Below are 57,671 nucleotides of genomic sequence, written 5' to 3' on the forward strand. Positions count from 1 at the left end.
CGGCCTACAAGCTGACTCGCACAAGCAAGTCCGAATACGAACAGCTGGTCAAGCAAGCGAAACCTGCCGGTGAAATCGGCATCAGCAGCCTGCCGGCCAGCGCAACCGTAACCGTGCTGGAAACCGGGCGCTCGGTGAAAACCGATCCCGCCACCGGACGGTATAGCTTAAACCACGTTGCCGGCGACTACACGCTGAAAGCGGAAGCCTACGGATATTATCCGCAAACGGTCAATGTGACCATCGCCGATCAGGCCAACGCCAAGGTGAACTTCAGCCTGCAGGCGATTCCGAAAGGAACCCTCAGCGGGACGATCACCGATGAACGCACCGGAGAGCCGATTGAAGGAGCTACTGTGATGGTGCTGGAAGATGCAACAATCCCACCGCAAACCACCGGAGCGGATGGCGGCTTCTCCCTTGAGGTGCTGGAGGGCACCTATACCTTGTCGGTAAGAGCGGCCGATTATTACGGGGATACGTTAACCGTCACGGTGCCGCCGAACGGCACAGCCGATGGCTCGCTGGCGCTCAAGCCGTTTGTAGGCTTGCCGGGCGAAATCGCCTACGATGACGGCACGGCAGAAAATGCCTGGGCCTTCAACGCGGCCAACAACGCCTGGGCGGTGCGTATGACGCCGGATGCCGGTGCGGTGCAAGTCACCGGTGCATCGATTCGCTTCTGGAACACCGAATGGCCGGTTCCAGGCGGAACCGCCTTCCAATACGCCGTTTACGATGCCTCCGGCCCGGACGGGGCTCCCGGACGGCAACTGGCCGGTCCGTTTGACGGCACGGCACTGCGCAACGACCAATGGACCGTGCTCGAGCTGCCGGAGCCGGTCACTGTAGAAGGCGACTTCTACATCGTGTATATTCAGACCTTAGCCGGAACAAGCGCCCCGGGGTTAGCCACCGACGAAACCGGCCCGAACGCTCAGCGCAGCTGGAGTCGGATCAGCGGGACGTGGAGCCAGACGCCTGCAGAAGAAGGCAACTACATGATTCGCGCCATCGTGCGTTACCCGGTAAACGCGCCGGTCATTACGTCGCCGGTGGACGGCTCTTATACGAATGAATCGACCTTCACCGTAACCGGAACCTCGCCGGCCAACAACGCTGACGTGAAGGTGTACAACGGCACCGAGCTGGCGGGCGAAACCACGGTCGAAAACGGACAGTTCAGCCTGCCGATTGAGCTTCACGACGGAGCCAACGCGTTGTCCGCAGAAGTGATCGTGAACGGGAAAACAACGGATCGGTCGCTGCCCGTCACCGTTACGCTGGACACCACTGCTCCGGAGCTGGAGGTAGTTTCCCCGGTGGACGGCTTCCGGACCAATTCGGAAGTGTTAAACGTGACGGGTTCTGCGCTGGATGAGTTCATCCACAAGCTGACCGTAAACGGTCAAGAGGTTCCGCTGGAAGGCAGCGGCGCGTTCGCGTACCGCATGCTGATCAATGCCGGCGAGAATCTGGTCACCGTAACCGCGACGGACCTCGCCGGGAACGAAACGACGGTCACCCGGACCGTATACGTGGATACCGAACTGCCGGAAATCAGCAATCTGTCGCCGGCAGAGGACGTGCATTTGACAGCGGGCGAAGCGCTGTCGGTCTCTTTTGACAGTGTTCCAGGGCTGACGGCTTCGTTCCGCATCGAATTACCGTTGTCGTTATCCAGCGGTTCGAGCAACGGAATTCCGATCACGGAAACGACACCAGGACATTATGAGGGAACGTACACGACGCCTGCATCGCTTGTTCTGGAAGGCGGCCTAATCGTGGTTACGGTTCGCGATGCGGCAGGGAACAGCGGCGACTTCCAGGCCCCGGGCCAATTGTTTGTTAGCGCACCAGGCGAAGATCCCGGGGAAGATCCCGGAGAGGATCCGGGAAACACGCCGAACGTCCTCCCGGTTGCCGTGATCGATGCTGTGGAGCGCGCAGCGAAGAATAAGCAAATCGACTTTGATGGGTCCGCCTCCTCGGATGCCGACGGCCGCATCGTCCGCTACAGCTGGTCGTTCAGCGACGGCGGCACCGAGCTTGGCCCCAAAGTCAAACACCGCTTCTCCACCGCCGGTGCGTATACCGTCACCTTGACGGTGACCGATGACGACGGTGCAGTTAGCAGCGTGGTACACAAAATCGTGATCCGGTAATTCTCGGACTCGATCCGAAAGCAGATCAGCCCCAAGCGGTTATTGCCGTTTGGGGCTGATTTTTGTTCCGATATTTAACAAGCCGAGAAGCTGCGGATCACCTCTTCGAACGCGGGCTCAGCCATATCAACATCATCGATGTCGCCCCAATCGCCCAGCACCCGGATGATCTCCATCGTCCCGATCTCATGGCGGTTCGCCTCAACAACCACCGTGTCGTCTTCGATACCCGCCACCCGAAACGGCAGCCTCCCCGCTTCCGCTTCTTCCGGTACCCGGAAAGGGCCGCGAAACTTAACACGGATCTCCGTTGGTAAGCCGATCTGTTCCCGCAACGTTGGGATCGTGCCGTCGTAAGTCAGCCTTCCTTGATCGATCACCATCACGCGGCTGCACAGCTGTTCGATATCGTCCATGTCGTGGGTCGTGAGCAGGATCGTTTTGCCGAAATCCCGGTTCAGCTTAAGCAAAAACTGCCGAATGTTCCGCTTCGCATGTACGTCGAGGCCAATCGTCGGCTCGTCCAGGAATAGCAGATCCGGGTCATGCAGCATCGCCGCCGCGATGTCGGCCCGCATTCGTTGACCCAGCGACAGCTTGCGGACCGGGGTCAACCAGAACTCGCGCAAATCCAGCAGCTCGGCGAACTGGTCCAGCCGCTGCGCCTTCTCCTCACTGCTGACGCCGTACATCTCTGCGAGGATATCGTAGGAATCCTTCACCGGCAAATCCCACCACAGCTGGCTGCGCTGCCCGAATACGACGCCAAGCTGACGCACCGCCTGATGACGTTCCCGGTGCGGATTGATGCCGCCCACTCTGACCTCGCCAGAGGTCGGGTGCAGGATGCCGGTGAGCATTTTGATCGTCGTTGATTTGCCTGCTCCGTTCGGCCCGATGTATCCGACGAACTCCCCGCGCTCGACCTGAAAGCTGATGCCGCGCACGGCCTCCTTCAACCGATGCTCCCGCGAAAATAACGTGCGGATCCCGGAAAATTTGCCTTCGTGTACAACCGGTGTCTTGAAATCTTTTGTTAAATTGTGAACCTCAATCATCATCGTCCTGTCCCTCCCTTAGCTTCCCGTACTCTGGTATTTGGTGATGCCATAGCGCCAAAACCGCAGGCTGGCGAATAAACAAATGACCGCAACCCCCGACGTTGCTGCAAGCACCCAGGATCCCATGTCGCCGCGCAAAAGATACAACGACGGCACGTAATTAACGAATCCGACCGGGATGGCGAATAGCAGTAATGATGACATCCATTTCGGATACAAGGTCAGTGGATATTGCGCCGCGGTGCGGGCGGCGTCTTCCGTAATGTTCTGCAGCTCGACGATCCGGGTCGTCCAGAAGCCCAGCGTAGCGGTAGCCAGCCCAATCGAGAACAGGATGACCGCCCCCGTCAGGATGATAAATAACGTTGCGATCACGGCAGTCCAGCCGATTTGCCCGCTGCGCATCATCGCGCCCAGCGCCCAGCTTAGGATGAACCCGCCCTGCAGCAGCTCGGCGGGCATAAGCCGAAACTTCTGCGGCATTAGCGCCAGCAGCACCGGCATGGGCCGGGTTAGCAGTTGGTCGAGTTCGCCACCAACGAGATATTTTTCCAGATGATGCACTTCATCTGCAAACGTGCGGTAGATCGTTTTGGATAACGTCATCACCGCAAACAGGTACCCGATCTCGTACACCGACCACCCTCGGATTGCGCCAAACCGGTCTAATACGATCGCTACCATCAGAAATTCGGAGATTTGAACCAGCGCAGCCAGCAGGATGCCCACCACAAAGTTAAATTTGTATTGCATCCGGCTTCGGATCGTCGTGCGAACCAGCAGCCTGTAGAGTCTTAACCAGGAACGTATTTTTGCCGGATTCATCCCCCTTGCACCTCCACCTTCCGCCGCAGCAGCTTCGTAGCCAATAGACATAACAAGGTCATCAGGGCGCACCAAAATACCGTCCCCCCTAAGGCAAAGACGTTTCCGTTTCCGAGATATAACGTTGTTGGCACATACAGCAAATAAGGGTAAGGCGTGAGCCAAGCGAAGGATTCAAGCCAGCCGGGCAGCCATTCCAACGGAATAAAAAAGCCGGCGAGCAAATTAACCAACGCGTGATGGCCCCAATACAGCCAAGACGACTCTGTGGTCCATAAAGCGCTGATTCCGATGAGATAGTTGATGCAAATGGATAAGTAGGAGGCCCCCAGCAAGCCCGCGACGGTGAACAAAACGGCAGCTCCATCGCCCGGAACCGGCAGGGAAAAGACGAAAAAATACAGGAGATAAATCGGGATGGATTTGTACACGAGCTGGTAGGCGATCTGCCCCCATTCCTTGGCCATCATGTGGGTAAACAAGTGGATGGGCCGCATCAGATCCAAGGCGATTTGCCCGGTCCTGACGGATTGCGGAATGCCAAGCCCGTTCGTGATGAAGCTGGTGACCCAGAGGGCGGACTGCGTAAAGGCGATGTAAGCGACCATGCCTTGCGTTCCGTAGGTTCCCAGCGAGTGGTCCCGGCCTAGCCCGATCCAGATACACGCGTACATGAAGCCAAACATGGCGCTTGCGATATTATGCACCAGGTGGGCTCCGCGGTACTGTACATTGCGGGCGTAGGCTTTGGAAGCCAGGGTGAAATAAAGCCCAGGGTTGATCATTTGACACCTCCGATAAGCATGTTTAGAGCGAACATCTTCACTCTCCGGACGGCGGACCCGTCCACTTCAGACAAGGCGAAAAGGAAAGAAGGACACTATCTTACCTTATATTGGGGAGTGTGGCAAGAAAATTTTTCCTTTGGTGATGGCGGGATAGCGGAATTTATTACCGTTATTGCGGCTGATCTCGCGGAATTGCCGAAAATAGCGCCAAAAAGTCCCCTATTTCCTCGATTCCCTAAGTGGAACCAGAAATAAGGGACTTTTTTACCGTTAGACAGAACTGTGGGGTCGAACGCCAACGTTACGCTTCACGAATCCGGTACAGCACGCTGTCGAAGTCGCCGCGCAGGGGCAGCTCAATGCCGATGTGCATCAGGCTGCGGCCGCTCCAGGTGCCGGACACCCCTTCGATCGCGTAGGTTTTGTCCGGCGCGAGGCCTTGCAGACGCAAGCGAGGCAGGCGGTCGCCCAGCCGTTGCGAATGCAGGAACGCCAGCAGCACGCTATCCCCGCGGGCTGCGTCCACGTACAGGACCGCCGTTACGCCGAGGTGGCTTAATGCATCCAGCCGATACTGGTCGCCGAACTGCACCAGCGGGCGGATCGCTTTATATTGCTGGACGAACCCGGCCGCCTCCTCCAGTTCCGCGTCGCTCCAATGGTTGAGGTTCGCACCGATGCCCAGCGTCCCCATCATTGAACTATGGAACCGGTACGGCAGCGACAGTACACGGCGGTTCATCCCGGTAGGCGACTCCGTCACCCAACAGGTCATCATCTTAGGAGCATACACATAGGAGAAGCCCTCCTGGATGCTCAGCCGGTCGAAGGCATCCGTATTATCGCTAGGCCAAGACTGATCGGCATATTGGAAAATGCCAAGGTCAATCCGCGAGCCCCCGCCCGCACAAGTCTCAAACTCCACATGCGGGAACCGCCGGCGCAGCTCGGCCCAGATCTCATACAGGCTTTGCACATGCCGAATCCAAATCTCCTTCTGACGATTCAGCGGATGATCCTTCATCCCCGGCTCCGTCACCGTCCGGTTCATGTCCCACTTAATGAACTTGATTTGATGCTGGCTGAGCAATTCGGTCATGAACTCCAGAATGTAGTTTTTGACCTCCGGCTTGGAGAGGTTTAAGAGCAGCTGGTTGCGCAGCTCCGTCCGCCCCCGGGTCGGAAAATGGTACACCCAATCCGGATGCCGTCGGTACAGGTCACTGTCCGGGTTTACGGCTTCGGGCTCCACCCAGATCCCAAACTCCATGCCCAGCTCATGCACCCGATCGATCAACTCACCTAGCCCGTTCGGGAACTTCTCCCGGTTGACGACCCAGTCGCCCAGCCCGGCCCGATCGTGGTTACGCGCTCCAAACCAGCCGTCGTCAACGACGAACAGCTCCACGCCAAGCTTGGCTGCTCGCTCCGCTAATGCCATTTGGTCCTGCGCGTTCACGTCGAAGTACGTCGCTTCCCACGAGTTGTACAGCACTTTACGCGGCTCCCGGCTCGGCAGCACGTAATCATGCTGATAGCGGTGCAGCTTGCGGCTCATCCCGCCGAACCCGGCGGCGCTGTAACCGCCGATAAACGCAGGCGTGACAAACGTCTCGCCGGGGCCAAGCAGCCACGTGCTGTCGAAGTCGTGGATGCCGCCGGTCACGCGGACGTGACCAAACGTTGTTTGTTCCGCGACGATTTTCCAGTTGCCGCTCCACGCCAGCGCCCCGAACCAGACATCGCCGCGGTCCTCCGCCGCCGTCCCGTCATCGACGGCAAACCACGGATTGGCATGGCTGTCGGTGAAGCCGCGCCGCGATTCAAGCATCTTTTTGCCTTCGGATAAGAAAGTGCGACGCAGTTGGAACTCGCCGGCCCATTTCCCGGTCACATGGGTGAACCGGTAGTCCCGCAGTACCGGCATCGTCCAGGCGGCCGATTGCGTCGTCTCCAACAGCACCGGCTCACCGCCCAAATTCACGAAGCTGGCAGAACGCACCAGCACATCGTGCTCGGGAATTACCGCGTAGCTCAAACGAACCTCAAACGGATACACCTCATCCTGAAACGTAAGTGACAGCGTATCTTTCCCATTTTGTTGATCGACCCGGCATCCAACATATTTCGGACAAAAATCCCGTACTCCATCCGGCCAAGTCACTTTTAACGACGGCTCAACATACCCGACACTGCCCCAGAAGCTGTACTCCTCCGCTTCCCGTTCGATCTCCGCGTCGAAGGAGCTATGCCCCCGCGTCCCCAACAGCGGCAAGGCCTCTACCGGATCGATCGGCGCTCCCCAATACAGATGCTGCAGCCGTCCTTTCTCATTCAAACCAAATACGTAAGAGCTGCCGTTCGTTTGCAACGCGAATAATTGATTTTGTTCATCTACCCAAATGGCCATGTTTAGATCACCGTCCGCTGAGTGAGTTTAAATAGTTTCGCTTCGGCCGGCTTCAGGTCGACAACCAGCTCGCCTGCAGTTTCTTGTTCCGTACCTTCCCACAAATCATCAACCCGGTACAGTAACTTCGGATGAAGCCCTGCCCGCGCCAAAGATACCGTCTTTCGGGCTCCCCTCGTCCCATCGAAGTTAAACACCGCCATATACAATGCATCTCCGCCGTTTGCATCTGAAGCGGGGGCCTCCAACACAAAGACATCGGCAGCTCGATCGTGAAAGCCCCACTCCAGCGGCCGGAAGGTCTGCCCCAAACGGGCGACGTCCATCACCGCGCGATTGCCCAGCCAAGCCTTGGCGCGTTCTGCGGCGCCTTCCTTGCGGAAGTCATCGCCAAGCAACAGCAGCGTTCCGGCAATGACCGATGCCGTCAGGCGGCTCCGCCCTTCATGCCATCCGGTCTCGTCCTGGTTGAAGCTTTTGTAGAGGACCGTGTGGTCCGGATCGTTAAACCGATACAAGCGGTCATTCATCCACCAGCCATAAGTCAACGAATTGAGCAAATACTCCGTATCACCGATCTGTCCAAACACATCGCAGGAAATGCGGCGGCTATGGGCAAAAGCATACGGGAACAGCGGCGCAATCGACAGGTTGATGAAAAACGGTCGTCCAACCGCCTCCGGCGACAGCTTCGCCGCCAGATAAGATAGTCCGTAGCGGTAAGCCGCAATGCCGGTCGTGATCACAGGGTCATAATGCTTCCCTTCCAGCGCCCCGTGCGCCATGAAGTCAAGCTTCACGTACTCGAAGCCTTCGCGAAGGATTTTCTCCGTAAACCAATCGATCCGCTGCAACGCCCCCGGATGCGTGGGATCAATCGCCAGACCGCCGGCGATATCGGCTACAATCTCCCCTTCCGCGTCGCGAAGCAGGATCTCGCCGTACGTATACTTGCCGCCCGTGCCCTCCACTTCCCGGCTGAATTGCTCCGGACTGCCCCAGAACGCAAACGGCGTCCAATACGTGCCTGGCTTATGCCCGTTCTCCCGCACCCGGCCTAGCGCATCCTCCATCTCTTCCGCCGTCAGTCGGTCCCAAAAAGCGTCGAAGTTGATATAGAGCGTCTCCCCGCTCTCAAAACCCAGCGGTTGCATTTCACGCTTCAGAAAATCACTGGTTGACGTATACAACTCGTAATCTAACGTGCTCATCGCCGCCGACCAGCTGTTCCAGCCAAACGGTACACCGCCTTCCCACTTCAGCGGCGGCTCCACCGCCGCATTGGCTCGGCCATACGCCTCCAGCCCCTCGCGGTAATCCTCATAATATCCCGCGAACACCAGCGGGGATTCCACCCGCGGCCCGTGCACATACCCGTGCGGCTGCGTATCTCGTGTCATCACGCCCGCTGCCCCGGCGTACAGCTCGAACTCGTCCAGCTTACCAGCATGTTCGCTTCGAATACGGATGCCCGTCTTCCAAACGTCGTGGGACACCGATCCCGTCACGAAGCCCCGCCGGCTGCCCGGATAAAACAACGCGGCCGCTTCATAGCTTTCCGTCTCCCACGGCAACGGCTGTGCAATGTAACGCACCCATTTATCGTTGTCGTAAGGGATACGCAGTGCATGCAATGGGTCCTCCCCGGATGCCTCGTGACGGGAGGGGGCGTGATCGATACTCAGTTTGGCAGACTGCAGCACCGTAATCCGGTTTAACTTCAGCCCAGCCTCCCCTGCCACAACGACCTGAATTAAGAAGAACGGCTGCTGATCATAAAGGTAAAAATATTGCTCCACCCTCGGTAACCCCGGTTTTTCATGATAAATCCCCACCTGTAGGCCTTGCCCAAAGGCATCGTTTAGCTCCTTCGGCTCCCCCATCATTTCATGGCGTTCATACAGGCCGGTATTGTATTCCCTCCCCTGCCACCGAAACGCGCTGCGGATCTCTTGCCAGACCAGCGCTTCGCGGCAGGTCCAAGTAAAGGTGCCGCCGGCCAGATCATAGCTCAACCGGGCAAGCCCGTTATCAAAATGCTTTAGCCTATCCGTTTCCGCCCAAAAGCGGACTTTTTCCGTGATATGTCCGTCTGTGGTCATTTAACTCCACCCCTTCTCCGCCTATTCGCCCTCATTATAAAGTCGAAACCTGCGGGGTTCCATGCAACGATGTTCCGATTGATAACGGGAAATGACTTTTTTGTCTGGCCGATATTCTGCGCTACGTGTGGCGCGAGTCAAAATGTTGCATTACCTACAACATTTCTGGCCCATATGAGGCGATAAACCCTAAAATGTTGTATTTAGTACAACATTTTAGGGCAATTGGGGTCTTCAACCGCAAAAATCGGCCGGGCCCCCGAATATTGGACACTTTAGGATCAAACCTAAGATAGACGCAGTTAAACGGCGATTTTAAACGCGTTTACTTCGTTTCTCTCCAATTTCGCTGCAAATTCAGTGGGAGAGTAGCCGTATAAACTCATGTGAATTCGGTGGTTATTGTAAAAGTCCATGAATTGGTCAAGAACATCGAACGCTTCTTCAAAACTCATAAAGACGTGCCGCTTGAAACACTCACGCTCCAAGATACTGTGAAATGACTCAATGTACGCATTTTTGTTTGGAGTTCGGTTCGGTGTTCTCTCATGGATCAGTAACTCTTTGTTGTTCTCGAAAAACTCTCTAAACTTGTGGCTCTTGAATTGTGGACCGTTGTCGGTACGTACAACCAGCGGCGTTTCTTGGCCGTACACGCCTCTTTTTAAGAGGGCTTTGTGTAGTGTGGTAAGCAGATCCTTCGTCTTGGACTCCTTACCGCGGTATTGTCCAACCACATTTCGGTCGTATACATCGATAATACTAGCGGTATAAAAGTAACGTTCCAGGCCGGCTATATAACCATATTTAATATCCATCTGCCACAGCTGGTTGGGTCCTGTAACCTCCATATTGTTGGCCAGACGGCGTGGATAAGACTGTTTAGGTTTTACCGACTTGCCTAGGATATCGAGATCCTTGCAGAGCCTGTACACCTTCTTCTTGTTAATCTTAAGATGATGCTGCCGGCGTAAGGCAATCGTGAGTTTTCGGTATCCATAGGCAGATTCCTCACCTTCCAGCAGCTTCATAATCAGGTGTTTAATCCGCGTATCGGCCACTTTCTTCCCATCAAAGGTATAGGAGTATCCAGGTACGGGACGCCCGCCTTGAGGGGCTTGTTTAGGATTCGTAAGCTTGAGCGAATAGTAATACGATGAACGCGGAACACCACAGATCTTAAGCACAGGAGCTACCTTGTAGCCCTTTAGGATCCATTTTCGGGCCACTTGAATTGGATGTGGGGATACTTTTTTTTTACAAGATCTCGAAGTATCGCGATCTCCAGTTCTTTCTCGCCAAGGAGTTTCGCTGCCTGTTCATATTTCTGCTCCCACTCTTGAGCTGTCTGTGGATCATTAAGTTGCTTTATGTTCTTTTTCTTACCCATGTTTATCTCCACCTCATCCCTATATTGTTTCACCCACTTGTACAAGGAATAGGGGGAGATTCCATGTTTACGAGCAGTTAAAGCTACATTCCCCCGGTCCAGTGCTTCCTCGACGACCTGTATTCTTAATTCGTCGAACTTGCTGTGCTGAACTCTCATACGGACTACCTCCAGCTATATTTATTGTATATTGTTTAGCCTGAAAGTGTCCAAAGTGATTAGGGGGCTTTATAGAAATGTTGCACTTTTTGCAACATTTTGAGCCTAAGCCCCCTTAACCCCACTCAAAATGTTGTACATACTGCAACACTTGCTCGTCGAAGGAGGGGGAACCGCAGGGAGAGCACCAGAAGAGCAACACGAAGAGCAAAATGGCCCCCAACATATGATCCCTACACGCCGGCCAGTTGGATCCCCTCCACACCATACAAACTACAACATCTACGCTCATCGCAGGTTTGCGGCGGGAAGAGGCTTCATAGACACCACCACTCACCTCCCCCAAAAAAAACACGAGCGGCGGAGGAACCCACTCCCCCGCCGCTCGCGTCACTTTAGCGCCCTATTCCCACAATTTCATGCGCTCTTCGTAGTTCTTGTTGTAGACCTCTTCTAGTTTCGATAAACCTGCGGATTCCACTTGCTTCATCATGGTGTCGTACAAAGCAACCAACTCCTGCTCGCTTGGAGCCAGAGCCATCTTCAGGAAGAACTCGTTGATCGTCTCGTTCACCTTCGTCTCCATGATCGCTTCCGGCGTGCCGCCGGCCGGGCCAAGGCTGTCGTAAGGCGCCGTATCAAACGACGTGTCCGCGAGGTTCTTGATCGCGAGGTCGGTCGTCGGATCGGTCATGCCGCGGCCGATCAGGTCATACGGGGTCCCATCGGATCCCGGTCCGTTCTTGATCGTCCAGGTCCATTTGCGGATGCCTGTCGTGCGGGAAGCTTCCGCCCAATCCTTCTTGAAGGCGTCCAAGACTTCTTGACGCGGCACATGCTTGCCGTCCTTCATATCCCAATGCTCGCCTTCCACGCCCCACATCATCAAGTATTGACCTTCCTCACTGGCGAGGAAATCGAGGAACTTGATCGTGCGAACCGGATCCTTGTTCGTTTTGCTGATGGTGATGCCGTCCCAGCCGAGCGAGCTCTTTGGCCCGTAGGTTGTTTGGTCCGGTCCGATGCCCGGGGCCAGCACTTTATATTGATAGAACTGTCTTTCCTCCGCCTTGGCCGGATCCGGTGCATCCGCCTTCAGCAAGCCGTTGGACGTCCCTACGTTCCAGCCCGCATCGGCCGTCGCAAAAATATTCCCCGCCCCCAGCTTCTGCTCATACTGCTTCGTTTTCATCGTTACCCACTCTTTGTCGAGCAGGCCTTGGCGATACAGGGAGTTCATGAATTTCATCATGTCCAAATACCGTGGGTCGCGGATATCCTTCAGCAGTTTGCCGTCCTTCTCGTAAAACGGCATAATGCCAAACATCCCTTTGAACGTGCCGGTAACCCCGCTCATATTCTCGCCGTTTAGCGTCATCGGGATGGTTTCCTTGCCGTCAATCGTCGGGTATTTCTCCTTAAACGCCTTCAGCAGGTTCTCGAACTCTTCGGCCGTAAACGGCTCGCCGTTGTTCACCTTGTCGCCGACGCCCAGCTCCTTCATCAAGTCCATCCGCATCAGGAAACCAAACACCGGATACTGCTCCAGGCCGTACCAGTTAGCCAAATAGTAGTTTTTCCCGTCCGAACTGCGCGTCTTCTTCAGTGTATCTCCGTACATCTTCTTGATGTTTGGTCCGTATTTCTCGATCAGGTCATCCAGCGGAATGACGGCTCCCGAGGAAATATATTTGTTCATGATGTCGCTGCCGCGGCTCATGAGCACGATGTCCGGCAAATCATTGCTCGCCAGCATCAGATTTAGCTTCTCCGCCGGATTCCCGGTTGGTTGTTGGATTTCCACGGATACACCGGTTTTTTCTGTAATCGCTTTCGCTACCGGGTTCGTAAAAGGATCCCCCGTGTTCTGGTCAAACAACGTTAACGTGATCGGCGACGTATCGTCCGCTGGTGCCTCTCCGTTCGTCCCTCCGTTTGCCGCAGGCGACTCCCCCCCCGCCGACGGGGCATTCCCAGACCCGCAGCCTGCGAGCAGGGCGAGGATCATCATCGAGGATATCAGGAATAGCAGCTTCTTTTTCATTCGCGTAAACCCCTCTCTTGTGCTTTTGCGCTTGGACCTCAAGCTCACCTCAATTGTAAAAAGCGCCTTCCCGTTTATCCATAACGCAATGTTACTATTCATAGTGGAAAACGACTTTCATCGAGAGGGTCGCGATTTAGCCCGTATTTAACCGGGTTTCCAGCTCGGATGCGTTTGGATTCAGCGGCAGGCGAATCGTCACATTCGTCCCGATCCCTAACCGGCTGAAGATCTCCACGCCGTATCTTTCCCCATAGGCCAGCTTGATCCGGTCGTCGACGTTTTTGATGCCGTAGCCGGATTGATTGCTGGCTTTGCTGAACGCCTCTTCCAGCCGCTGTCGGGTCATGCCCTGCCCGTCGTCGATCACCTGCAGCAGAAGATCCTCGCCTTCCGCCTTCAGCCTGACGATGATATGGATCCCAGCGTCGTTCCAGATCGCATGGTTGATGCAGTTCTCGATAAACGGCTGCAGGATCAGCTTGATCACGGTTCGATTAAACAACGACTCGTCCAAATCGTAATGCATATGCAGCATCCCGCGAAAACGAATGGCCTGGATGGACACGTAGTTTTTGACCAGCTGGATTTCCTGTTCTAACAGGACAACCCGTTTGCCTTTGTTCAGCGAGATCCGGTAATACTTCGACAGATGGCTAACCATCTGGTACACCTGGGTGCTGCCTTCCTTCATGGCCAGCGAGGAGATCGAAGACAACGTATTGTACAGAAAATGCGGATTGATCTGCGCCTGCAACGTCGTCAACTCCGAATCCTTCACGGCGATTTCCTTCAGGTACACCTCGTCGATCAGCTCCTGGATTCTCGCCGTCATTTTCTGAAACGCATAGGAAAGCTGCCCGATCTCATCGTTGCCCATCGGCTTACGCTTCACCTGGAAATCCCCGCGCTCCACCTTACGGATTTGCTGCAGCAGCACCTCGATTCGCTTCGTAATCACCTTGGCCGTCAGAAATATCAACAACGCCGCGACCGCAATCACCGTGACGGAAATCCAGACGATCCGCTTGGTCGCCTTATTCGTGTTGGCCAGCAATTCGTCATAAGGGACGGTAATCACCGTTGTCCAGCCGTTGCTGAGTTTTTTAAACGTAAAAAACCGCTCCTGCCCGTCAATCCGCGTGTCGAACTGCCCGCCGGACAGCGTCAAATTCGCCTGAATCGGATAGAGATCGAACAGCTGCTGCCCCTTCATCGTCGTATCTCCGGAACTGATTACACGTCCGGTGCCGTCGATGATGTAGACGCTCTTATTGACGTTTTCTTTTTCGATCAGGGAATAGATTTCCTTGTCGTCGATGTTGATCGTCAGGATGCCGTACGGGTGCGACAGGCTAAAGTAACTCAGCGAACGGGCTAGTGTAACGTAAGACGTCCCGGTCTGCGGATCATCGATATGCGTGTACACCGGACTCCCCGCCGCTTTGAGCGCTTGCTGCTTTACCGTTTCCGGCAGCTCCTCGGTATATTTGATGTACTGTTTGTCCGAATACAGCGTCTTATTATCAATATAGATGGTGATGCCCTGAATATTGGCGTTCGAAATCATCATGGAGGACATTGTACGATTGATATATTGAAACGCATCCAGATAATAAAAAGCCTGCTCATAATCGTTGGACAGGAAATTCCGCAGTTGCGCGTCCATATAAAGAATATTGGTCAGTTGATTATAGTACCCCAGCCGGTTTTCCAGGTTCGTGTTGATCTGGTTCAGCGTACCGTTTAATGAGGCGTACGTCTGCTCGGTGATCGTATCCCGCGTGGAGGTATAAGAATAATAAATCAGCACAGAACACGGGATGAAGGACACGAGCAGGAAAATAACAAACAGCTTATTGCGCAGCCGCAGATTGGCGTACCAGTGGTGCCGGAACAGGGACAAACGCCGGAATAGGGGGACCCCGCCCTCCGTTTTCTTAAAGGTTTTTTCGATATTCATTGGGCGTGACTCCTTGGTTTTTCACGAATAAGGAAATGAAATAGGACGTGCTTTCATAGCCGATCTTCTGGGCGATATCCTGCACTTTAAGGGAAGGATCAGCCAGCATTTCCTTGGCTTTCTCCAGCCGGATGCGCGTCAGATAGTCATGGATCGTCATACCGGTTTTGTCCCGGAAGATCGACCGCAAATAGTTCGGCGACAAGTAGACTTGGCTGGACAAGCTTTGGATCGTGATCGGTTCGTGATACGTCCTGTCGATGATCTGGCACACTTGCTGGACAAGCTTGGCGTTTTTGTCCGTGGAACGCTCCATCCGCAGCTCCAAGTAATGCGTGGCTGCCCGCTGAATGGCCGTCTCGAGCTCCTGCAACGTCTGGCAATCGTATACGGATTGATACAGGGCCGCGCGCTTGACCGGCGGCTCGGCATGACCGTTGAGGCCGGGGCTGTGAAGCTGTTCCTCCAGGCGGGTCAGCAGGTCAATGGCCCATTCGAACACCAGCGGCTTGTTAATTCGCAGCTGGCGCACATTCGCCAGAAACTCGCGCAGGATGCCTTCCACGTCCTCGCCGCGCAGCTGCTGCAACGCCTCCCTCCATTCCTGCTCCGGGAAGGGCGGCAGCGTATCGTAGCGATACCCCGGCTTGACTTCCCCCGCGAAAAGAATCTGCCCCACCCCCACGAAAAACCGCTCCTCGATCAGCGCGCGCGAGGGTTCATATAGCCGGGCGATCTGTTCCGGTTTGGCCTCTTCGCCACCAACCGCCAGCGTCACCGACAACCCCAGCAGCCCTCGAATCGTCTGTTGCAGCATCCCCCATTGCTCCCGTGTCACGCCCGGTAGGCCTCCGGCTTCGCTAAAGATCGCCAGCTCCCCCTCCTGGAGTGCGGCAACAACAGCGTCCTTGCGGACCGCGCGAAAATACTCCTCCGCCACCTCCGGCAACCGGGAGATAGCGGCTTCCACCGTCGGACCCGCAAGGTCCCCGCCGCCGGCGTTACGGTCTACGCTGCAAAGCGCCAGCGTATAGGAACCGGCAGCAACCTTCTCCCGCCGTTCCAGCTTGCCCAGCTCAGCCGCGAGCCGCTCCCGCCGGGCCGCCTCTGGCTCGTGGAGCAGCTCTTTGAACAGCTTGGCTTTGGTCATCTGGATCGATTTATATTTTAAACGCACCTCTTCGCATTTCTGCTTCACCCGCCCCATCACCTCGGAGATTTCCTCCAGGTCTAGCGGCTTGAGCAAATAACCAACCGCGCCAACGTGTAGCGCCGATTTGACGTAACTAAACTCATCGTGACCGGTCAAGAAGACGATCTGTGTTCCTTCATATTGCTCGCTGACCCAATTGGCCAGCTCCAGTCCGTTCATCAACGGCATCTGTACATCCGTCAATACGATGTCAGGCTGAATGGCATGTATTTTCTCCTGGGCGTCCTTCCCGTTGATGCCGACACCGGCGACATAGATCCCCATATCCTCCCAACGGATAAAGTCCCGCATCATCTCCAATTCCAGTTCCTCGTCATCCACCAGAAAAATGCTGTACATGTCCGCAAGCCCCCTTCATATGCAGCCTTACTATAACGGATTGTCGCAGGCAATGGCAGTTCCTTGCATCGCCACTTTAATTATAGCGCTTACATATGGGCGAGCTGAATCCTCCTTACGCATGAAAGTTATTTTCAAGCATGATTCGATACTTTGCTTTATCGACATTGAAATTTCGGGGGTCTTATAATTTTTTTAAGCAGTACAGCTGAACGTTCACGACTAAGAATCCAATGCGAGGTGCCGCTATGCAAACCGACTTGAATCTACACAAAGGTACGGAACTGAAAATCCCGCGCCGAAAAATTTGGCCGATCTTCAAACAGCAGAAATATCTCTTTCTCTTAATGCTGCCGGCGCTGATCTGGGCGATCCTGTTCGCCTATACTCCCATGGCCGGTTTGTATATGTCGTTCGTGAATTACCAGCCGACGCTCGGCAAGTTCTGGTATAGCCTGTTCCACAGCGAGTTTGTTGGGCTGCAGTGGTTCCAGTATTTTTTTAACAATGGCGATTTCCTGATCATCATGCGCAACACGTTGGCTTCGACGATGATTACGCTCCTGTTCTCGTTTCCAATGCCGATTCTGATCGCGCTGGCGATTAACGAAATCAAAAACGTTCAATTCAAAAAAATCGTGCAAACGTCCTCGTATTTGCCGTATTTCATCTCCTGGGTGATCGCGGCGAACATTATCGTTACGCTGCTGTCCTCGGACGGGGCGGTGAACGCGCTGCTGAAGTTCTTCCATATCACCAATGAGAGCATCCTGTTCCTGCAGAACGGCAAGTACTTCTGGTGGATCGTCGCCTTGGGCAATACGTGGAAGGATATGGGCTACAGCTCGATCATGTATTTGGCGGCGATCTCTTCCATCAACCCGGAACTATACGAAGCCGCTAAGGTGGACGGGGCGAACCGGTTTAAGCAGATTCGCTTTATCACCCTCCCGCATCTGAAGCCGACGATCGTGATCCTGCTGATCCTGGCCATGGGCGGCATTCTGAACGCCGGCTTTGACCAGCACTTCCTGCTGGGGAACGATCTGACGAAGGACTACTCCGACGTGCTGTCGACCTACTCGTTCCGGTACGGGATTCAGAACGGCATGTTCTCGTACGCGGCCGCCGTTGGCATGTTTAGCTCGGTGGTTGCCTTTATCATCGTGGTCATCGTCAATAACATCGCGAAAAAAATCAACGGCCAGTCCTTGTTTTAAACCTGGCATGGAGGAAACGGCATGAAAAACCATAAAACGATTACCGAGCATCTATTTGACACTGCCCTATACCTGTTCCTGACATGCATCTTTCTCGTCACGTTTTATCCGTTCTGGAACATCCTGATCATCTCGCTGAACGACGCCACCGACTCGCTGCGCGGCAACCTGTATTTCTGGCCGCGGGAGTTTACGTTCGCCAGCTATGTCACGATTTTTCGAAACCCGGAAATCTGGAGCGCCCTGCAGGTAACGGCGCTGCGGACGGTGATCGGAACCGCGGTGTCGATCGTCTGCATCTCCATGCTGGCCTACACCTTAAGCAAACGGTATTTGCTCGGTTGGAAGTATTTCTCGTTTTTCTTCGTGTTTACGATGTATTTTGGCGGCGGCCTGATTCCGACGTATATGGTCATCAAGGCGCTGGGGTTGATCGATTCGTTCTGGGTGTTTATCTTCCCGGGGCTGATCGGCGTGTTCCTGATGATTCTCGTCCGCACCTTCATCGAGCAATTGCCCGGTGAAATCGAGGAATCCGCCAAAATCGACGGGGCCAACGATCTGCAAATCTTCGTCCGCATCGTTCTCCCGTTGTGCGTGCCTGTGCTGGCGACCATCGGCTTGTTTCTGGCGATCGGCCACTGGAATGCCTGGTACGATTCCTACATCTATACGTACAAGCCAGAGCTCAAAACGCTGCAGGCCGTCCTGGTGAAAATCCTCAACCAGTTCCAAACCGGCGCGATGATGACCGATGCCCAGCAGCTGGCGCAGAACGCCAAACGCATCCCGGTTTCCAGCGAAAGCATCCGGATGGCGGTCACGATGGTGGCGACCCTGCCGATCATCATGGTGTACCCGTTCGTGCAAAAGTATTTCGTCAAAGGGATCATGATGGGCGCGATCAAAAGCTAACTTTGGTTTATTATGAAGAAACCCGTCGCGGCGGTTGCCGGACGGGTTTGTTATTGTGAGGGGGGATCTAGTTGGTTGATAACTAGTTTGTAGCGTCGTATGCGCATGGTTGGTGGCTTGTTGCGCAATTGGGTACGTATTACGTATGCGCATGGCTACCTGGTGATTGAATGCTTGGGTATGTGTGCGTTTGGTTGCTGGCTGAATTGTGTGCATGCGTGCACAGGTGCTTAGTGGACTAGTTTGCCTGCATCCGAACATGCGCGTACGATCGGGCGTTCCTTCCCCATTTGCCAAAGAGCAAAATGTTGTATTTCGTACAACATTTTATGGCGCTTTGGGCGAGTCGAGGGAGAATTGTTGCAGTTTTTGCAACATTTCTGGCTCACCTCGCTGTTTGGCGGCTTAAATGTTGCAGTTTTTACAACATTTCAGCCGTTTCGGCGTGGAGACCCTCGGAAATGTTGTACTTTTTACAACATTCCCCCCTCGATCGGGCAGCCGCTGCAAAGGTCCGGCCGCCACGCGCCACCTGCTAGTCCACCCGGCTAGGTAATTAAGACCAGCTTCCCCCTGCATCGGCCAAGTTGGGCCTTCTTAGGCCAAACTCAAGCTCAGCCAAGTGCTTTTTCCCGCCGGATTAACTCCAGCAAAGCGCGACAGCCTTGTTGCACCAAGCCGTAGACCTCTTCGAAGTTCCCCGTGTAATACGGATCGGGAACCTCCTTCAGCTGCGATTCCGGCACCAGGTCAAGCAGCTTCACGATCCTCGCATCAGCCTGCCGGGCCAACGCCTTCAAATCGCGTTCATTCTGGTTATCCATCGCGATAATATAGTCGAATTTGGCAAAATCGTCCTCCGCCACCTGCCGTGCTTGCAATCCCTCATAGGAAATGCCGTATTGATCCAAAATACGGCGCGTGCCGTGATGCGGCGGATTCCCCGTATGCCAATTCCCGGTCCCGGCCGAATCGATCGCAAATTGTTCGCTGATTCCGGCTTCGTTTACCAAATGCCGAAACACGGCTTCCGCCATAGGCGAACGGCAAATGTTCCCCAGGCACACAAACAAAACTCCCACTTTGCGGTTGTCGTTATCCATGGTTCTCTTTCTTCCTTCCTATAACCTATCTAATCTACACAACACTCTCTTAGCAGATATTACTATAGGAGGTTTAATAAGTCGACTTTTGATCACGAGGTGATACATGAAGCACTTTCGACGTCGAATCTTGAATTCAGCCGGATCTCCCGTTGCTCGCGTAGATCCATCTACGCTCTGCTACTCATTCCCGGTCTTCATCCAACCTTCTCGGTGCTGAAAAGTCGACTTTTTGAACTTGAACGAACTGGTTAAGGCCCGAGAACAACCACAGCTCAGTCGAAGCTTCAGCTTTTGCGCACGACCGGAATCCAGATTTCGCTTCGGTAATCAGGCAACGACGTGTCCGGGCTTTCATTCCACAGGAGCTCCGGTCCTTCGGCCAACTCGTATTGAGCGGACGGGAACCACTCGGAATAAATCCGTCCCCAAACGTTTTGCAGCGTCTCCGGGAACGGGCCAACCGCGGTAAACACCGCCCACGTCGATGCGCCCACTTCCAGCGAAGCATAACCGTCCGGGCAAGCCTGCGTGGTCGCCACGCCGAGATAATGGTCCAACTCCCCTTGCTCCTCCATGCGCCCCTCCGAGAAGTTGGCTGACGCACTGATCATCCCGGCGGGTTCGAGATTAGCCAGCCCCTTCAGCTGAGTGATCATCTCCGGGGTTAAGCTTAGCGCCATTTCCGCAATATGCGGATTTACCCCTTGAAATTGGATCGGCACCCGTTTGTGCAAACCGACGATCCGAAAAGCCTCTTTCTCCACGATCCGATAATTCATTTCGTTTCCTCCTTGTATGGTGAGTTGGAAGGTCATCCGAGGATACGCTTTGAGCGGCGCTCCCGGCTCCCTCGCCTCCGACGGCGTGATGCCATGCAGGCTTTGGAACGCCCGGGTAAACGTATCGGCGGAACCGTAGCCGTATTTGACCGCTAGATCGATCACCCGCACCGATCCTTGCTGCAGCTCGAAAGCAGCCAGCGTGAGCCGACGGCGGCGGATATATTCCGACAGCGGGATCCCGGCCAGGAACGAAAACATCCGCTTGAAATGATACACCGAGCAAACGGCGATTCGGGCAACTTCCTCATCATCGATTTCGTCCGTCAAATTCCGTTCAATATAGTTCAACGCCTCGTTCATATTTTTTAGCACATCCATCGTTTGCACCTCCTCTGGTTCCCAGCATAACAAGTCTCCTCCGTCCCCATCCGACTTTCCGCGCACCGGTATTGCGGGGAGTCCAGACCGAGCCGGCGAAATGAGTTTGGTATCAGTATATCGAAATAGGAGGTTGTCACCAACTCAAAACAAACAGAGGAAAGGCCCCAAGGCCTCCCCCCTGCTGTTTAACCTTATGGCGTTTCTTCATCCGTCCAATCGGCAGCTGTATACAACGTGAAAATCAAATCTCGATTCGCCTCCGCGAACCAGGTCACCCCGCCGTCCGTGGATAGCTTGGCTTCCCCGCTGGCATAAGGGTTCTCATCACTGTAGGCAAACCCATAGTTGTTGTCCGTGCTTGGCGTATAGTCCGAGCCGGGAGATTTCAGGATCAAGCCATACGTTTTGCTCGTATCAAGTCCTTTTAACTGCGGGTAGATCGAATAGGGTGAGATCGAACCCGGGATGTTGTAAGCCGGTAGCGAAGCCGTAAACAGCTTCTCCGCCGGTTGGCCCTGATCATCCAGCGCGACCAGTTCAAAGTAATAAGCGTCCTTCGGCACCTCATTCCGGTAGCTCTCGTAAATGTAAACATCCAGTTTCGGCAAATCCGCATGTTCTAAAGTGAAGGTCTGCATCCGCTGGATGCCCGCCCGCACATCGGAGTAATAATCATACCGAATATCGCTGTCATCCTGATCGATGCGGCTGCCGCTCTCCCCAGGAACGTAATAAGCTTCCAGCTCATAGATCGAAGGCACGCCATAGTTCGTATTCAGATAGAGTCTCAGTTTGGATGTCGTCACCTCCGGGAACGTCAGCGTCCGGTTATCGCCTAACGTGAATCCTTTTGTAATGTTCCGGTAAGCCGAGCCATCCCAATACTGGAGTGTATAGTTGGCCGTTTTGAAATTGGGATCCCGGAACTCCTTGACGACGACCCGGTTCACCTTCGTTTCCACGCCAAAATCGATTTCCGCCCATTGATCGTTCTGTTGCCCATCCGCTGCGTTCCAGCGCGTCGTGAGATCGCCGTCGTTCAGTTTATCGGCTTCATACCCGGGATCGCCCCAGGTCGAGGAGACGTTAACTGGCTTGTCAAAAGCCAAATTCGTGGGCAGCGGGTCCGCAGGCTCCGGTTTACCTGAACCTGTGATTTGAATAACGGCTGAGCCCTTCGCTTCTAACGAGTACGTTAACGTTCCCTGCACGGTACCCAGCGATCGCCCGTTGTAGAGCTCGGTCAGCTGGTATTTTTTGTTGGGTTTGAGGCCCAGATCAGCCATATTGACTTGGAAGTCCTGTGCCTGGTTCGTCCAGTTGGACAACCCAACCACGCGGTTGTCCTTCCCTTGCTCTAGCACCGTGACCGCAGGGGAATGCGCCTCCTGATGGTAGAAATCGGTCATTTGCAGAGGCTTTGCCGCCTGTCCTTTTTTCACCAAACCAAGCAACTCCTCATGATGCAGCCAAGCCAACCGATCCTCGTCGATAAATGGCAGGTTGTCGCCGATCAGATAATGTCCCCCGCCCAGCGTTACCGCCGTGTTCAACAGCTTCGCGTCCTGCTGGCTGAACTTGTACCAGAACCCTTGGATCACATATTGCGGAATGATCATGTCCGGGTCGTTGTATTCGTAGAGCGTTCCGTTCGTCCACCAGGAAGCCGCGGTATTAAACGCCTGGCGCTCGATGCCGGAGTAGCTGGCGACGCCAAGCGACGTGTCGCAAGCGGTCCGACGGCCATGGGCAAACGCAGCCGGCAGCAGCGGGGCAATCGACTCGTTAATGTAAATCGGGCGGTCTGCCGCCAGGACGGCGTCGCGGATGATCCCCATCCCGATCCGGTAGTTCTGCATTCCGTTCACTGTCGGATCGTAATGCTGGCCTTCATACATCCCCATATCGATGAAGTCCAGTTTGATGTAGTCGTAGCCCCAACGGATGTAATCGTCGATGTTCCGCTTCACGATCTGTTGGGAAACCGGGTGGCTGAGATCCAGCGCATACGTGCCCAGGTACGTTTTGATCAGATTCCCCTGTTTGTCCTTCAGGCAGATGTCGCGATGAGTCAAACCTGTACCTTCGATCGGCAAATCGAGCCATTCCTCATAGATCGTAAACGGCGTCGAATATCCGCCCGCTTTCAGCCCTTGGGCATGCACGTAGTCGATGAATTTAGTAATCGATTGTTCAAAAGGCAGGCCGCCTTCCGGTTGAAACCCCCCGTCCAGATTGAAGTAATCATATCCCAGCGGCTTTAAATGCTCCGCTACGTAGTCAACCATCGCATACATGGCCTCGGCGGTGGCATAACGGTCATGCGAGTAGAACGTATTGTAGCCCATCGGCACGTCGCCGTCCCATTCCATATGGGGCTCACCCTGGTTATAGACGGTGCCGTATTCCTCCAGGCCATGCTGGTAATCGTCATAATACCCGAGGAAAAACAAATCCGAGGACACCGTCGTTCCGCTATGACTCCCGCCCCAGTTGTACAGGGAAAAGCCGGTCAGCGGTCCGTTGGGAAGCTCCGCTTCGCCGAGCTTTTGGCTGCTTTTCCAATTCTGGACGGTCGCCGCCCCGCCTACAAACCCGTGCTTGTTCTCGTTATCAAATACCGCCGCAACCCAATGGCTGATCCCGTTGAAATCGTCCCAGGTCAGCTGCTCGCCGGCAAAGCGGTCCGCCCCGTTTTGGCTTTTCCCGAAATCGTCCACCGGTGCGACCCCGAAATCAAAATTATTGGAATATGGCGTCGTAAAAATTTTCTTCGCGTTGCCCGCCCCGATCTCAATCCGCTGTGCGGCAATAGGGGTCAGCTCCTCCACGGTTAGACCTTCCGCCTGCTGCACCTGCATGTCGGTCAACAGGTACGAAACCTTCGGGTACAAGTAAAAGTTTAAATCGATTTGCTCGCCGGTGGACAATTCGCTGTGAATCGTCAGCTTGCGGCCGTTTTTGCCGTACTTGTCCGGCTTCAGCTTGGTCCACTCCGCCGTGCTTTCCACCGCCTCCCGGGTGGACCGTATAGCGCCGCCTTCCTCGCGAAAGCTCGCCTCGAACTGCTGCACGACCGGTTGTCCGTTCCACGACAAGCTGCCGGTTCCTTGGGTTAAATCGTAAACCAGCGAAACCCTTCCGTTTGACGCCTGCACGATGTTGCCGTTCCGGGCATAAGCCCCGGCCTCTTCCTCCGCCTGAACGGCTTGCGCGGATTTCAAGGAGCCGGAGAAAGCCAGTGTCCCGGCCAATAGCAAGATAACCCCCAACATGGTTTTCCTTGTCCGTAAACGTCTTTTCACCAAAACGCCTCCCTCAATCTGAATTGGTGGAACTTCGGTTTGCGATGCCAGAACTGGATGTTTTTTCTATCCTCATTCTAAGAACAGGCCTGTCCCGCAGCTATACCGCAATGTAAAGATCTATACAGGAAAATGCCTTACATCAAACGGGAGCGCATTAAAAAGCCCCCTGCGCATCAAAGCGCAGAGAGCGTGGGGGTTGGCGGAGAGCGATTAAGCTCGTATGGAGCAGATCAACGTGTGCAGGCACGGTATGCGGTAGGCGAAATCCCGGCATGACTCTTAAACTGGCGGGAGAAATGCGCCAGCTGCATGCCCAGCCGATCGGCGATATCAGCGATGCTGTCGTCCGTGTAGGTCAACAGCCGCTTCGCCTCCTCCATCCGTTTGCGCTGAACGTAATGCATGGGGGTAACTCCCATGATTTTTTTGAAATAAGGAATAAAATAATTCGGATGCAAATGGACGATGTCGGCCAGTGTCTCAATTTCAATCGGTTCGTGCAGATGCTCCTGGATATATTTCAACACACCGCTCAGCTTGTTCCGTTCCGTAAATTGCATATAATCCTTCAAATAATCGCGGTAACCGCCCTCCTCCAGGCAGCAGGCGAGCAGGTTCAGCAGACACGCCTGCATGCGCAGCCCGGCAAAGGGACCTCCCGACTGAAATTGGCGGATCATCTCGTCAAAGGTTGCCCGAACCTCCTGCGGGTTCCCGGCATCGCTGATGTACAGCTTGCTCCCGGCGTGAAACAGCGGCCATTCCCCTACCTGGGCGTCGAAATGGCAGAAATATCGCGTGTAGGGATTGTCCGGGTTCGTATACGTTGTCTGGCTGGTTCCTGCCGGCATAATCATCAACTGGCCCGGCCGAGGGGAATACGTCTCCCCGTTGATGATCACCGAACCTTCCCCCTCCGCGATAAAATACAGCCGATTGAAGCTTGGAGCCAGCTCCGTCCGGTTCCAACCGGGAAAGCCGCCTCTCAGCTGCGCATGCGTCACGGTTACAGTCAAGCTCTCGGGCAAGCGCCCGGCGAGCAGATCCATCTCATTCATCGCATCCCATTCCTTTGTCCGATTTCCTTTGCCCGATTGTAAGCCCTTCCACATTCAAGGATTCTTCTCTCATTGTAGCATCCCCATTTATCGAATACACCTTAATTTTGTGCAAAACCGTCTTAATCCGTGCCATTCTCAACCCTTCCGATTCAAGCTAAGCTAAGAGCGACAGAACTACTACATAAAAGCTGACAAGACACAGAGAATGAGGCTCATTCACTTCCTCGAATCGGCTTCGTGATCCGAAGATGACTTTTTGAACTACCATTAAGGGAAAGGCAGGGAGCGATTATATGGACAAAATACGTTTCGCCATCATCGGCATCGGCAATATGGGCACACCCCATGCATTAAACCTCTGCGGCGGCGAGATCCGGGGCGCAGCGCTGACCGCCGTATGCGACACGAACCCCGAGCGTTTGAAATGGGCGAAGGAGCATCTGCCGGAGACGGTGTTGGCCTTTGACTCCCCGGAAGCGTTGTTTGCTTCGGAGGCGATGGATGCGGTGCTGATCGCCACGCCGCATTATGATCATCCGACGCTGGCGGTGCAGGCTTTTGAGAGCGGTTACCATGTGCTGGTGGAGAAGCCGGCCGGCGTGTTCACCAAAGCGGTCCGCGAGATGAATGAAGCGGCGGCGAAATCCGGCAAGCAGTTTGGCATCATGTACAATCAGCGGACGAATCCGCTGTACGCCAAGCTGCGCGACCTTGTGTTGTCCGGGGAGTTGGGCACGATCCGCCGCACGAACTGGATCATCACGAACTGGTACCGTTCGCAAAGCTACTACGACTCCGGCGGCTGGCGCGCCACTTGGGCCGGGGAAGGCGGCGGCGTGCTGCTGAACCAGGACCCGCACCAGCTCGACCTGTGGCAGTGGACGACCGGGATGATGCCGAAGCGGGTCCGCGCGTTTTGCCACTTCGGCAAATACCGCAACATCGAAGTCGAGGACGACGTGACCGCCTATGTGGAGTACGAAAACGGCGCCACCGGCCTGTTCGTCACCACAACCGGCGAAGCGCCGGGGACAAACCGTTTTGAGTTGACCGGCGACAACGGCAAAATCGTGGTGGAGGACGGCAAGCTCACGTTCTGGCGACTGCGCGTACCCGAGCCGCAGTTTAATGCGGAGTATACCGGCGGCTTCGGCCAGCCGGAATGCTGGAAATGCGAAATCCCGGTGAGCGGCGGCGACGGACCGCAGCATAAGGGGATTTTGCAGAACTTCACGAACGCGCTGCTGCGCGGCGAGAAGCTGCTGGCCCCCGGCGAGGAAGGCATCCTCGGCCTGACGCTCTCCAACGCCATGCACCTGTCGGCCTGGACCGACGACTGGGTGGATCTGCCGTTGGACGAGGAGTTGTTCTACGCCAAGCTGCAGGAGAAGATCCACACCTCCTCGCTCCGCAAAGACAGCGGCAGCGGCAAGGTGCTGGACGTGTCGGGGACGCATTAAGGCGGTGTGGGAACGCCGAGACAGGAATAGGCCGGGATGAAGGCCTCTTCGTTGCGGTTGCCGAGAAATAGAGTGATTTTGTCACCCTATTGGCTCAAAAACACTAGTTTCCGCCGAAATAAGATGATTTTATATTCTTATTTCACTCAATCTCCGCCAAAATCAGCGTAGTTGACCAAAATAGCGTTAATTTTTGTTCTTATTTTCGTAACATGGGGGGGAAGTGCGCGATATAGAGTGAATCTTTCACCTTATTTGAGACACGCAGGAGAAAGAAGCTAGGCCCCCTCTCTAAATCCCTAAGAAAAAGGAGCGATAGCCTTGAAATTGTCCGTATTTACCGTATCCACGCCGGATTTGACGCCGGAGGAGTTGGTGCAAACCGCGCGCGAAGCCGGACTCCACGGCGTGGAGTGGCGTTATAAGGAAGTCCCTGCAGAAGCAGCCGGCGAAAAGCCGTCGTATTGGCGCAACAATTTGTGCTCGATCGACCCGTCTTCAACGGAAGAGCAGCTGCTGCGCTTCAAACGCATCACCGAAGCCGAGGGGCTTGAGGTCGCCAGCATCACGCCTTATTTGAACTCGCTGGATCTGGAGGAGACGGAGCGCGTGTTCTCGGTCGCCCGCCTGCTGGGCGCCAAAATGATCCGCGTCGGCGCAGCCGGATATGACGGTTCAACGCCCTACCCCGAGCTGTACGACAGAACGGTGCGCTATCTGAAGGAAGCTGAACGTTTAGCTAAGCAATACGGCGTCAAAGGGGTGGTGGAAACGCATCATCTGACGATCGCCCCCAGCGCCGGCCTGGCCCATCGGCTCGTCAGCCACTGCGATCCCGATCAAATCGGCGTACTGTACGATCCGGGCAACATGGTGTACGAAGGCTACGAGCAGTTCAAAATGGGCCTGGAGCTGCTCGGCCCCTATCTCGCCCATGTCCACGTCAAAAACGCCGCCTGGACGCAAACCGGAACCCGTGAGGACGGTACGGTGGCCTGGCGCTGCGGCTGGTCGCCTCTGGCGGACGGCGTGATCGATTACGGCCTACTGCTTCGGGACTTGAAGTCCGTTGGCTACGACGGCTACCTCGGCATTGAGGACTTCAGCGGCCATTACACGTCGAAAGAGATGCTCCGCAAGTTCGCCGAGTTTATCCACGAAAGGGTGTAAGCCGATGACGACGCCGACGGATCAACAACAGCAGCCCGCTTTTCAAGCGAAGGACGGGATGAACTATGCCCCAAAAGGACGGCCGAATGCCGTCGTGAAACCCGGCGAATTCGCCTTTGCCGCGGTAGCCCTCGACCACGGGCATATTTACGGCATGACCGGCGGCCTGATCGAAGCCGGAGCGACCTTAAAATGGGTGTACGATCCCGACCCTGCCAAAGTCCAGGCGTTTGTGGAGCAATACCCGCAAGCTGCCCAGGCGGACAGCCTGGAGCAAGTGCTCGCCGACCCCGAGGTGCGGCTCGTCGCTGCGGCGGCGGTCCCGTCGGAGCGGGGCCCGCTGGGCCTCAAGGTGATGGACGCCGGGAAGGATTATTTTACCGATAAGACGCCGTTCACTCGCCTGGATCAACTGGAAGCCGCGCGCCAAAAGGTTCAAGAAACCGGCCGCAAATATATGGTCTATTACAGCGAACGCCTGCACGTGGAATCCGCCGTGTACGCCGGTCAGCTCGTTCAGCAAGGGGCGATCGGGCGGGTGCTGCAGGTAACCGGGTTTGGTCCACACCGGCTGAATGCGGGCTCGCGGCCGGAGTGGTTTTTTCAGAAGGACAAATACGGAGGAATCCTCTGCGACATCGGCAGCCATCAAATCGAGCAGTTTCTGTTCTACACCGGGTGCAAGGATGCCCAAGTGCTGCACAGCAAGGTAGCCAACTATCATCATCCCGAATACCCCGAGCTGGAGGACTTCGGCGACGCTACGCTGGTCGGGGATAACGGGGCAACGCAATATTTCCGCGTGGACTGGTTTACGCCGGACGGCCTCAGCACCTGGGGAGACGGGCGGATGTTCCTCCTCGGCACCGAAGGGTACATCGAGCTGCGCAAATACGTCGACGTGGCAAGGGAGGCGGAAGGCGACCATGTCTACCTGGTGAATCGGGACGGGGAGCAGCATTTTGCCGTACGCGGGCAGGTGGGCTATCCGTTCTTTGGCGAGCTGATTCTGGATTGCTTGAACCGCACCGAAAACGCCATGACCCAAGAACACGCCTTCAAAGCCGCGGAGTTATGTTTAAAAGCTCAGCAACTGGCGCTTCGCGTCACCCCAACTTACTAGGACAGGAAGGGACCTAACGATGACGATGCAAGAACCGATTGGCGCGGCCGTCGTCGGCTGTGGAGCGATTTTTCCGCTGCATGCCGGGGCGGTACAGCAGCTCAAAGGCGTACAGCTGAAAGTGGTCGTCGACAGCGACCCTGCCAAGGCAAAGGAGGCAGCAACCCCGTATTCCTGCGAAGCGGCAACCGATTACCTGACCTTGCTGGATCGTGACGACATCCAGGTCGTCCACCTATGTACGCCCCATCACCTACATGCGGAGATGGCGACGCAGTTGCTGCGGGCGGGGAAACATGTGCTAACGGAAAAGCCGCTGGCGCATCACCTGGAGGCCGCGGAGAGCGTACTGGCGGAAGCACGCCTTAGCGAAGCGCAGCTAGGCGTTGTTTTTCAAAATCGCTATAACGCCTCGTCCCAAAAAATCCGCGAATTCCTAGAGTCGAAAACGCTGGGCCGGCTTATCTGCCTGAAAGGTATCGTCACCTGGCACCGGGACGAGGCTTATTATGCCGACAGCCCATGGCGGGGCCGCTGGTCAACGGAAGGCGGCGGCGTGCTGATCAATCAGGCGATCCATACGCTCGACCTGCTCCAATGGTTCGGCGGTGAAGTCGTCTCCGTCCAGGGGAGCGTCACCGCCGACGCCCTTGGCGACGTGATCGAGGTGGAGGATACGGCGCATGCCAGCCTCCGGTTTAAGGACGGCGCCCGCGGGCTGTTTTACGCCACCAATGCATACCTAACCAACACCCCGGTTGAGCTGGAGCTGGTGTTTGAAGGCGGCACGCTGCATCAGCGGAACGAAAACCTGTATTTGACCCGGGACGGTCATGAGAGCCTGGTCTGCGAGCCGCCGGCGAACCTTAACGACGCAGGCCAAATCATCGGCAAATCCTACTGGGGCTCCAGCCACCAACTCTTGATCGCCGACTTCTACGACCACGTCCGATCCGGAACACGCTTTGCGATTGGCGCCGAGGAAGGCCTCAAAACGCTGCGCCTCATCGCAGAGCTGTACCGTTCCTCCCGGACGCGGGATTCCAGATAAGCACGAGCAATAGAGAACTGGGAACTTACGACATAAACAAACGGCAAATGGAATAACGTTGCACGAAGAGAGAAGACCGTTTCTTACGAGGGGCGGTCTTTTTGGGGTATCGGGGAACTTACCGGAGAGTACAGCCGAGGTTACAGCAGGTTTCTCATCCTGGAGAGGATAGAAATCAGTACCGAATTCAAGCCTATGGGTACCTTGGTCCGCTCGTTCCTTGGCTTCTCCCGCTCGCTGCGCCGGATTTGCTCGGCCAGTCTGCACCGATCCAGCTCCTTGCGAAGATCCCGAATATGCTGTTTGGCAACATCCAAATCGTTCATATACATCACGCTCCCACCTCCTTTCGATAATGAGTAAAAGATCTCCATAATTGGATGAATCTTTCCTGTTTGATCCTTCCTTATCATAACGCTGCGGTTCCGGCCGCGTAAGGGTACAAAACACCTTAAGTTCTTTTTTCCTCCCTTCCGCCTCCTAAAAAAAGCGGCCACCTTTGTTTTGATAAGCTACCCCTATATAGGACAATGAAATATAACATGTCCTATATGGGGGTATTTTTCATGTCCAAATCAATGAAAGGGATACCGACAGAGGAGAAAGTAAATCTGGTTGAAAAGTATCTGAAAGGTGAAATAAGTAGAGCGTATGCAGCAAAAGAAGCAAATGTGGATCCGGGTACCATTGCTCTATGGGTTAGACTTTACGAGGCAGATGGCCCTACTGCTTTAATGGATCAGAAGCAGAATAAAAAATATTCGACGGAGCTGAAGCTAAAAGCTGTTACTGAATACCTATCCGGAGTTGGAAGTCAAAGTACAATTTGTAAGAAATACCATATACGTTCACGAGACCAACTCCATCAATGGTTAAAGGTGTATAATTCTCATGGGACTCTCAAATCCACGACTGGAGGAAGTTACATGAGAAAGGCAAGAAACACCAATCCGGAAGAGCGGTTAAAAATAGTCCAGGACTGCCTGACAAACAATAAGAATTATGGGGCTATTGCCCTAAAATACAGGGTTTCCTATCAGCAGGTACGTAACTGGGTGAAAAGGTACGAGGCGATGGGCTCTGCCGGTCTTGAGGATCGACGGGGACGGCGTGCCGGTACGTTACCAGGCAGAACGCCCGAAGAGGAATTACGCGATCGTATTGTTCAGTTGGAACGTGAAAAACTTGACCTGCAGATGGAAAATGACCTGTTAAAAAAAGTAAGGGATTTGGAGAGGGGGCGACGACACTTACTCTGATCAGGCATCAATGCGAATACGAAGCCATTAAGGAGCTTTCTGAAGAGAAGCATTATCCTGTCCATAAACTGTGTAAATATCTGCACATCGCGCGATCCGCTTATTACAGATGGCTTAAATGCCCGAAGAGTAGACATCAGATCGAGAATGAGGAAATTGCTAGAGAAATTCGGGAGATTCACGATGAGCATCCGGATATGGGATACCGCAGAATCCGTGATGAACTTGCAATATATCATGACATCAAGGTTAATGACAAACGGGTTCTAAATATCAACCGGAAGTTGCAAATTCACTCCTGTATAAAGTACAAATCCAAGAGCTGTACTAGGGGTTCTAGCAACCCATACCATATCGCCAATAACTATCTGAACAGGGAGTTTCATGCCGAGGCTCCAAACCAGAAGTGGCTGACAGACGTATCCGAGTTTAAGTACCGCACGGGTACAGAAGTACGTAAGGTCTATCTGAGCGCTATCCTCGACCTATATGACCGCAGAATCGTGGCTTTTAAAATCAGTGACCATAATGATAATCCACTGGTGATGAACACCTTTGATGAAGCTATACAGCTTGAGCCGGACGCACACCCGCTCTTCCACAGCGATCGGGGATTCCAGTATACAAGTAGAGAGTTCTATACGCGGCTTCAGCAGTCGCATATGAAGCAGAGTATGTCGAGAGTGGCACACTGTATTGATAATGGACCGATGGAAGGCTTCTGGGGAATACTGAAACGTGAGATGTATTATGGGCATCGCTTTACTGACCATGATGTTCTTGTAAAGGCAATATCGGATTATATCATTTACTACAACAACCGGCGTTTACAGCGTCGACTGAAGATTATGACACCGATGGAATTCCATAATAATTATCTGCAAGCTGCATAAACACACTGCCCGCCGTAAACCGGCAGGCAGTGTGTATAAATCTTATAGTTTTTCATTGTCCTCTTGACGGGTAGCACACCATTTTATGCAAAGGGGTCGCTTTTGTTCACGGCGTTCCTCACGCCAGCGCTTTATTGATAGAAATGGCGGATCTAAGTTAGCTGACCAAATGGCCGCCGGACGATGGATGATTCGCCGATATCGCTCGCCGAACAGGTTCTCCGGGGCGAATCGCAAGCGGCTCCCCTGCGTGCTGGATCGTTAGCCCCTCCCCTTCACGCAGCGTATAGACAACCTGCTCCCGGTCAAAAAACACCTCGATCAGCTGCCCCCGGTGCATCACCTTAAACCGGCAGCTCTCCCATTGCGGAGGCAACACCGGACGGAACTCCAACCTACCGCTACTATCGAGCCGCATCCCGCCAAACCCGTGTACGACGGCCATCCATGAGCCCGCCATCGCTGCGGTATGCAAGCCATCCTTGGCATTGCCGTTGACGTCGTCGAGATCCATCCGCACCGTTTGACCGAAATAGTCGTAAGCGGCATCCAGCTCGCCAATCTCGGCGGCGATAATGCTGTGGATGCACGGCGACAGCGACGAATCATGCGTAGTCAGCGGTTCGTAATAGCGGTAGTTGCGGATTTTCTCCTCCAGCGAAAACTGCTCGCCGAGCAAAAACAACGCCAGCACCAAATCCGCTTGCTTCAGCACCTGATGGCGATAGATTACAAGCGGGTGATAATGGAGCAGCAACGGGTATTTTTCGGGTGGCGTGCCGGCGAAATCCCATTTCTGCTTGGACAAAAAGGTATCGTCCTGCGCAGTGATCCCCAATTCCTCGTCGTACGGGACGTACATCTTGTCCGCCGCCCTCTGCCATTCGCGGACCTCCTCCTCGGTGAGGCCGATCTCCCGCCCCAGCCGAGCGTACTCCGAAGGATACCGTTCGCGCAGCAACTCCGCCGTCGCGCAGGCATACCGCAGGTGCTCGCGGGCCATGAGGTTCGTATAGGCGTTGTTGTTCACCAGCGCCGTATACTCATCCGGCCCGGTCACGCCGTCGATGCAAAAAGCGCCGCCGCGGGCCGGATGATAATGCCCTAGATCCGCCCAGAACCGCGACGTCTCGAACAGGATTTCCGCGCCTTGGCGCACGAGGAAATCCTCATCCCCCGTCGCCTGGACGTACTGGCGGATGCCGTAAGCGATGTCGGCGTTAATATGCGCCTGAGCGGTGCCCGCCGGGAAATAGGCGGAGTTCTCCTCGCCGCCGATCGTCCGCCACGGATACAGCGCGCCCCGCTGCGACATCACCTTCGCCCGCTGCCGCGCTTGCTCCAGCGTGCGGTAGCGGAATTCCAGCAAGGCCCGGCCGATCTCCGGCGTTGTGAAGGTAAAGAAGGGCAACACGTACATTTCGGTATCCCAGAAATAATGCCCTTCATACCCCTCGCCGGTGAGCCCTTTGGCGGCCATGCTGGTCCACCCGTCGCGTCCGGCCGACTGCAGCAGGCCAAACGCATTAAACCGCAGCCCCTGCTGGAGCGCGGGGTCCCCGGCAATTTCAACGTCGGCGCGGCTCCAGAACGCGTCCAGGTAAGCGCGCTGCTCCTCGGCCAGCCCGTCGAACCCGCGGGTTTCGGCCAGGCGCAGCACTTCTTCGCTTCGCATCCGCAGTTCCTCCTCCCGGGTATCCCGGGACGTATGGATGCTGATGAATTTGCTCAGCGAAGCGGTATCCCCCCGGTGCAGCGCCACGTCGTACTGCACCAACAGCCGCGGCCCGTCTTGCTGCTCCGACTGGCTAACTGCAGCGGACGGCGGCAGCGCGAGCCGGTGGCTCATCGCCGTCAGCAGCGCGAAGCGGCTGTGCCGCGTGCGCTGCTTCAGCCGGCCGCCCCATCCGCCTCGGCGATCTCCCCATCCATCGCCGAGATAATGGACACGGTGCCGGCGAAGTTCAACGCCGTCACCTCGTAGTGGATCGCCGCCAGGTGCCGGTGGGTTAACGACACCAGGCGACGAATATGAATCAGCACGCGGTGCCCGGCTGGCGATTCCCATTCGACCAGCCGATGCAACACGCCGCTTTGCATATGCAGCACTCTTTTGTAAAATCGCACATGCCCCCGGTTCAGATGAAAGGTCTCCCCTTCAACGCTGAGCCGGATGATGCCAGCGTCGGTTAGATTCAGCATCGCCTGGCCTTCGGATGGATACCCGTACGCTCCCTCGGGATAATGAATCGGCGCCGTATCATAAAACCCGTTCACGTAATTCCCCCGCACCGAGGCGCCTTCCGTCCCGTGGTATCCTTCCTCAAAATGGCCCCGCATCCCGAAATACCCGTTGCCCAAGGAAAACAAGCTCTCCCTGCGCTGATTGTCCTTCTCTTCGTAAGCATCCTCGACTAGGCTCCATTCCCTGGGAGATTGCAGTGCCGCCGGATGCTCGTCAGGCAACTTGTTCATCCTTTCACCGAGCCTCCCATCAGCCCTCTAACAAAGTACTTCTGCAGGAGGAAAAAGATCGTGAGCGGCATCAGCATGGAGATAAACGCCGCAGACGTCAGCAGATGCCAGTCGTTGCCTCGCGACCCGACGAGGTCGGCGATTTTCATCGACATCACCTGCACGCTTGGCTGGTTGCCGATGAAGATCAGCGATACCAGATAATCGTTCCATACCCACAGGAACTGGAAGATGCCGATCGATGCAAGCGCCGGTACCGACAACGGCAGGATCAACCGGGAAAAGATCGTGAAATGACTCGCCCCGTCGATAAAGGCCGACTCGAATAAATCCTTCGGCAGTTGGCTGATGAAGTTATACATAAAGTACGTAACGAGCGGTAAGCCAAAGGCGGTATGCGCCAGCCAGATCCCCAGGTAACTGCCGTTCAACCCCAGTGCGGTGTAGTCCTTCAGCACCGGGATAAGCGCAACCTGCAGCGGAATCACCAGCATGGCGATGATCACCACAAACAGCGTCTTGCGGCCGGGGAATCGCAGCCAGGCGAAGGCGTAGGCCGCAAATGAAGCGATCAGCACCGGAATCACGGTCGCCGGCACGGCGATCGTCAGCGTATTCCAGAACGCTTGGGACAACCCGGTCCCCTTCTGAATTGATTCGCTGCCATCGGCCAGCTTCAGCTTGTATTCTTTTCCGGACAGTACGTTCTTGTAATTCTCCAGCGTCAGCACCGGCTTAAACTCCCACCCCTGCTCTTGTACGTTCAGCGTGCGGGCCCGACGGTTCTCCCAAATCAGCCGCTGATCGTTGTTTAGCACCCCGGCTCGAAGCTCGTCGTCGCTGTAGGTTTGCCCGTTTACCTCAATCGGCTCGCGCAGGTCAACGTCCTTGGAGAGCTGAATCGTCTCCGCATTGGTCCATTCCCGGTGGGGGAACACGTTCCACCAGCCGGTCTGCAAAATGTCCGACGCCGGCCGGAACGAGGAGATCAACAGCCCGAGCGTCGGAATCAGCCATAAAGCGCAGATCACACCCAGCACGAGATTCACGATCGTTTTACCGCGTTTGCGTTTGGTACTTGCCGTACGTGGTTGATTGGTGCTCGCCATTAGAATCCCCCCTGCTTGCGGATCTGCCGCAGATTAAAGAAGATCACCGGCATTACGGCGATCAGCAGGACAATCGCCAGCGTGGAGCCGTATCCGAAATTGCGGTACATGAAAAACTGCCGATAAAACTGCGTAGCCACCACTTCGGTCCCGTATTGCCCGCCCGTCATGACCATGACCACGTCGAAGATTTTTAACGTAAACACGATGATCGTTGTCGTCACCGTCAGAATCGTGGTGGAGATATACGGGATGATGATGCGGAAGAAGATTTTAATCTCGCCGGCCCCATCCACGCGTGCCGCTTCCAGGATGTCGTCCGGGACGCCTTTGATGGCGGCGGAGAAGATCACCATGGCAAACCCCGTCTGCATCCAAATTAGTATCAGGATGAGAAACAGGTTATTCCAAGGCTGCAGCATGCTGGTCCAGGCCTGCGCTTCCCCGCCGAGGGCGGTGATGATGGCGTTCAGCAAACCGATTTGCTGGTCGCCGGGCTGGTAATAGTATACAAACTTCCAGATGACCCCCGCCGCGACAAAGGAGATCGCCATCGGCATAAAGATGATCGACTTGGCGATCTTCTCATAGCTGCTGCGGTCGGCTAAGATGGCAATCAGCAGCCCGAACCCCACGCAAGCCAGCGTGCCGAGGAATACCCAGAGCAGGTTATTGCGAAGCGCCGTCCCCATCAGCTTATCGGTGAATATCGCCGCATAGTTGGCGAGCCCCACAAATTTCTCCGAGGAGGCGTTAAAGAAGCTTAAATAAAGGGTCCGGACGGCAGGCAGCACCAGCAGCCACCCCAGCAAAATCACCGCCGGGCCAATGAAGATATACGGCAACACCTTCCGGCGAACCCGCTCCGGGTACTGCTCTACCGCCCAGTTAAAGGTAAAGTAAAGAAAATACACGCCGAGCACGCCCCACAAAACCGCACATACCGCGGTCAGCAGCGGATTCAGCGTCGAGTCGCGGAAGAAGCGGAAGATCAGGCCGTGTCCTGCGGCATTCCCGAGCAGGATGACCAAAGTGAAGAGCACGGCCCTCAGGCTGACGGTTCGCTTGGCTTCTGAACTCATCATGACCCCTCCTAAAAGTTTGGTGAGCGTTACTTCCTGAACCAGTTCGATGGATGAAAACGGAAGGGGCGTGTGTGCCGGAACCCACGTTTCGGCTCGCGCGCCCCTCCGCGTGTTTTAGTTATCTCAGTTCCAGAATGGGGCTTAGTTGTTCCAGCCCTCCTGGATTTGCGCCAGCGCTTCATCCAGCGTAGCCGTGCCGCTCACGTAGTCGGTCATGCCCTTCCAGAACGTGCCTGCGCCTACTTTGCCCGGCATCAGGTCCGAGCCGTCAAACCGCAGCGTGGATGCTTCCTGCACCAGCTGAGCCATGCGGCGATCGGCTTCGGAGGTGTACCAGTCAAGCGAAGCGTCGTTCATCGGTGCGATCACGCCGCCCGATTGAACCCACGACTTGATCGATTCGCCGGTCGTAAAGAACTCCATCACGGCACGAACTTCAGGACGATCGTTAAACATCGCATAGATATCGCCGGCTACCAGCACCGGCTTGCCGTATTGCTCATCAATCGGCGGCAGGTAGAACCAATCGTAGTCTTCATCAACTTTTGCCGTTTCCGGGAAGAAGCTTGTGATGAAGTTCGCTTGGCGATGCAGCCACACCTTCGGTGGATTGTCGAACATCGGTGCCGGAGAATCGCCAAAGGCCGTGGTGACGATCGATTTCGTCCCCCCGTATACATAATCCGGGTTCATCCAAATTTCAGACATCTTCTCTACCGCATGCTTCACTTCTGGAGATGTGAAAGGCAGCTCGCCCGTAACCCACTTGTCGTAGTTCTCTGGCGTGGTCGTGCGGAGCATGATGTCCTCCACCCAGTCGGTAGCCGGCCAGCCGGTTGCCGCACCACTTTCAATCCCAATCGCCCAAGCAGTGTCGCCGTCCTTGGCGATTTGTTCTGTCAACGCCATCAGCTCATCCCAGGTTTGCGGAATGGTGTAACCCGCTTCCTCAAATTGCTTCTTCGGATACCACACCAAGCTTTTCACGTTGCTGCGGTTCCATACACCAGCCATGATTTTGCCGTCCTTGCCGTCCATCGTCGCCATGTCGAGCCAGCTTTGGTTATAGTTGGCCTTCAGCTTCTCCTGATCGAGAATAGTGGTAAGGTCAATCACCTTACCGGTTTTGGCTACGGCCGCCAATAGGCCCGGCTGCGGGAAGTCCGCGATATCGGGTGCATTTCCGCCGTCCACGCGAACGTTAATCGTGGCTTCAAACTCCTTGGAGCCTTCATATTGGATATCGATGCCCGTTTTTTCCTCGAAATCCTTAATGCTGGTTTCGAACTTCACTTGGTCCGCATCAACGAACGGGCCAAACATCGTTACTTTGGTGCCTTTATATTCACCTTTTAACGCCAGCTCCAGCGGAGAACCGGTGGCAGCGGCGTCATTCGTAGCAGCGCCGTCATTTGTGTTCTGCTCCGTGGTTCCCGTGTTGGCCGGAGCTGCCGGTGCGTTGTTTGCCGCATTGTTTCCGCCGCCGCAGGCGCTGAGAAGAAGCGTGAACGATAATCCGCTAACGAGCAGTAAAGAAGCCCAATTTGATCTTTTTTTCATTGACCTTACATCCCCTTCGATATTTTTTTAGGAATACCATCTAAAGGTCTGGCTGACTATGGACGCTTTTCGGCAAACCACCTCCTTGCAAAGCTTTTCAGCGGCAGACGAACGCCGCTGTATCCGTTTTCAACTTTGGTATAAGTGTATGACCTGCCCTATGCGAATGTTCCGTTTTTTTGAAAAGCTTTTCAGATGATGGGGTGCAGCAACCTCAACAGTAGCATCGAGGTCTATTCCTCCCGTAAGCCCCCTACTCTCCCAGGCATATTGCCGGTTCATTTGGTTGGCTTGTTTTACTTCACTAGGTCCGTTTCACTTGATTTGTTTCGTCAGATTGACTTCGTGAGGTTGGGTCTACTTCGTGTGGTTTACTTCATTGGGAATGGGTTGATGTTTCTTGGTGTTGGATGTTTGAAAAAAGTCTCGTTCGTGTTGGAGTCAATGAGGTTGTTTGTGTCGTTGTCGTTCATCGATAGTAGTGATGTTAATTCGTGGTTGTTCTCTCCCGTGACGATTCGCGGACGATGAGTTTATGCTGGAGGACTTCTCTTGGTACCGCCACGCTTCCGGTCGTCAACAGTTCATGCAGCTTCTCCGCCGCACGGTGGCCTAGTTCGTATATGGGTTGGGATATCGTAGTCAGCTTGGGAATATACATGCCGGCCATGCGGTGGTTGTCGAAGCCGATGACGGACACCTGCCCCGGCACCAGTATATGGCGGTCCCGAAGATACGAAATCGTACCCATAGCAAATTCGTCCGCAACGCAAAATACGGCAGTCAACTCGGGATGCTCCGTAAACAGCTCATGCGCGGCCTGATACGCATGCTCAAAGTAATGGCTGGCAAACTTCACGTTAGCGATGTTGGATGTTAGCCCAAATTCCTGCATGGCCCGGACGAATCCCGCGTAACGCGGCGGTCCGGAAATCGAGTTGTCGTGATTGAAGCCGATCATACCGATGTGGCGGTGCCCCAGCTCAATCAGGTAAGCGGCGGCGTCATAAGCTGCCGCCTCATCGTCGACCTCGACGCAGGGAATTTCGTAGTCGTCCGAGTGGGATGACACCATCACAAACGGGATCCGGCAGCCTACCAGCTTCTCGTAGTACTCCGGAAACATTTTGTCGCTGGCGAAAACAACGCCATCCACCTGCTTCTCATGAAACGTGTCGATGTACGACAACAGGCGCTCCTTATCGCGGTCCGTGTTGCAGATCATCAGACTGTAACCCAGCTTGATGCAGGCATCCTGCATCCCCCGGATCATTCCCGCATAATACATATTTTCAATATCGGGAATCAGCAGCCCCAGGGTAAAAGACTTCTTGTAAATCAGTCCGCGGGCGAACGCATTCGGCTGATACTTCAGCTCCTCAATCGCGGCCAGCACGCGCTGCCGCTTGCTCTCCACCACGGCCGCCGGCGCATTCATTACGCGCGAGACCGTACTGATGGAGACACCCGCTTTTTGGGCAACATCGCGAATCGTTGGCTTACTCTTGCTTTTGTTCTTGTTCATCGTGGGTATCCTCGATTTTTGAAAAGCTTTTCAATGCGATTATAACAAGGGACATTTTGGAATACAAGAGTTTTTTGAAGCGCTTACAAATTTGTGGGTCGAGGGGCTCTTTCGCACTCCTTTTCACCATTATCCCTTTGAGTCCGGGTGTGGGGGCTTGTGCTCTAACGGACCCAGATGACGCTAAAGTTCATTTCCCGCACCATTTCCCGCTCTAACGGATCGGAGAGACGTTATTTGCCGTAAAACCAGCCCGCTGCGCCCCATTTGAGTCAAATAACGTCATCTGGGTCCGTTAATTTCTTTGACCAACCATCGCCCGCCCAATAAGGGCTCTCCGGTCCGTTAGAAACAATAGAGCTCTCAGCTGATCTCATAGCTTTTCTGAATCAGAGCTTTTGCCTCCTCAAGCTGTTCCTCCTGAGTAATGACGATTTCCAAATCCCCTGTTCCATAATGGCCGATATTTCGCACATTCCGAGTAAACCCGGGCTTTAACCCTACTGTGTCAGGGTCCACTTTAACAAATACAGTAATTGATTTCTTCTGGGGATGAATCTCCACACAAGCGAAGTTTTTGATGCGTTTAAAAGCGATGTAATCCTTTAACACATTCATTTGAACGTCGTCGCCCAACGCGAGTATAAACGCCTTCAGTTCCTCATAGCGGTCCGTCAACTCCGGATTGGCTTGCGAAAGATAGTCGGATACGGTTTTGTACGAGGTTGTCCCACTCGAAACTGGCGAGTCTTGAGAAGGATTTGCTGTAGTCGCATTAACCAAGTCGAGCAGCAGAAGTTCATTACCGTACTTTTTGTAGGTATACAGTTCGATATTACGGGGGATTTGTTGTACCGCATGTTCATCATATTTCGTGAACCCCCCGGCGATGCAAAGCAGGCGCGGCGCGCTCCAATCGATGGCTTCGGCGTCCTGGATTCCGTATTTTTTTTGAACAAGCAACGTAAATTCGGCCTGATGATCCATCAGCCAATCCAAATAATAAAGCCCTTGATTAATGACGTTTTCGTTTGTTGAGCGCTTATATTCGATAATGACAGGGGAGTTGTTTTCATCCATACCCAACGTATCAATACGACCTCCGTGCCGTTTCCCCGTCGAGTATTCGGTCGCTAGAAAACGAATCCCTAGCAGAGCCTCCAAATGGCGTTCCATTAGCGTTTGCAGCGATTTTTCGATCGTTACCGTTTGTCCGTGCAGCTCTTCAACGTCCCCGTCAGCCAAGCGAAACAGTTTGATATCTCCCATAAAACACTTCACCGCGCCTTTACGTAGTTTATTTTATTGGTATTCTGATATAGAGCTAGCGTATCTCGGAGCTCTTACTCCAATTTCATCCGGATTGCAGGCCGCACCCCATCGCGCGCCAGGCTGACATTGGCGTAGCTGCGGATGCTGGCCCCAGTCCCGATGAAGTGGGCGCGGGAAGGCTGGTTGCCCTGCGTGCGCAGCCACCACCAGGAGCAGCCCTTCTCCTTGCCGTTTCGCAGCACATAATTGTCTTTCTCCCCTTTATCGTAGACATAAAGGCTGCAGCCGTCGGGCTTTTTCAATTTCGCATATTCCGTCCCCACGGTGGTTAGCCACGATTTGCCGAGAACCGCCGTGATCGCCTTGACCTCGGCTACGCTAAGCAGAAACACCTTATCCTCCGTATCCGGACAGTTCTCCCCATTATCCGTGCAAGTGGTGGTCTGGATCCATGCGCGTTCTTCCAACCCAAAAGCCGTCGCGTAAAACTCCTCGTTTAGCCACTGGCGTAAATCACAATCGCGCCAGGTGATATCCACGGCATCCCGCCACGAAATTTCCGCACTCTTCCCGTGATATCGCTTGCACTCCAGGATTTCTTCGCTCAACAGCAGCAGCTCGCTGCCTGTGTTTTGAAGAACTCGCCATTCAATAGGCTGTAATTTCCTGTCAGCGGTCTGTGGAAACGAGCCAAAACGGATCCGCTCCCCGGGTTGGACAGCCGGATTCGGCGCAAAAACAGGTTGGTGACCTTGATCCATCAGCTTCTCCCTCCTTAACATCAGTCTATTTATCATACAACAGTCCCCCGGGAGGTTTGCAATAGAGATGGACCGGCCCCCATGCACATCAACTACCTTGACACCCATAGTAAGACTCTGTCCGTTTAACGCTTCCTCCGTCCACTGCTTTTCTTCGATAAAGCGAATTACCGTGCTCACCTATAAGGGAAATCCGCCCCCCTCCTTCACAACCAATTTACAAAAAAAGTCGATCAGGAATTTTTCCTGACCGACTTTTTGGTTGTTTGTGTATCATTCCTCCCCGTCCCGCCGCTTGATCATCTCCAGAAACTCGAGAATGATGTCGGAAACGGCGTCCTCTTCGGACATATGAATAAACTTGCTTATATGCACAATGTCGCCCTTAAACAGCTCAATTAACTTTAATGTGGATTCGGGATCATTTTCCCTGGCCTTTTGCAGCAAACTCAGGAACTCATCATCATCCGGGACAATTCTTTGATCATCTTTCGTTTCCATTTGTTCACCCCTTGCTGACTCATATTCAACTCGCGGGCGACTTCCCCCTCCGTTTTGTCCTGTAAATAAATCTTGGAGATGATCGTTTTCCCCGTCGTGGAAGGAAGTGCGTTGATCAGCTGTCTCACAACGATTTTGTTATCAGAAGATGAGGTGAAGCAGGTTACGGCCGGCTCGACTCCATTGAATGAACATTCCCGTTTTCTAACGACTTTCGCTCTGTATTGGACCCTCCATGCAATACGATAAACTTCTTTCCGATATTGCTCGTACACGGTATGTTGTTCCTTCAAAACTACCTCCCCCTTTCATTTTCATCTTCTATGTATAGGGAAATTTTCAGGGGGTTTTCACAACCATAATTATATAGGTAATTATTATTATAACATTTTTTCTATATTCTGGTTGTACCTGGGCAAACTTTTTTTCCCCATATAGTGAAGGGCCCAATAAAACCAAGGAGGTAACAAATATGCAGGTTGCGGATATTGTGTCGTTGGTTGCCAATGTAGGTTTTCCGGTCACGCTTTGCTTCATCCTGATCAAATATGTGCTGCAAACCGTCGGCGATAAACTGGGAAAAATCGAGGCTTCCCTGCAGGCCCTCTCCGAGGAGGTGCAACGGCTGGACGATATGCTGGACGAAGACCGTCAGCCCTCCGGAGCCTCTGGCGGAAAGTAATCTAGGAAACTGTGAAAATCCTCAGACAGAAGGTTGTACCGCAGAAGCGGGCGAAAAACGCCCCTATTTATATCTATGACGGGCCCGGCAGAGTTAGAACGTTTGATGTCAGAAAAAAAGCCTCATGCCCGCTATCCCTTTGGCTCAGAGGGCTTAGCGTAGCATGAGGCTTTTGTTGAGTTTGGGCGATGCGATCAGGTATTCCCGTTTACAATTCGGTCAGCCCTTGGTGTAAGGCATTCAGCAGCCGGTGTGTCCGATCGCAGCCGTACTCCCAGAACATCACTCCGGCCAGTTCCTGCGCCTTCACGTATTCGCATTTACAGCGAATCGATGCTTCATCGTCGTAGGAGATAAACGTTTGGCCGTCGAACAAATACGGCGCTTTCGCTTCCTCATCCCAGTAACGGACAAATCCGTTCTGGTCGATATACTCAGCGGCCAGCGTTGTAAATTCCGGGCCGTACCCACCCGGACCAGGGGACATTTGGTACAGTCCCCGGTTGATGTTCGGTACGTCCTTCCACATGCGTGAATAAAACGCCGCGCCGATGACAATTTTCTCCTTGGGCACCCCGGCTTGGACAAACAGGTTCACCGAAGCGTCAACGCTGATGCGGAACAGATCCCCGGTTCCTGTGTACAGATTGGTGTGATGCCCGGTCAACGTCTGGAAACCGCCGCGCATATCGTACGTCATCAACTGGACAAAGTCGAGATAACGCTGAACCTCGGCCATCTCCGTACCGTCGATGTAATATTGGTCCGCGCCTGCAGCGATCGTCAGCCCATAATGACGGCCGTCCCGCTGGCCTTGCCGGTCCAGCGCCTCCCTTATCGTCCGCAGCAGCAACGTGAAATTCGCCTTGTCATCTGGACTGGCGGCAATACCTGCTTCGGCATAACAAGGGTACTCCCAGTCCAGGTCAATCCCGTCAAGCGCATACTCCGTAACCGCCCGGATCGCCGACTCGGCCATCGCCTGCCGGCCCGCTTCCGTCGAAGCCGCTTCCGAGAAGCCGCCGGCGCTCCAGCCGCCTACGGACAGCAGGACTGTCAACCCGGGATGCTCCTGTTTCAGCTCGGGCAGCAGCCCCAAGTTCTGCAGATGTCCCGTTTCGATCCGATCTTCTCGCACATGGCCAAAAGCGATATTCATGTGGGTCAGCTTCAGCAACTCTTCCTTTGGTAATTCAGGGAGGTGACGGTCGCTTACATAACCCGCCACCACATAGTTCCGGCTCATTTGGCGCTCCTCCCTTTGCTTGCGCGGCTATCGGCGCAAAGCGATCGTCGATTTTCCTATTCCAGCTCGCTTAACACTTGCAGCGCTTCCTTGCCGCTTCCCGGTTTATAACCGGATTGCATGTAACGGATATTCCCCTCGCGGTCCAGCGCAAACAGATGCGGGAAGCCCCCGCTCCCCAGTGAGATGCCGGCATCGGTTAACCGCTGGAGCGCCGCGTGGCCGGAATCCCCCACGAACACCGTTCCTCCCGGCAAGCCTGCAGCCGAGGAGTCAGGGGGAGTCGGGGCCGGCTTGCCTTCGTCACTGCCGAGGACAAAAACAACCGGGATTCCAAGAACATCAAACGTCTCTGCGAGTTCTCCCGTTTCACGCAACAGATGCTTGGAAGGCTCCCGATCTGGCTCCAGCCAAGCGACCATCGCCCCGCGTTCTCCTTGACACAACGCCCCCAGCGTTGTCGTCGTTCCGTCCGCCCGCCACAGCGGGATCTGCGGATCGGGGGTCCCGTACACCGGGATATACAGTGAAGGAGCCGGGAAGCCAAGCATAACCTCGGTCTCCGCATACTCGGCAACCCGGCAGTACGTCATCCGTCCCAGCACGGTGCCGTCTTTTAGCCGTACACCTGAGGTGATCCGGTAATCCCCCGGCTCCACCTCAAACGCCGTATCGTACACATCGGTTTTGCCGTGTGGGTACAGCAGCGTTTTGTAGAACCCGTTCTCAAGCCGGGCGAGGGTGAAGTTCTCCATGTACGAAGCGGCCGGCGCGTCCGTACGGCCATCGTCTTCACGGCGCAAGCGCAGCCGCCCGGTATTGCGGCGCTTCTCCGCCTCCTCGCGAATCGGCCCCAGTCCGGCGTCCACCCACGCTCCGCCCGCATAATACTGCGGCTTCTGCTCACTGGGATGCAGCCTTGCCGGAATGCCGAAGCTCCGGCATAACGCGACGAACAGGATGTCCAGAGAGCCTTTGTCGGCGATCCGCAGTTGGAACGTGCCCAGCGGTCCCGCTTTGCCGCGCAGGTTCCCGGGCCCCTCGCGCAGCTCCCAGCCATCGTTCAGCAACTGGGCAATGCGGGAAGGATCCGCTTGATAGAAGGCCAGTTCCGCTTCGGTAAAGCGGGCCTGCAACGCTTTTCGGTAAGGGGTGAGCATCTCAAACAATACACGCGGGCACATCACGTACGGCACAAAGATCTCCCGGTTGTATGAATCCTTCCAAAGCAGCGATCCGGCCAAATGGTCGTCCAGCGTGTCCCGCATCGTATCGGTCAAATCCTTCTCCCGCAAACTTTCCAGCAGGAGCAGCGGCCACTCCCCGTGCTCCGAAACGCGCTCCTCCAGGAAAGCAGCGATCTCCCGGCTGTTGCCACGGGCCGGCTCCAGCACCTTCCATACCCGCTCCGCCGGTAATCCGAGTTGGACGGCAAGCTGCTCCGCGTCCGCCTCCGTCAGGAAGGTCTCCTCATAAGCCCGGCGGATTGCAGCCCCTTCAGCTACCCGCTCTTCATGACGCTGAAGCTGCTCCGCAGAGAGCGGCTCCGATTCCGGTCCGTCCAGCTCCGGCGGAGGCACCATCTCGAAATCCTCCGTTCCGATGGGCTGCTCCGATACCGCTCCGCTTAACACGACCTTAAACCGGTCGCCATCGGAGATGCGGATTTTACGTTGGCCCCAAGCCCAGGGTTCGGCTCCAACCCCGCCCTCGGTTCCGGCTCCAGCTCCGTTCCGTACGGCCCGGACGATCAGGTCGCCGTAACCCGTCGTAAACCGAACCTCGCCCCGCTCATCCGTCACCAGCTCGGCCAGCGGAAACAGCTCGGCATAGTTGTACAGCTGGAACTGCACCCTTGCTCCGGCCGCCGGCGTGCCATTCGGCTCCTTCACCTCCACGGTAATCGTGCGGGTAGGGGCATAGTTCGCCAGCAAATTCAGCTCCGCATACGGCCCGCCCTTCACGGTAATTTCCTCCGGTCCGGGATAGGTCGCCGGAACGCGGGTGTGAACCAGCATCGCCCGGCGCGCCGGCCCGCTAAACCAGCCCTGGTCCAGGCGGGCTTCCGGCTCACAGGCGCCGATGTAATGCCATGTGCCGTCGGCCCAAGCCTCAACCCAGGCATGGTTATCGTCGCAGTGCGCCCAGCGCGGCGTGTAGCACTGACGCGCGGGAATGCCGATACTGCGCAGCGCCGCGACCGCCAGCGTCGACTCCTCGCCGCAGCGCCCGCGCGCGTTGCGGATCATCCCCAGCGGCGACAAGGTGCGCAGATCGCTGCCGATGTAGGTGGCTTTTTCATGACACCAGTAATTCGCCTCGAGGATCGCCTCCGCCATCGACAATCCCGCCGTCCGCGGCCCCAGCTCGGTATAAATCACTTCGCGGAAATCCTCAAGGTTCTCGGTATTCACCCGAGCCGGCAGCACAAAATGCAAGAACAACGGATCCGGCACCCGTTCGCCCCAAGCCACCTGTTTACGTACGGCAAGCGCCTGCCGGACATGGGCCAGGAACAACGAGCCGTCGTAATCGGCCAGATCGTTCAGCGGCATATGCACGTACAGGAATTTCAAGGCCCAAGTCTCTTCCGCGGTTAAAGGTCCGTCAAATACGCCAAACAGCTCCTTCTCCCGACCCCGACCCAGCTCCCGGATCTCCGCAAACCTGCGTTCAATTTGCTCCAGCTCTTGTTCGCTCAACGAAAACGCCGGTGTCTCCACGCTCATCTACGATCGCTCCTTCCACAGTTTTCCGTCTTCCCGGATATAAAAGCTTCCACGACCGTCCGAAGCCGGCGCGGAAATCTCAAATCTCTGGCCTGCTGCCTCGATCGTCGGTCGAATGCGAAACGACTCTCTTTCTTCGGCGCTGATGAGCTCCGTGAACTCCGCCGTAAATCGGCCATGCTGGGCATAATGGTTCCGCTGCCGGTAATACAATCGGCGCAGCTCCCATTTGATGAACTCGTCCTGCGGCAGCGGGAACCCGGTTAATCCGCCGTCCGCGCAGTCTGCACCATCCGCACCACCAGCTCCTTCGGCATCTTCGTCCGCAAAGACCACATACCCCCACAGCTCGGGATAATGCATGTTCACGATCCCCTGCGGAGACCAAACCCAGTTGTCCTCGGGATAAGGCTTCCCGGTCGCCGGGTTAATTTGCTTGACGTACCGGCCATCCTGGACCTCCACTCGCCATTCCACCCGGGAAAAATTCACCCGCCAGAACTCGCCCGGCACCGGAGCGCGCCCTTCCGGCGCGCATTCGCGTAGCGCGGCCCACGGCAGCGCCACCTCTACGCTCCATAGTCGGTTCCTCGCACCCGGTTGGTTCAGCTCTCCGTCGATATACACCGCGGTGCGTAGCCCGTGAATATCCCAACCGTTCACCGGCGGCCCGCCGTCCCGATATGGCTTGACCAGCAGCAAATCCCATACCGTATTCAGCGCGTTGATTTCGAATTCATAATACAGGTGGCTGTCGCCATCCGGATCGATGAAGATTTCAAAATCGTTGTCATGAAAAATCACCGAATCCCGTTCCGTCAGCGTCGCCCAAATTTCGTCCTCCTCCATTTCGGCGGCCACGTAGAAGTATTCGTCATCCCACAGCATCTTCGCCCGCGTCCGCTTACCCGGCTTGGGCCGCAGATCGCCTTCGATATCCACGAAATCGTCGGTCCATGCGGCGGCCTCCCAGAACGGCTTGTCGATCCGCCCGTCCAGATCAAGTGGCCCGGTGATGGCCCGCTTGCAGACATAGGTTTTTGGCGCAAATTCGATCGCCGGTTCAGGCACTTCGCTGTAATTCCCCATCGTTTTCTCCTCCTGAATGATGTAAGGTCTCGGTCCCGCCACCCATCCTTACGCTAACGGACCTCAACGCCGTTATTTCGATGAAAAGCCCGGTGATCAGCATCTAACGGACCCAGTTGACCTTATTTGGCGGTTTGGAGCACCTATTCAGCCCATTCCGTGCCGATAACGGCTCTCCAGTCCGTTAAAAACCAAATTGGCGTCTTTTCCAGCCAATAAGGTCTTTCAGGTCCGTTACGACGCACATCCCCCAAGGCGGCTCCCTCCTCCCGCGCGCAGCGCACAGCGCACAGCGTCCAGCGAGGCAAAAAGCCACCCCGCCCATCACCGGATGCGCAGCACGATCGCGATCGGCGGCACTTCCCCCTGCCGCACGGCGTCCGGCAAGCGCACCGCCACCCCGCCCTCCGGCGTCGGGCGGAAGTCCAGCCCCTCGGCACCGCCAACGAGGTCGATTCGGCCGATGCCCGAGGCGGGAAGCGGCAGATGCAGTTCCTCCGCTATCCCCTCGGCGGCCTCCTCTGGCACCAATGCTAACGCGTACCTCGTCTCTCCCTTACGGGTGAAGAACACGTTTTCGGAAGCGTACGGCTCGCAAATCCGCGTGCCGTAAATCGCTTCGCCGTGCACCTTCAGCCATTCGCCTAGCCCTTTCATCCGCTCGAGCGCCGATCTCGGCAGTCGCCCGTCCGGCTGCGGCCCCACGTTCAGCGCCAGATTGCCGCCCTTTGCAACGATTTCAACGAGCAGGTGAACCAGCTCGCGAACGGATTTGTAGCTGTCGTTGAAGCTGAACGAGAACGAATGTCCCATCGTGATACAGCTCTCCCATGGGACAGTGAGCGGCCGCTCCGGCACGGTTTGCTCCGGCGTGATCAGGTTCTCGTACGGCCCGCCGACCGTCCGATCTGCGGTCAGCAGCCAAGGCTGAAGCTGCCGCGCCTTCTCCACCACCTCGCCGAGTCGGATATCCTGGTTGCGGCGAGCATTCACCCACCCGGCATCCAGCCACAGCATATCGATGCGGCCGTACTTCGTCATCAGCTCCATAATTTGCTGATGGGTAAATTGAACAAACCGTTCCCACAGCCAAGGGTACCGCTGCGGATCGTACGAGGGCCCGCGCCACATGCGGCTCCCCCGCTCCATACCCGGCGCCCAATAATACGGCGTATGCCAGTCCGCCTTGGAGAAATAAGCAGAGATCGCCAAGCCTTCGGCGCGGAATGCATCAAACAGCTCCCGGCAGATGTCCGCATAACGGTGCGTATGAAACGGACAATCCGGTCCGGTGATCCGGTAGTCGGTTGTATGGGTATCCCACATGCAGAATCCGTCATGATGCTTGGTCGTAAACGTCAAATACTTAAACCCGCCCTCGGCCGCGGCCTTCGCCCATAACTCAGGTTGAAAACGGATCGGATGAAACGTACGGTTCAAATCAAAATATTCCTGTTTAAACCGTTCCATGTCTTCCGTCCAGTCGATGTCGTTTCGGGACCAATCCCCGTCCTCGTCGCTTAACGCCCAGGACTCCACCAGTCCGAGCTGGGAGTATGGGCCCCAGTGCATCATCAGGCCCAGCTTCTGATCCTGGAACCATTCCAGGCGCTCCAGAATCACCGGATCCTCCGGCTTCACCCAATTTCGTTCGCTGCTGTAGTTGTGCACGCCTTGCTCCACCGCCGGTTCAGCCGCAAAAGGCGCCTCGGAAGGCGCCTCGGTCTGCGGCTCGGCCGATGGCTCCAGGTTCGCGATTTTCTCCTCGCTCATGGATGCCTCCTTATCTCGGTCCGAAAATGTAAAATAAACAGTTCAACATGTGAATATCAGGTTTACTGGTTCCAACGATCATAGGCGGCTTGATACACTTCGGCAACGCGATCGCTGCCCATTTTCTTCAGCTGGCTGACGTATTTGTCCCAGTTGTCGAGCGGCTCTTGGCCGGTTACGAACTTCGCTTCCATTTGCGTTACGTACGTTTTCAGGTCGGACAGCAAAGCGGATACCTCGGATTGCTCCTCCGTTGTGAGGAAGGCATTTGGGAACGGCGGCTTGCCGATCGGAGCTAACTTGGTTTGCGTTTGTTGCTCGATCCATTCATCGAACTCCGTTTTCAGGCCGTTCGTCATTTCGGCAAGATTAACACCCGGCGTCAAAATGCCGTAGTTTGGCGTAATGGTTCCGCGATAATCCTCACGTTCCTTGCCGCCAGGCACCGGCAGCCATTCCTTGACCTTGTTTTCTTTATCCTTGTACTGCCACAGCAGTCCTTCCGGACCTTGGGTCCACAAGGTTGCCCCTTCATAGCTGTATTGGTAGTCGATCCAGCGCATCGTCGCTTCCGGACTCGGGTTGCTCTTCGTAATCGCGAACGTCCCGTTGGCCGACATGCCCGGATGTTTTCCGTACACCGGCGTACCGGCGATTTCGCTGGCGACCGGCGTCATCAGCGGATGATCGGCGTTTGGCTCCCCGCCCAGTGTGAAGTATGGATGATAATCGCTGAACAAGGCGACTTGATTATTTTTACCCTTCGCTTTCTTCTGGTCGTCGGTTTGCGAGAATGTCTCGTGATCCAGCAGCTCTTCCTTCCACAAGCGGTTCATGAAAGTCAGATAACCCTTATAACCTTCCTCTTGCGGCGAATAGTGCACCTTGCCGTCCTTGTCAGCGTAGATGACCGTGTCATACATCCCCCAGAACCCGAGGAAGAACATCCGCAGATCGTCCAGCTTGACGGACGAGAGCGGGATTTCGTCCGCTTTACCGTTGCCGTTCGGGTCCTCTTCTTTCACGCGTTTCAGGTACGTATACAGCTCTTCGGTTGTCTTCGGCTCTTCCGCGTTTAACGCCTTCAGGAACTTGCCGTTATACCACATCGGGCCTCGGTACCACACCGCCGCGGTATCGATAAACGGCAGGGCATAGATATGTCCGTCCGTCGTCGTGATGTTCTTGCGTACGTCCGGGTTCTCATCAAGGATCTTCTTCAGGTTCGGCGCGTAGTTGTCGATCAGATCCTCCAGAGGAATCAGAATCCCTTGGCTGCCGTAGGTCACTTGCTCCGCCGGGGTAATGTCTGCTGCGTACAGCATGTCCGGCAGGTCGCCGCTGGCGAAGACCAGGTTTTTCTTCGTACTGAAGCTATCGATGGGCGACGTTTGGAACTCCACTTTGATCCCTGACAGCTTCTCCATCTCTTGAATGACAGGCATCGTGTTCCAATCCGCCATCCCCGCGTCGGGAGCGAACATCGTTAACGTGAGCGGTTCATCAACAATCGGAAACCCATCTTTCTTTACGCCTCCGGTGTTTTCAGAATTGGAAGCGTTCGTGCCCGAATTCGCCCCGCTCCCCGAATTGCCTGCCGTATTGCCGCCCGCCGAATTGCCGGACGAACCGCAGGCTGCCAGCAACGAGGCCAGCAGGAGCAAGCTCAAGGCTAACGCTCCGCGTCTTTTCAGCTTCTGCATGAATGAATCCTCCTTTTGAATAGGTTTTGATGTATGGCAAGATCATCCCTTGACGGAACCGATCATGACACCTTGCACAAAATAACGCTGCAGGAAAGGATACACAACGATGACGGGCAACGTGGCCACGATAATCACCGCGTATTTGACCAGGGCGGCAACTTCCGCCCGGTTGTTTAGCGCCGTCGCCGTGGCGGCATCAATGGAGCCGGTTTGCGCCGACATCTCCTGCAGGACGAGAATTTGCCGGAGTACGAGCTGCAGCGGATATTTCGCGTGATCGTTTAAATAGATCATGGCCGAGAAGTAGCTGTTCCAGTGACCTACCCCAAAGAACAACGCCATGACCGCAATAATGGGGGTCGACAAAGGCAACACGATCCGGAAAAAGAGCCTAAAATTGCTGCAACCATCGATCTCCGCTGCCTCCTGCAGCTCCTTCGGAATGTTCGATTGAAAGAACGTCCGGCACACGATGAGATTCCAAACCGAGGTGGCCCCCGGCAAAATCAAAGCCCACATGCTGTTGACCAAACCTAAGTCCTTGATCAGCAAATAAGTGGGGACCAGACCGCCGCTGAAGAACATCGTGACCATAAAGATCCCCATGAACAGGTTCCGCCCCACGAAGTCTTTGCGGCTGAGTGCGTAAGCGGCCGGGATCGTCACCGCCAGATTGACCAACGTGCCTAGCACGGTATACAGAATCGTGTTCCCGTAACCGGTCCAGATCTGCGGGTCGCGGAACACGCGCTGATATCCTTCAAAAGTGAGGCCCATCGGCCATAACCACATCTCTCCGGAAGCAACGTATTTCGGGGTGCTGACGGAGGCGCTGATGATATACAGGATAGGATAAGCGACGATCAGAAGCGCTAGAAATAGAAATACATAGTTACAGGCGAGAAATAGGCGATCTTTTCGAGTTTCTTTAATTGCCGATACCACGTTTCACACTCCTTTCTCCTACCATAGGCTGTTTTCGCTGGTGCGTCGGACGATCTGGTTGACGGTGATGAGCAGGATCGCATTTACAACGGAGTTGAACAAGCCAACCGCCGTGGAGAAGCTGTACTGCGCATCCAGCAAGCCTGATCGGTAGACGAAGGTTGAGATGACGTCGGAGGATTCCATGTTCAGCGGGTTTTGCAGCAGCAGGATTTTCTCAAATCCCACGCCCAGCAGGCTGCCCATATTCAGAATCATCAGGATCGTGATCGTCGGCAAAATCGCCGGAATATTGATGTAGCGAATCCGCTGCATCCGCGAGGCTCCATCGAGAATCGCCGCTTCGTGCAATCCCGGATCTACGCCGGTCAACGCGGCCAGATAAATAATCGTCCCCCAGCCGGTGCCCTGCCACACGTCGGAGAAGACGTACACGGTTTTAAACCAGCGGGGATCGGTCAGAAAATCGGGAGGCGTAAACCCAAACGCTTCGATCACATTGACGATCATCCCCGTTGAAGGCGTCAGGAACGTAATAATCATCCCCGCCATGACGACCATCGAGATAAAATGCGGCGCATAAGTTACGGTCTGTACCGTACGTTTGAAAAAACCGTCCTTCACCTCGTTAAAAGCGAGAGCCAGGATAATCGGAAGCGGGAACCCAACGGCCAGGCCGTAAAGACTGATGCCCAGCGTGTTCCACATCAGATCCCAGAAATAATAAGAATTAAAGAAGCGGACGAAATGGTCGAAGCCGACCCAGGGACTGCCCAGAATCCCGTTTACGGGAATAAAGTTTTTAAAAGCGATCTGAATCCCGTACATCGGCACGTAACTGAAAATCAGAATACTTAATAGTGCAGGTGCGATAAAAATGTACAGTTGCCAATTCCGGAGGATCTTTTTCCTGAGTTTTATTTTCGTAGCGAACGGGGGCACGGGCCTGGTGTCAATGACGGTTGGCGCGCTTTTCTGCATCGGCGACTCCTCCTTTTTTTCTGAAGTGTACCGGAGCCCCGAACCCGCGTAAATATGTCATTTTGCTTCACACGAACAAAACGGCGAAGCAAATTTTACAAATCACTTGATTTTCATGTCATTAAAGTTAACATAAACTTGTCCCGAACCAGAAGTGGGAATGTGTATTTTTTTACCGACAATGTCCCGAGCCAACAGGCTAAACCCGCGGTGTACAGGCCCCGGCAAGCAAAAATGACATGTTCCTTCCGGGAGTCCCGATACTTTCTTCCCTTGCGTTATCCGGCATTCTCCTTTACATTTTATATAAAAAAATAGAGCGGACAGGGGGCAGACGCAAAGTGAAGCTGAATTATTTCAAGTCCAAGCTTTTTCAAAAATACACCTGGTCTTACTTGTTCATGCTGCTGGTTCCACTTGCATTGTTATCGGTCTTCATCTATAACAGCGCGGTCCGCAATCTCCGCTCCGAAATCGAACAATCCCATTTGAATCAGCTGTCTCAGGCCAAGACGATCGTCGACACCCATGTGAAGCAATTAAGCGACATCGCTTCACGGGTTGCTTACGATGTACAGCTGGCCCGCTACCGCGTACACGACCCGTATTACAGCCTGGAAGCGATCAATGCGCTCAAAAATTACAAAGCGACCAGCCCGATTATCGGAGAAATGTTCCTGTACTTCCATGGGGATGAGAGGATTTATTCCACCGCCGGAATGACGAGCCTGGACGTGTTTCACGAACATTATCATTTTCTGGACTGGGAAGGTCCCAAACTGGTCGAGGACCTGAACTCGGTCAAATTTCCCGTGATTCAACCCACCGAAATGCGGAACCAAAATGGAACGATGCAGCAGTCCGTGCTAGCTTATCTCGTCCCGATCACCCCAAACAACCCGAATCCGCATGGGACGTTAATGTACTTAATCCAGAAATCGGAACTAACCGGACTCATCGATACGATTCTGGGCAACTATGAAGGCTCTTCCTATATTTTTGATAACACCGGCCGCGTGATGGCCTCCAAGAACAATCAAGAACAACCGCTCCCGGCCGCGGACCTGCAAAAATTGGTTACGCTTACAACCGGCATCCACAGCGTAGATTTAGGCGGGGTCTCGCATTCGGTCGTTTCGGTTAAATCGGACACGAATGGATGGGAATACGTCACCTTGATGCCAAGCTCGCAGTTCCTCGGCAGCGTGCTGCACCTGCGCAGCTTGATGATCCTGCTCTTAACGGTGCTGGTCATCGTCGGAACCGCAGCGGCTCTGATCTTGGCCCGGCGCCAGTTCCATCCCATCCTCGATCTCGTGGAGTTCGCCGATTCGAAATCGAAATCCGCGGGGCCGGCTGCCGTACCGCGAAAGGCCGGTAACGAACTGGACCGTATCCGCACGGCATTGCAGGAATACAGCTCGCGTGCCGATTTACAGGAGCCGTATGCGCGCAACCATTTTCTATTGATGCTGCTGAAATACGGGAACGCCCGCACCCTCGTGCCTCAACTGTTGAACTCGCTTGAGATCAACCTGTCCCGAACTCATTATTTCGCTATGGTTATCGGCCGCGATGAGACGGCCAAAAGCCGGCTGGACAGCCATGATTGGCAAGCGATGATCGGGCGACTGGCCGCGGCGGAGATTCCCGAATACGGTGCAAGCCTGTATAGCGTCGAGCTGCCTAAGCCGGGGCAGATCGCGCTGATCGTTGGCTTCGATAAGGTCGACTCCTGGTCGGGGCCTGACCAGTTCCGCCGAATCGTCCACCGCGTCCATGACGATCTCCTGGAGCGGTACCGCATCGACCCTGTGATCGGCGTTGGTACTTATTACAACGATCCCGATCAATTGAATCAATCGTTTATCGAAGCCTGCTCGGCCTTCGAATCGCGGATGTTTGCCGGACACGGCAGCATCACGTTTTTTGAGAAGCTGTCCCATGCGCCGGGCGAAACGTCCTGGGTGCCGAAGAACGAGCTGCTGAAGTTGTCCCAAAGCTTGAAGCAAGGCAGCTACGAGGTCGCCGCTCAAACGATCGACGAGGCGATGAATGTGCTGCGGAACCCGGATTTGACCGTCGAAATGAAGCGCTGTATCAGCTTTGACATCTTAAACGCGATTTTGCGCACGGGGATGGAGCTGGGGGTTCGCGATTGGACGCCCGATATCCCGGGGTCCGATGCGTTTAATTCTCTGCAGGAGCTGGAGCGCCATTTCCTTCGACTCGCCTCGCGGATCTGTGAGCTGGCCCTGCAAAACGAACGCAAGGAAGAGCATTCCCTGATGGACCGGATCATCGCCTATATCGACAGCAACTACATGGACCACGCGTTAAGCCTGGAGGCGATCTCCTGCAAATATTCGATCTCGGTTTCCTATTTCAGCCGTTCCTTCAAAGACCAGATGGGCATTAACTTCGTCCAATACATCTGGCAAAAACGAATGATGGCCGTCATGAACGATCTGACGTCCACCAATGATCCGCTGAAGGATATCATCCAACGGGTCGGTTATCTCGACACGCCTAACTTCATTCGCAAGTTCAAGAAGGAAACCGGCCTGACTCCAGGCCAATACCGCAAGCTGTATTCGCCGGCGGAGCCAAATGATCCACCGTTATCGAATTCGGCGGATGTCGGGTAAAGACCGTTGTTCTGCAGAAGCAGGACGCCAAGAACGCGAAGAAGGCTGCCTAAGCTTAAGTGCTTGGGCAGCCTTTTTTTGGATTCCTCGTTTTATTTTCCGCAGCATTTCTTGTATTTCAATCCGCTTCCGCAAGGGCAAGGTTCGTTGCGGCCAATCTTGGTCGAACGGGCCTGCTTCACGACATGCCCGCGAATGGAGGCGATCTCCGCCGTTGGAGTCCCGGGACTCTCCTGCATCCGGCGCAGCTCGTCCAACGTATGTCCGGCATGGGACCACATGCGGGTATGGTCATAGACATCAGTGATCAGCGCGACGGTTTGTTTCGCCTGTTGTTGGGAGGTAAAGTCCAGATCCCGTCGCTCAAACTCGTAAAGCAGATCCTCCAGGGAGGCTTCCATCGAGCAGCCAAGCTGGATGTCGTCTACCAGGTATTCCGCGCTTTCTTGGTCCAGCCGGAAATCCTTCGTGACATGCTCCCGCAGCGCCGCAAGTTGCGGAGTTATCTCGAAGTAGTCGTGATCCGCATATTTGAACAGCTCCTGTTGGTCCGGCACATAGTAAGGTTTTCCTTGCACCTTTTCCATAAGAGCGTCAAATTCTTTATCTTCCATGTCCAACGAGGCGATGGTTCCCTGCCGCAGCTCGAAATACTGATCTGTCCGTACGAGAAATCCTTCAAGCTGCTGCAGCAATTCCTCTTCGGTGACGGGCGCTTGGCTGTTCTGGGCGTTAAAGATCTCAACCAGCTTCGCCGGGGCGATGAATCCGTATAGATTCACCGCCGCCATGAGGTAAGTGTAAAGCAGTTGGCTTCTTTGCAGCGCCTGTCGGAAAGCCGGTTGATCCAGCTTCTGGAAGGTCGCTTGCACTTCGTCCGGAATCACCAAATGCAGCCGATTGTCGGCAAAAAAGGTAAACAGCAAGCCGCGATCCAGGAAGTAATAGTAGTAGCCAAAAGGCGTCGCGTTGCTGGGTTGATAGGAACCGTCCAGCAGCGAGTTGAACAGCTCCCATTCCTTGGGCCGGCTGTTCAGTAAGGCCGCTTGAAGCGTCTCGGCATCCGCAATGCTGTCCTGCACGGCGGCAACCAGCTCCTCCTTCTTCATCTTGGAGCGCCCGGAGATATTATAGACGGAGGCTAACGCAGCCAACCTGGTTTTGGTTAGGCTTGGCAAGATATCCGCCAAACGTTGCATCTTCTCGCCGATGATGGCGTGTTTGATGTTGTTTTCCTCCAGCAGTTGATTGGTCTCATCATTCATTGTAAAAACTACTCCTTCTTCATATCATTCAAACGGATATTTCAGCCCCCACTGCCCGCGGATCTGATCCATCAGACGCAGAATGGCCAGCGATTCATCCAGCGGGATGTCACTGCTTTCGGTTAACCCGG

At 55.0% G+C, this 57,671-nt stretch carries 44 protein-coding genes and 1 pseudogene (2 of these 45 cut by a window edge); 11 read left to right on the top strand and 34 right to left on the bottom strand.

Annotated features, from left to right (window positions below):
- Window positions 1-2,165, top strand: the end of a protein-coding gene (locus BN3277_RS23420; protein WP_059046821.1) for a S8 family serine peptidase. The gene continues 3,295 nt to the left of window position 1, outside the view; 2,165 of the gene's 5,460 nt are visible here — the last part of the coding sequence; its start codon lies beyond the left edge, outside the window; it ends in the stop codon at window positions 2,163-2,165.
- A gap of 74 nt (window positions 2,166-2,239) precedes the next feature.
- On the opposite strand, the gene BN3277_RS23425 is transcribed toward BN3277_RS23420, so the two are convergent.
- The 10 genes from BN3277_RS23425 to BN3277_RS23475 all read right to left on the bottom strand — a co-directional run bounded on the left by BN3277_RS23425 (window position 2,240) and on the right by BN3277_RS23475 (window position 16,459).
- Window positions 2,240-3,223 (bottom strand): ABC transporter ATP-binding protein, encoded by a 984-nt coding sequence (locus BN3277_RS23425; RefSeq protein WP_059047473.1) that lies wholly within the window; start codon window positions 3,221-3,223, stop codon window positions 2,240-2,242.
- A gap of 18 nt (window positions 3,224-3,241) precedes the next feature.
- On the bottom strand, window positions 3,242-4,051 hold the full coding sequence (locus BN3277_RS23430; RefSeq protein ID WP_059046823.1) for an ABC transporter permease: 810 nt from the start codon (window positions 4,049-4,051) through the stop codon (window positions 3,242-3,244).
- A complete protein-coding gene (locus tag BN3277_RS23435; protein WP_059046825.1) occupies window positions 4,048-4,836 on the bottom strand; it encodes an ABC transporter permease in 789 nt (262 codons plus the stop codon). Before BN3277_RS23435 ends, BN3277_RS23430 begins: the two co-directional genes overlap by 4 nt.
- A gap of 304 nt (window positions 4,837-5,140) precedes the next feature.
- A complete protein-coding gene (locus BN3277_RS23445; RefSeq protein ID WP_059046829.1) occupies window positions 5,141-7,249 on the bottom strand; it encodes an alpha-galactosidase in 2,109 nt (702 codons plus the stop codon).
- Between the two features lie 2 nt (window positions 7,250-7,251).
- Complete coding sequence (locus BN3277_RS23450) at window positions 7,252-9,351, bottom strand: alpha-galactosidase (RefSeq protein ID WP_059046831.1); 2,100 nt, start codon at window positions 9,349-9,351, stop codon at window positions 7,252-7,254.
- A gap of 302 nt (window positions 9,352-9,653) precedes the next feature.
- On the bottom strand, window positions 9,654-10,538 hold the full coding sequence (locus BN3277_RS23455; protein ID WP_059041932.1) for an IS3 family transposase: 885 nt from the start codon (window positions 10,536-10,538) through the stop codon (window positions 9,654-9,656).
- Window positions 10,539-10,558: 20 nt separating this feature from the next.
- Entirely contained in the window at window positions 10,559-10,900 is a 342-nt protein-coding gene (locus BN3277_RS23460; RefSeq protein WP_059040846.1) for a helix-turn-helix domain-containing protein, read from the bottom strand.
- A gap of 403 nt (window positions 10,901-11,303) precedes the next feature.
- The gene (locus tag BN3277_RS23465; protein WP_059046833.1) at window positions 11,304-12,944 is read right to left on the bottom strand and encodes an ABC transporter substrate-binding protein; all 1,641 of its coding nucleotides are present in this window, start codon (window positions 12,942-12,944) and stop codon (window positions 11,304-11,306) included.
- Window positions 12,945-13,080: 136 nt separating this feature from the next.
- On the bottom strand, window positions 13,081-14,907 hold the full coding sequence (locus BN3277_RS23470; protein ID WP_059046834.1) for a sensor histidine kinase: 1,827 nt from the start codon (window positions 14,905-14,907) through the stop codon (window positions 13,081-13,083).
- Window positions 14,885-16,459 carry a response regulator gene (locus BN3277_RS23475; protein ID WP_059046836.1) on the bottom strand — a complete coding sequence of 525 codons (1,575 nt, stop codon included), beginning with the start codon at window positions 16,457-16,459 and terminating at the stop codon, window positions 14,885-14,887. The genes BN3277_RS23470 and BN3277_RS23475 overlap by 23 nt, the downstream gene beginning before the upstream one ends.
- A gap of 248 nt (window positions 16,460-16,707) precedes the next feature.
- Here BN3277_RS23475 and BN3277_RS23480 point away from each other — a divergent pair, with 248 nt between their 5' ends.
- The gene (locus BN3277_RS23480; protein ID WP_059046838.1) at window positions 16,708-17,679 is read left to right on the top strand and encodes an ABC transporter permease; all 972 of its coding nucleotides are present in this window, start codon (window positions 16,708-16,710) and stop codon (window positions 17,677-17,679) included.
- A 21-nt stretch (window positions 17,680-17,700) separates the two neighbouring features.
- On the top strand, window positions 17,701-18,594 hold the full coding sequence (locus BN3277_RS23485) for a carbohydrate ABC transporter permease (protein WP_059046840.1): 894 nt from the start codon (window positions 17,701-17,703) through the stop codon (window positions 18,592-18,594).
- 614 nt (window positions 18,595-19,208) lie between these two features.
- On the opposite strand, the gene BN3277_RS23490 is transcribed toward BN3277_RS23485, so the two are convergent.
- From BN3277_RS23490 to BN3277_RS23505, 4 genes are all read right to left on the bottom strand, one after another.
- Complete coding sequence (locus BN3277_RS23490; protein ID WP_059046842.1) at window positions 19,209-19,697, bottom strand: low molecular weight protein-tyrosine-phosphatase; 489 nt, start codon at window positions 19,695-19,697, stop codon at window positions 19,209-19,211.
- Between the two features lie 287 nt (window positions 19,698-19,984).
- Entirely contained in the window at window positions 19,985-20,860 is an 876-nt protein-coding gene (locus tag BN3277_RS23495; RefSeq protein ID WP_059046844.1) for an AraC family transcriptional regulator, read from the bottom strand.
- Between the two features lie 194 nt (window positions 20,861-21,054).
- The gene (locus tag BN3277_RS23500) at window positions 21,055-24,168 is read right to left on the bottom strand and encodes a discoidin domain-containing protein (RefSeq protein WP_059046846.1); all 3,114 of its coding nucleotides are present in this window, start codon (window positions 24,166-24,168) and stop codon (window positions 21,055-21,057) included.
- A 233-nt stretch (window positions 24,169-24,401) separates the two neighbouring features.
- Window positions 24,402-25,229: an AraC family transcriptional regulator gene (locus tag BN3277_RS23505; RefSeq protein ID WP_059047476.1), complete on the bottom strand. Its 828-nt coding sequence runs from the start codon at window positions 25,227-25,229 to the stop codon at window positions 24,402-24,404.
- Window positions 25,230-25,525: 296 nt separating this feature from the next.
- Between BN3277_RS23505 and BN3277_RS23510 the strand changes: the two genes are divergently transcribed.
- The 4 genes from BN3277_RS23510 to BN3277_RS23525 all read left to right on the top strand — a co-directional run bounded on the left by BN3277_RS23510 (window position 25,526) and on the right by BN3277_RS23525 (window position 30,036).
- Entirely contained in the window at window positions 25,526-26,692 is a 1,167-nt protein-coding gene (locus tag BN3277_RS23510; RefSeq protein WP_059046849.1) for a Gfo/Idh/MocA family protein, read from the top strand.
- Between the two features lie 321 nt (window positions 26,693-27,013).
- On the top strand, window positions 27,014-27,862 hold the full coding sequence (locus tag BN3277_RS23515) for a sugar phosphate isomerase/epimerase family protein (RefSeq protein WP_059046850.1): 849 nt from the start codon (window positions 27,014-27,016) through the stop codon (window positions 27,860-27,862).
- A gap of 4 nt (window positions 27,863-27,866) precedes the next feature.
- The gene (locus BN3277_RS23520; protein ID WP_059046853.1) at window positions 27,867-28,985 is read left to right on the top strand and encodes a Gfo/Idh/MocA family protein; all 1,119 of its coding nucleotides are present in this window, start codon (window positions 27,867-27,869) and stop codon (window positions 28,983-28,985) included.
- 19 nt (window positions 28,986-29,004) lie between these two features.
- A complete protein-coding gene (locus BN3277_RS23525) occupies window positions 29,005-30,036 on the top strand; it encodes a Gfo/Idh/MocA family protein (protein WP_059046855.1) in 1,032 nt (343 codons plus the stop codon).
- Between the two features lie 140 nt (window positions 30,037-30,176).
- Here BN3277_RS23525 and BN3277_RS23530 read toward each other — a convergent pair whose 3' ends face one another.
- Entirely contained in the window at window positions 30,177-30,371 is a 195-nt protein-coding gene (locus tag BN3277_RS23530) for a hypothetical protein (protein ID WP_148501111.1), read from the bottom strand.
- 231 nt (window positions 30,372-30,602) lie between these two features.
- On the opposite strand from BN3277_RS23530, the gene BN3277_RS25870 reads away from it, so the two are divergent.
- Both BN3277_RS25870 and BN3277_RS25875 read left to right on the top strand, forming a co-directional pair.
- Window positions 30,603-31,295 carry a helix-turn-helix domain-containing protein gene (locus BN3277_RS25870; RefSeq protein ID WP_059046659.1) on the top strand — a complete coding sequence of 231 codons (693 nt, stop codon included), beginning with the start codon at window positions 30,603-30,605 and terminating at the stop codon, window positions 31,293-31,295.
- 26 nt (window positions 31,296-31,321) lie between these two features.
- Window positions 31,322-32,188, top strand: coding sequence for an IS3 family transposase (locus tag BN3277_RS25875; protein WP_232436524.1), 867 nt, complete (start codon window positions 31,322-31,324; stop codon window positions 32,186-32,188).
- Window positions 32,189-32,345: 157 nt separating this feature from the next.
- On the opposite strand, the gene BN3277_RS26175 is transcribed toward BN3277_RS25875, so the two are convergent.
- The 10 genes and pseudogenes from BN3277_RS26175 to BN3277_RS23585 form a co-directional block, all read right to left on the bottom strand.
- Window positions 32,346-33,863, bottom strand: a complete 1,518-nt coding sequence (locus tag BN3277_RS26175) for a glycoside hydrolase family 65 protein (protein WP_316244823.1) — start codon at window positions 33,861-33,863, stop codon at window positions 32,346-32,348.
- A gap of 84 nt (window positions 33,864-33,947) precedes the next feature.
- A pseudogene (locus tag BN3277_RS26180) lies at window positions 33,948-34,663 on the bottom strand (beta-phosphoglucomutase); the annotation flags it as partial.
- Entirely contained in the window at window positions 34,660-35,772 is a 1,113-nt protein-coding gene (locus BN3277_RS23550) for a carbohydrate ABC transporter permease (RefSeq protein ID WP_059046858.1), read from the bottom strand. The pseudogene BN3277_RS26180 and the gene BN3277_RS23550, both read right to left, overlap by 4 nt.
- The gene (locus BN3277_RS23555) at window positions 35,772-36,857 is read right to left on the bottom strand and encodes a carbohydrate ABC transporter permease (RefSeq protein ID WP_232436498.1); all 1,086 of its coding nucleotides are present in this window, start codon (window positions 36,855-36,857) and stop codon (window positions 35,772-35,774) included. Before BN3277_RS23555 ends, BN3277_RS23550 begins: the two co-directional genes overlap by 1 nt.
- Window positions 36,858-36,998: 141 nt before the next feature.
- Complete coding sequence (locus BN3277_RS23560) at window positions 36,999-38,417, bottom strand: ABC transporter substrate-binding protein (protein WP_059046862.1); 1,419 nt, start codon at window positions 38,415-38,417, stop codon at window positions 36,999-37,001.
- Between the two features lie 487 nt (window positions 38,418-38,904).
- Complete coding sequence (locus BN3277_RS23565; RefSeq protein WP_059046863.1) at window positions 38,905-39,942, bottom strand: LacI family DNA-binding transcriptional regulator; 1,038 nt, start codon at window positions 39,940-39,942, stop codon at window positions 38,905-38,907.
- A gap of 363 nt (window positions 39,943-40,305) precedes the next feature.
- Window positions 40,306-41,211, bottom strand: coding sequence for a DUF5655 domain-containing protein (locus tag BN3277_RS23570; RefSeq protein WP_059046865.1), 906 nt, complete (start codon window positions 41,209-41,211; stop codon window positions 40,306-40,308).
- 74 nt (window positions 41,212-41,285) lie between these two features.
- Window positions 41,286-41,975: a DUF6273 domain-containing protein gene (locus BN3277_RS23575; protein WP_059046867.1), complete on the bottom strand. Its 690-nt coding sequence runs from the start codon at window positions 41,973-41,975 to the stop codon at window positions 41,286-41,288.
- Between the two features lie 273 nt (window positions 41,976-42,248).
- Window positions 42,249-42,476 (bottom strand): hypothetical protein, encoded by a 228-nt coding sequence (locus BN3277_RS23580; protein ID WP_059046869.1) that lies wholly within the window; start codon window positions 42,474-42,476, stop codon window positions 42,249-42,251.
- The gene (locus BN3277_RS23585) at window positions 42,425-42,769 is read right to left on the bottom strand and encodes a DUF1492 domain-containing protein (RefSeq protein ID WP_059046871.1); all 345 of its coding nucleotides are present in this window, start codon (window positions 42,767-42,769) and stop codon (window positions 42,425-42,427) included. Before BN3277_RS23585 ends, BN3277_RS23580 begins: the two co-directional genes overlap by 52 nt.
- A 179-nt stretch (window positions 42,770-42,948) precedes the next feature.
- Between BN3277_RS23585 and BN3277_RS23590 the strand changes: the two genes are divergently transcribed.
- On the top strand, window positions 42,949-43,158 hold the full coding sequence (locus BN3277_RS23590) for a hypothetical protein (protein ID WP_059046873.1): 210 nt from the start codon (window positions 42,949-42,951) through the stop codon (window positions 43,156-43,158).
- A 208-nt stretch (window positions 43,159-43,366) separates the two neighbouring features.
- On the opposite strand, the gene BN3277_RS23595 is transcribed toward BN3277_RS23590, so the two are convergent.
- The 7 genes from BN3277_RS23595 to BN3277_RS23625 all read right to left on the bottom strand — a co-directional run bounded on the left by BN3277_RS23595 (window position 43,367) and on the right by BN3277_RS23625 (window position 53,627).
- On the bottom strand, window positions 43,367-44,404 hold the full coding sequence (locus tag BN3277_RS23595) for a glycoside hydrolase family 18 protein (protein WP_059046875.1): 1,038 nt from the start codon (window positions 44,402-44,404) through the stop codon (window positions 43,367-43,369).
- Between the two features lie 56 nt (window positions 44,405-44,460).
- Window positions 44,461-47,133 carry a transglutaminase domain-containing protein gene (locus BN3277_RS23600; RefSeq protein ID WP_059046877.1) on the bottom strand — a complete coding sequence of 891 codons (2,673 nt, stop codon included), beginning with the start codon at window positions 47,131-47,133 and terminating at the stop codon, window positions 44,461-44,463.
- Window positions 47,134-48,222 carry a carbohydrate-binding family 9-like protein gene (locus BN3277_RS23605; RefSeq protein ID WP_059046879.1) on the bottom strand — a complete coding sequence of 363 codons (1,089 nt, stop codon included), beginning with the start codon at window positions 48,220-48,222 and terminating at the stop codon, window positions 47,134-47,136. It lies immediately after the preceding gene.
- Between the two features lie 324 nt (window positions 48,223-48,546).
- Window positions 48,547-49,995 carry an alpha-L-fucosidase gene (locus tag BN3277_RS23610; RefSeq protein WP_059046881.1) on the bottom strand — a complete coding sequence of 483 codons (1,449 nt, stop codon included), beginning with the start codon at window positions 49,993-49,995 and terminating at the stop codon, window positions 48,547-48,549.
- A gap of 62 nt (window positions 49,996-50,057) precedes the next feature.
- Window positions 50,058-51,698 carry an extracellular solute-binding protein gene (locus tag BN3277_RS23615; protein ID WP_059046883.1) on the bottom strand — a complete coding sequence of 547 codons (1,641 nt, stop codon included), beginning with the start codon at window positions 51,696-51,698 and terminating at the stop codon, window positions 50,058-50,060.
- 42 nt (window positions 51,699-51,740) lie between these two features.
- Window positions 51,741-52,646: a carbohydrate ABC transporter permease gene (locus BN3277_RS23620; protein ID WP_059046885.1), complete on the bottom strand. Its 906-nt coding sequence runs from the start codon at window positions 52,644-52,646 to the stop codon at window positions 51,741-51,743.
- Window positions 52,647-52,664: 18 nt separating this feature from the next.
- The gene (locus tag BN3277_RS23625) at window positions 52,665-53,627 is read right to left on the bottom strand and encodes an ABC transporter permease (RefSeq protein WP_089153386.1); all 963 of its coding nucleotides are present in this window, start codon (window positions 53,625-53,627) and stop codon (window positions 52,665-52,667) included.
- Window positions 53,628-53,968: 341 nt separating this feature from the next.
- On the opposite strand from BN3277_RS23625, the gene BN3277_RS23630 reads away from it, so the two are divergent.
- Window positions 53,969-56,275 (top strand): helix-turn-helix domain-containing protein, encoded by a 2,307-nt coding sequence (locus tag BN3277_RS23630; protein WP_059046887.1) that lies wholly within the window; start codon window positions 53,969-53,971, stop codon window positions 56,273-56,275.
- 92 nt (window positions 56,276-56,367) lie between these two features.
- Here the strand turns inward: BN3277_RS23630 and BN3277_RS23635 are convergent, their stop codons facing one another.
- Window positions 56,368-57,540, bottom strand: a complete 1,173-nt coding sequence (locus tag BN3277_RS23635; protein WP_059046889.1) for a YecA family protein — start codon at window positions 57,538-57,540, stop codon at window positions 56,368-56,370.
- Between the two features lie 24 nt (window positions 57,541-57,564).
- Window positions 57,565-57,671: the final stretch of a Gfo/Idh/MocA family protein gene (locus BN3277_RS23640; RefSeq protein WP_059046891.1), read on the bottom strand. The gene runs 880 nt beyond the window's last position; the window shows 107 of its 987 coding nt (coding positions 881-987); the start codon falls outside the window, past its right edge; it ends in the stop codon at window positions 57,565-57,567.

Source organism: Paenibacillus rubinfantis, from assembly GCF_001486505.1.
Classification (GTDB): domain Bacteria; phylum Bacillota; class Bacilli; order Paenibacillales; family Paenibacillaceae; genus Fontibacillus; species Fontibacillus rubinfantis.

Coding starts and splice junctions, on each gene's coding strand:
- BN3277_RS23565 (WP_059046863.1), bottom strand. CDS start 39,942: ATGAACAAGAACAAAAGCAAGAGTAAGCCAACGATTCGCGATGTTGCC.
- BN3277_RS23600 (WP_059046877.1), bottom strand. CDS start 47,133: ATGAGCGTGGAGACACCGGCGTTTTCGTTGAGCGAACAAGAGCTGGAG.
- BN3277_RS23595 (WP_059046875.1), bottom strand. CDS start 44,404: ATGAGCCGGAACTATGTGGTGGCGGGTTATGTAAGCGACCGTCACCTC.
- BN3277_RS23480 (WP_059046838.1), top strand. CDS start 16,708: ATGCAAACCGACTTGAATCTACACAAAGGTACGGAACTGAAAATCCCG.
- BN3277_RS23570 (WP_059046865.1), bottom strand. CDS start 41,211: ATGGGAGATATCAAACTGTTTCGCTTGGCTGACGGGGACGTTGAAGAG.
- BN3277_RS23525 (WP_059046855.1), top strand. CDS start 29,005: ATGACGATGCAAGAACCGATTGGCGCGGCCGTCGTCGGCTGTGGAGCG.
- BN3277_RS23510 (WP_059046849.1), top strand. CDS start 25,526: ATGGACAAAATACGTTTCGCCATCATCGGCATCGGCAATATGGGCACA.
- BN3277_RS23520 (WP_059046853.1), top strand. CDS start 27,867: ATGACGACGCCGACGGATCAACAACAGCAGCCCGCTTTTCAAGCGAAG.
- BN3277_RS23430 (WP_059046823.1), bottom strand. CDS start 4,051: ATGAATCCGGCAAAAATACGTTCCTGGTTAAGACTCTACAGGCTGCTG.
- BN3277_RS23505 (WP_059047476.1), bottom strand. CDS start 25,229: ATGAATGAGATGGATCTGCTCGCCGGGCGCTTGCCCGAGAGCTTGACT.
- BN3277_RS23485 (WP_059046840.1), top strand. CDS start 17,701: ATGAAAAACCATAAAACGATTACCGAGCATCTATTTGACACTGCCCTA.
- BN3277_RS23465 (WP_059046833.1), bottom strand. CDS start 12,944: ATGAAAAAGAAGCTGCTATTCCTGATATCCTCGATGATGATCCTCGCC.
- BN3277_RS23590 (WP_059046873.1), top strand. CDS start 42,949: ATGCAGGTTGCGGATATTGTGTCGTTGGTTGCCAATGTAGGTTTTCCG.
- BN3277_RS23435 (WP_059046825.1), bottom strand. CDS start 4,836: ATGATCAACCCTGGGCTTTATTTCACCCTGGCTTCCAAAGCCTACGCC.
- BN3277_RS23610 (WP_059046881.1), bottom strand. CDS start 49,995: ATGAGCGAGGAGAAAATCGCGAACCTGGAGCCATCGGCCGAGCCGCAG.
- BN3277_RS23445 (WP_059046829.1), bottom strand. CDS start 7,249: ATGGCCATTTGGGTAGATGAACAAAATCAATTATTCGCGTTGCAAACG.
- BN3277_RS23605 (WP_059046879.1), bottom strand. CDS start 48,222: ATGGGGAATTACAGCGAAGTGCCTGAACCGGCGATCGAATTTGCGCCA.
- BN3277_RS23635 (WP_059046889.1), bottom strand. CDS start 57,540: ATGAATGATGAGACCAATCAACTGCTGGAGGAAAACAACATCAAACAC.
- BN3277_RS23490 (WP_059046842.1), bottom strand. CDS start 19,697: ATGGATAACGACAACCGCAAAGTGGGAGTTTTGTTTGTGTGCCTGGGG.
- BN3277_RS23475 (WP_059046836.1), bottom strand. CDS start 16,459: ATGTACAGCATTTTTCTGGTGGATGACGAGGAACTGGAATTGGAGATG.
- BN3277_RS25870 (WP_059046659.1), top strand. CDS start 30,603: ATGTCCAAATCAATGAAAGGGATACCGACAGAGGAGAAAGTAAATCTG.
- BN3277_RS23625 (WP_089153386.1), bottom strand. CDS start 53,627: ATGCAGAAAAGCGCGCCAACCGTCATTGACACCAGGCCCGTGCCCCCG.
- BN3277_RS23470 (WP_059046834.1), bottom strand. CDS start 14,907: ATGAATATCGAAAAAACCTTTAAGAAAACGGAGGGCGGGGTCCCCCTA.
- BN3277_RS23575 (WP_059046867.1), bottom strand. CDS start 41,975: ATGGATCAAGGTCACCAACCTGTTTTTGCGCCGAATCCGGCTGTCCAA.
- BN3277_RS23450 (WP_059046831.1), bottom strand. CDS start 9,351: ATGACCACAGACGGACATATCACGGAAAAAGTCCGCTTTTGGGCGGAA.
- BN3277_RS23495 (WP_059046844.1), bottom strand. CDS start 20,860: ATGGATGTGCTAAAAAATATGAACGAGGCGTTGAACTATATTGAACGG.
- BN3277_RS23460 (WP_059040846.1), bottom strand. CDS start 10,900: ATGAGAGTTCAGCACAGCAAGTTCGACGAATTAAGAATACAGGTCGTC.
- BN3277_RS23555 (WP_232436498.1), bottom strand. CDS start 36,857: ATGATGAGTTCAGAAGCCAAGCGAACCGTCAGCCTGAGGGCCGTGCTC.
- BN3277_RS26175 (WP_316244823.1), bottom strand. CDS start 33,863: ATGCGAAGCGAAGAAGTGCTGCGCCTGGCCGAAACCCGCGGGTTCGAC.
- BN3277_RS23550 (WP_059046858.1), bottom strand. CDS start 35,772: ATGGCGAGCACCAATCAACCACGTACGGCAAGTACCAAACGCAAACGC.
- BN3277_RS23580 (WP_059046869.1), bottom strand. CDS start 42,476: ATGGAAACGAAAGATGATCAAAGAATTGTCCCGGATGATGATGAGTTC.
- BN3277_RS23615 (WP_059046883.1), bottom strand. CDS start 51,698: ATGCAGAAGCTGAAAAGACGCGGAGCGTTAGCCTTGAGCTTGCTCCTG.
- BN3277_RS23560 (WP_059046862.1), bottom strand. CDS start 38,417: ATGAAAAAAAGATCAAATTGGGCTTCTTTACTGCTCGTTAGCGGATTA.
- BN3277_RS23425 (WP_059047473.1), bottom strand. CDS start 3,223: ATGATTGAGGTTCACAATTTAACAAAAGATTTCAAGACACCGGTTGTA.